Raw genomic sequence first — 55375 nt, forward strand, 5'->3', positions numbered from 1 at the left:
GGCGTACTCAAGGTCAGAAAAGCTTCGTTGCATGGTCGGCTGTGCAGTAGTGATCGGTACAGTATTGTCTCAGGTTCGGATCGAGGTCGGCGACGACGATGACTAATAAATCAGCACCTCCCTAGTCTCTCCAATTGACGTTTTGCGCCTCCTGATGGAGCAACATGGCCTAAGCCAATCCGATCTTGCGGAGGTTGGTACTCAGGGAGTTGTGTCCGAGATTTTGAACGGCAAACGTGATTTGAATATTCGTCAAATCAAAGCTCTTGCAGAGCGATTTAGCGTACCTCCGGGCTTCTTCATTGCCTAATAATTTGACGTTGGGCGGGAGCATGCAGGTCTCTGGTTGTTTGCCGTGAAGGTGGCGCTGGCCCGCCAATGAATGCGGAGGCGGTGCCACGCTTATGTAAGCGCAGCCTTGGAAAAGGAAGTCGCTTTGAGTCAGATATCGCTTTCCTATTCGATGTTGACGAAGACCCAGACCGCGCCCGCGTAGTCTTTATCCATAGACAGCACTTGGATCTTGGAATGAGTGATTTCTATTTGTTCACCGAATTCGTTCAGCAACTCAACGTGACTGTAGATTGCTTCCTTCGCATTTTTCAGGGCGTCGTCATGGTCTCACCCCATGAGTAGCACCCTTTTGAAATCAGGAACGTATACGCCATACACGCTCCCTTTGTCCTTAAAATTGGCTACGGGGATTTTCATTTTTCCGATGACCTGATCTGCCATGGCGTAATCATCATCTCAGGGTGATATTATGTCAAGTTGGCATCTTGAACTTTTCTTTAAGATGCTCAAAAGACCGAAAATAACTAACCCATCCCCGGAGTCTTTGAATCTCTTCTGGGTCAATTAATCTTCCGATTTGATAGCTATGAAGCATTGCACGAACTAGCCGTCGTTGCTCACGAGATGGCTGTGCCAATTCGTTAACTGTTAGGCCAGTTACAGTTTGTCGCGATCCCTGACTTTGAATGCGTGTCTTTTTCGAGTTGAGTTTTAGTCCGTAGCGATTAAGCAATATCTCAGATCTCCCGACGCATTGCAAGACTAGTGTCTTCTCCATTCCGCTAATGGTTATATCATCTGCATATCTTGTATAAGTACAATTGTGCGATTCGCACCATCTGGAAAAAACCTCATCAAACCTAAATAAAAATGAATTTGATATAATAGGGCTGGTGGGCGCGCCTTGTGGTAGTGAATCGTCTAAGGTTACAAGCCTTGATATTATTCTTGAAAGAGCACCAGTGAAGCCAGTTCTTTTCAGAAGCGACTGAACGGAGGTTATTTTTATGGATCCAAAATAGTCTTCGATATCAATCGTGGCAACGTATGCCATTTTTGTATGCGGTCTAGCATTGTCTTTGATGGATGTGTTCTTTACAAATGAGTAGCAGCTTGAGTGCACCGGAAGTCGAAATAGAAGATAGTCCTTTATCCAATACTGTATCACTTTTAGGAATAACTTAGGTGATGCTATGTCTCTTTTTGTCCCATTCGCTTTCGGTATTTGAAAGCGACGATAATGCTTTTCAGGCACTTTTCCAATGGAAGTGATCAGCCTAGCACTAATTCCAATTGCCAAAGATAATTCTTGAGCATTTATTGGATATGGATTTTCGGCGTCTCCACGATGCTGACCAGAGAAAGTATAGAAAGTAAATGGACTTGGCGTAACTGGAAGGGTAGGCGTACCGATAGCAGAACCAGATCCTATCATCTGCTCATAGATCCGCGGCCATCGAAAACGTTCGTGACCGCGCTCGCCGCGGTTACAACTTTTCGTTGGCCGCGGAACCTCTTGTATGTACTCACCACTGATTTGCATGGTCGACGAAACATCGACCGACTTCTGCATGACTGGTACGCCTACGTCAGCAATTCTAGACCGCCAACTATTTTTTAGCAAGAACAATCGGATTCGGTCACGACGGCGCCTAAGTACTTTAGGGATGCTGATATCGCCGAGATGAGTCAACGTGTACCAGTTCTTTTTCTTATGAACTAAGCGGAGTAAGCCTCTCCCGACATAGTGCTCGCATTGGAGGGCAATGCCCTCGGCCGCCCCCGGAGGAAGCTTTGACTTGGTCGCTTTTTCGATAACATCAATTGCTTCAGTTGGGGAACCGGGTTGAATTACACCGATTGCCCAAAGAAGAATTGATTCATTTATTCGTGTGTGACTCATCTTGTGGAAATGAATTTGTTTGTGGATCGCTAGCGGACAACGTATCGGAATGTTGTAAAAATACTTACAATTTCATCTACTAGATCGAGTGAGGGCGCTTTGCCAGAGGTTTCTATAATTCTCCCCATTGAATGGATTGCTTTTAAGGCACCTTCTTCAAAGTATTTTTCGCCATTGATCAGTTTGTCATCTTGAATCACAACAATTTCTTTTCTGATCTTGTCTTTTCCTAAAGCTACACTAGTTAAGTGCGTTAGTTGGCTTAAAGTGGTAGCATCACATGCTAAGACCAGCAACGCTTGACAGCTTTTGTCTTGTAGCTGGCGTTGTTCCGCGAGATAAATAAACTCTTCTTTCTCCCGAGGTATTAGGTGGCCCGCTTCAATAATTTCAAAACCTTTATCCACCAAGGCCGTTGATAATTTTCTTGAAAATTCAATCCATTTATGTCTTTTCTTTGCCGAAGAAGGAATGCATAAAAGGATTCTATATTTCCGTGTTGCGGAAATCATTTGCAACTCATCACCAAGGCCCGGCGAGTTTATAAATATGTTATTTCCATTGCCATTAACTTCGACGTTTGAAATCGAATGCCCAGCAGACTGGGTATTTCTATTTCTCATGCCAAATATTGATTGCAAAAAATTAAACACTTTTTTAATATTTTTTTAAAATTATTAAAAATACTCCTCAATAGTGAAAATTATTCAATGTTCACTTTGTTTTTATTTCCACGGACAGCGACATTCTTGACGTCTCTTCCAGCGACCTGGTTATTATTATTTTTGCGAATCTTTGTCTGAATGCTTCGAATGCGAATGTAGGCGAAGCCAATGATCAGAGATGTGGGAATGGCCAACTCAAGCAAATGGTCTTTGATCCAAATAATTAATTGTTCCATACCAACTTCTGCCTTCCTAATTTGACACGCTCTGTCATGTTGAAGAATCCCTGTTTCTGATGGGCTACTGCAAATTATAGCTTGGAAATTTTGTTGGTGGGAAATTATTGAGCCTTAGAGAGTCGCTATGAGCGAGGCCGTAACACTTACCCAAGATGACCATGCACTGCTGTGTTTGAGATTCCGCTATGCCGGGTAGGTCGAAGGCTGGAAGCAGCTTCCTGTGCAGTATGCGGACCGTCTCCACTAGTGAACTTGAGGGGTAATCCCCCCTGAAAAGAAGCGCGTTTAGAAGTAGAATTTTCTACTAAGCAATTGGAAGGTTCTACATGAAGAAATCCCGTTTTACCGACAGCCAGATCATGGCCATCATCAAGCAAGCCGAGAGCGGCACGCCGGTGCCGGAGTTATGCCGCGAGCACGGCATGAGCGCAGCCACGTTCTACAAGTGGCGAGCCAAGTATGGCGGCATGGACGCCTCGCTGATGGCGCGCATGAAGGAGCTGGAAGAAGAAAACCGGCGCCTGAAGAAGATGTACGTCGAGGAAAAGCTCAAGGCTGAAGTCGTCGCCGAGGCCATCTTAAAAAAGTGGTAAGCCCGTCACGCCGTCGCGAGATGGCGCAACGGGCAGTCGCTGAGCGCGGCATGAGCGTGCGTGTGGCTTGCCTGGCCTTCGGTATTAGCCAGACATGCTACAGTTACCGGCCCAAATTATCGGCGGAAAACGAGGAGATAGCGGACTGGCTCGTCAGGTTGACGCACAACCAGCGCAACTGGGGCTTCGGCTTGTGTTACCTGTATTTGCGCAACGTCAAAGGCTTCGCGTGGAACCACAAGCGCGTGTACCGTATCTATCGGGCCTTGGAGCTCAACTTACCCATCAAGCCGCGTCAGCGTCTGGTGCGCGAGCGCCCGGTGCCGCTGGCAGTGCCGGCACAGATCAATGACGTCTGGTCGATGGATTTCATTCATGACCAACTGGCCGATGGGCGCAGCATCCGGTTGTTCAACGTGATCGACGACTTCAACCGGGAGGCGCTAGTGATTGAAGTGGATTTTTCACTGCAGTCGGCGCGCGTGGTTCGAGCCTTGGATCAGGTCATCGAATGGCGCGGCAAACCAAGAACGATACGGTGCGATAACGGCCCCGAGTACATCAGCACAGTCACCACAGACTGGGCCAGGGAGCGTGGCATCACGATTGAATTTATCCAGCCCGGACAGCCGCAGCAAAACGCCTACGTGGAGCGCTATAACCGGACCGTGCGCTACGACTGGCTGGCCCACCACGCGTTCGTCAGCTTGACCGATGTGCAGGATTTTGCGACGGATTGGATGTGGACGTACAATCACGAGCGCCCCAACATGGCCCTTGGAGGCATTACGCCAAAACAGAAGTCGGCGCTTGCCCAATAACCTCTACTTTTAGCGCGCACTAAAAATGGGGGGATTACCGAGGAGCCCGTAGCATCGCTACACGTCTATAGTGGTACTGCTGGACATCGCACAAAGGGAGGCTAGTTGAACGGATAAAAGCGGTGATCATATGAAAAATATAATTTTGTCAATGTGTCATATGTGGCCACAAAGGCACTTGAATCGGTGATGGCTGAGCAGATTTATCAATCACACGAAAGATCTGCCATGGATGTAATGACGGGCTTTCGCCAATTTAGCTAGAGCTAAAGTGATTGGGAGGGATTCAAGACGTAGAAAAATAGTTCGGCCTCATTCCTGCCAGCTTGGAAAGTGACGTTCTGCTTGCAAGAGGCACATGTCTTGAGACGTTCGACTGATGCCACTGAGCCGTCACTTTGCGTAGCGTCGATGACTGTTTTGGGCGGGAGAACGGGGTGGCCACGTTCTCATCGCTTACGTTGCTGTCCACTTCAACCCGCTGTGGATTTTCCTGCAATGTCTAAAGTGAGGGGTGTGAGGACGATGCATAGATCTGCAAGACTACCGCAGTTCTGTCTCGCTTCATATTGACGGGTGCGCCACGTACCAATCCGACATCACCGAAACCCCGCCATCCAGCACCACCAAGCTGCACGCCTTCAGCTCCTGACTGATGGTATGCGCCGATAGGAAAGCCGCGACCATGCCTGCGATGACCGCCTGCATGATGGTGTCGGTGCTGTGGATCTCCATCGCCACGTTCAACTGCTCCAGGTGAGCGCCAAGCCGTCTTCCATTGAATTCCATGTATTCGACCCGCGCTCGCGGACCACGAACTGTGCCTGAACGATGCGTTCGACCGGTATGCGCCGCTTGCCCTCCAGCGGGTGACGCGATCACGTAAAGGTGTGGCGCAAAGGCGGCGTGCGCGGCGTTGGCCTGGGGCGGTGGGCGCACCACCACGGCCAGGTCGGTCCGGTTGCTGGAGAGCCGCCCCAGCAGGCCGGCGCGGTTGTGCATCGCGAGGTTGAGCTTTACGCACGGATGGCGGCGGGCGAATTCCACTATCAGGTGCGGGAAGAAGTAGTCGCTTGCGCTGACGATGGCCACATTCAGCTTCCCGCCGGCGATGCTTTTGCTTGACAGCATTGCTTGGAAATTCAATACTAAAAGTTTAATCAGTCCAAGTGGGACTATGCAGGTCACTCCCAACCGCACCATTCGCTCGCATCTACGCATGTATTGAACGCTTAAAGGAAAGTATGCAAAATTTCGACGATCGAACAGCCGAAGAGTTGTTACCGACTCCAAAACTTGCATGAAATGGGTGGAGTTGCTGAACGCTAAGCGGAATGAAGCTAACGCAACGCAATGCGAGATTCAATTCTTGTTCGCACATGGCTGGTTGAGCGGGCTAGCGGATGCTGAGCTGCTAAGTGATAGTGATCTTCCCGAGTTGCGGGAGCTTTTGATCAAAGCAAAGCATAGATAGGGAAATCGCGTCCTGGCGTTGCACGCAAACTGGCCGGCGCCGGAGCTCTAAGGAACAATATGGCATTCAAACGCTATTGCGGACGCTGAAAAAAGACACCGAACACCACGACGACGGAGGCTTGCTGCGTTGCTCGTTGTGCGTGCGGAAGCGGCTCAACGGAGTTAGAAAATTTGCGCAGCGTAGCGCCCGTCAGCTGGCCGGAAGCCGGTACAAGGAATCATTTATGCAGGTGCATTTAAACGTTGTCGCCCTAGTACTTAGCTTCGGTGGAACAATATTGGTATTTTTTTATGGAATGCCATCAATCGCTGTCATGAATAGCGGTGCCTACGTTGAGACAGAGATCACCCCCTTGATGCGTCGGTATTCCATATTGTCACGAATTGGTCTCGGTTTAATCGCATTCGGATTTTTACTCCAGTTCGTAGCGTTATTCGTGCCTGCAAAGTAGTGAGACCTAGGGAGACGCTGATCAATTGAGTTTTTCGGCGGTAACGGCCGTGTTCAGCGTCCCAATGTGGTCACGAAAACTCACAGAAGTGCATAAAAAGCGGCGAATTCGCCCGCGAACTTGCCTACTGCTACGCTCGAGACGGAGTTCGGGCGTTGGGTAACTTAAAGCGGCGGCCAGCGAGTACCAGGTTGGCAAAGGCAAACAGCGAAAACAACTGGGCGGTGTTCTTGGCCAAGCCCCGATACCGCGTCTTGCGATGACGGAAGAGGTTCTTCAACACATGAAACGGATGCTCGACTTTCGCCCGCACGCTGGCCTTGAGCACTTCCAGCTTTTCGCGCTGGCGTCCAAGCTTATTGTTTGGAAGAGCCTTTCGTGCAGCGCGCTTCATGGCGACAAACCAAGTCACCGATTTGCCCTGATTCTCTTCTCGCTTTTCAACGCCCTGGTAGCCGGCATCGCCCAGCGCAGCGATCTCGTCGCCGTGCAGCAGCGCGTGTGCTTGCGTGACGTCGGCCACGTTGCCGGCCGTGCCGATCACGGTGTGCACCAAGCCAGATGAGGCGTCCACGCCGATATGCGCCTTCATCCCGAAGTGCCAGTCGTTGCCCTTCTTGGACTGGTGCATTTCCGGATCGCGCTGCTTGTCCTTGTTCTTGGTGGATGGCGGCGCGGCGATCAAAGTGGCATCGACGATGGTTCCTTCGCGCATCATCAAACCCTTCTCGGCCAAGTGGCCATTGATGGTGTCGAAGATCTGGCGTGTCAGGCCGTTCGTTTCAAGCAGCCGACGGAACTTGAGCAATGTCGTCGCGTCCGGCGCCGACTCGCGGTTCAGGTCGATGCCCACGAAACCACGGATTGCCTGGCTGTCGTAGATCGCGTCCTCAATACCTTCGTCGGACAGCCCAAAGCATTGCTGGGCCACATACATGCGCAGCATACGGGCCAAGCCAATCGGCGGCCGCCCAGCGCCTGCGGCCTTCGGATAAAACGGTTCGATCAGCTTGTGCAGCTTGCCCCAAGGCGTAACCTGATCGATCTCAGCGAGAAACCGGTCACGCCGCGTGAGCTTCTTCTTGGCGGCGTATTCGAGGTCAGAAAAGCTTAGTTGCATGGTGGGTTGGGCAGCAGTGATCGGTGCTGTATTGTCTCAGGTTCGGATCGAGGTTGGCGATGGCGCGGACGAATAAATCAGCGTCTCCCTAGGGAACCGCTGATTTATTTGTTTTCTGAAATTTAGAGCTCTTACAGATCAATGGTTTACGTGCTGCTTTCGGCCGAAAACCCGAATAAATCAGCACTTCCCTAGTTCGGCGCCAGATACTGCTCGATCAATGCCGCGCCGTCGCTCAGCAGGAAGTCCTTGAACGCCTGCGCCACCGGCGGCAGGCGTTTGTTTTTACGGTGCACCACGTACCAATTCAGCATCACCGGAAACCCCGCCACATCCAGCACCACCAGGCTGCCCGCCTTCAGCTCCTGGCTGATGGTGTGCGCTGACAAAAACGCCACGCCCATGCCGGCGATGACCGCCTGCTTGATGGTCTCGGTGCTGCGGATCTCCATCGCCACGTTTAGCCGCTCCAAGTGCTCGCCGAAGCCGTCCTCCATTGAATTCCACGTATCCGACCCGCGCTCGCGGACCACGAACGGCTCCTGCACGATCCGCTCGACCGCAATACGCCGCTTGCCCGCCAGCGGGTGCTGCGGCGGCGCCACGATCACGTAAGGGTGGGGCGCAAAGGCGGCGTGCGCGGCGTCGGCCTGTTGCGGCGGGCGCACCATCACGGCCAGGTCGGTCTGGTTGCTGGAGAGCCGCTCCAGCAGCTCGGCGCGGTTGTGCACCGTGAGGTTGAGCTTCACGCCGGGATGGCGGCGGGCGAATTCCACCATCAGGCGCGGGAAGAAGTAGTCGCCCGCGCTGATCACCGCCACATTGAGCTTGCCGCCGGCGATGCCGCGAAACTGCGTGAGCGCGTCCTCGGCTTCCTGGAACTGCTGGATGATGGCGCGGCTGTGGTACAGCAGCTCGGCGCCGCCCGGCGTCAGGTACACCTTCTTCCCCAGCTGCTCGAACAGCACCAGGCCGGCGTGGCCTTCCAGCGTTTTGATCTGGGTGGAGACGGCAGGCTGCGTCAGGTGCAGTTCGGCGGCGGCACGCGAAAAACTCAGGTGGCGCGCCACCGCTTCAAACACTTTCAGCTGGCGCAGCGTGGCGTGCTTCATCGTTGGTCCATGTATTCAGTATCGTGAATGGATATGCCAAAAACCTTTAACTATTCCTAATCATTGTCAGCCCCTACGATGTCTTAGTCAACCGACATTATTCCAACAGAAGGGGAGCAGACCATGATGCAGATCGATACGTCCGACCTGGCCGATGCGCAGCGCCAGGCTTACAACGCGGCCTTTGCCGAACTGGGTTTGCGCTGGTTCTGGGGCAGCGGCGATTACGCCGGCCAGATGGGCGTGGAGAGCCAGCGCTCGCACCTGCGCCGCTACGTGGAGAACCACCATCCGCACATGCTCAAGGTGTATGACGCGGAATTCCTGGTGAACGCGATCCAGAAGGTGATGGCGCGCTGCCTTGAGACGGCCGGCGCGGGTTGCGGCGCTGCGGGCGCGGGCTCCCGGGGCGAGCGTATGGGCGAGCGCCAAAGCGCGCAGCACGCTGTCCAGAACAGCCTTCAGCACGGCGAAGTTGGTTTCTGACGGCTGTGTAACGTTGCTATTTTTTGCTTGAAAAAAATGAAAGAATGTCGAATCTTAACCGCGGTCAAGGATATCGGTTTTTGCTTCTTCCACAATCGTCTCGTGACAACGGTCAAACAGACACGGTCCAAACTAAATAATTATATGGAGATAACGAAATGAAGCATGACGATGACACTGCGCCGGTGATCAGGCCTCCTTCGTACCGCTGGCTGCAACTTATCATGGGCATCATCTGTATGGCCATGATCGCCAACCTGCAGTACGGTTGGACCCTGTTTGTAAATCCTATCGCCGACAAGTACGGCTGGAGCAAGGCTGCCATCCAGGTTGCCTTTACCATCTTTATCCTGACCGAGACCTGGCTGGTGCCCGTTGAAGGCTGGGCGGTCGACAAGTGGGGACCACGTCCCGTGGTGCTGTTCGGCGGCTTGCTGTGCGCGCTGGGCTGGATCATGAACTCCTACGCGGACTCGCTGACCATGCTGTACATCGCCGCAGCCATCAGCGGTATCGGCGCCGGCGCGGTGTACGGCACTTGCGTGGGTTCGGCCCTGAAATGGTTCCCGGATCGGAGGGGCCTCGCGGCCGGTTTGACTGCGGCGGGCTTCGGGGCCGGGTCAGCGGCCACGATCATACCGATCTCGATGATGATCGCTAAAAGCGGCTACGAAGCGACCTTCCTGACCTTCGGTATCGGCCAGGGCGCCATCGTGATGTTGCTGGCATTGCTGATGGTTCGTCCACCGGCCCACGTGCCGAACAAGATCCAGAAGCAGACCAAGGTGCAGCAGTCCAAAGCGGACTTCGGCCCGTCGCAGATCATCCGCAAGCCGGTGTTCTGGGTCATGTACACCATGTTCGTGCTGGTGGCTGCCGGCGGCCTGATGGCCACTGCGCAAATGGGCCCAATCGCGAAGGACTTCAAGATCGATGGGGTGAGCTTCAACATCATGGGTATGGTACTGCCGGCGCTGACCTTCGCACTGGCCATCGACCGGGTGCTGAACGGTTTGACGCGGCCGTTCTTCGGCTGGGTGTCGGACCAGATCGGCCGCGAGAAGACGATGTTCATCGCCTTTGCGCTGGAATCGGTGGGTATCCTGGCGCTGTACTACTGGGGCCGCGATCCGATCATGTTCGTCATCCTTACCGGCCTGGTGTTCTTCGCTTGGGGTGAGATCTACAGCTTGTTCCCGGCCACTGCGGCGGACACCTTTGGCACCAAGAACGCGGCGGGCAATGCCGGTCTGCTGTACACGGCCAAGGGTACGGCTTCGATCTTCGTGCCGCTGTCGAGCGTCCTTACCGCCGCCACCGGCAGCTGGGAAGCGGTGTTCTTCGTGGGCTGCGGCCTGAACGCGGTAGCCGCCTTCATGGCCTGGTGGGTGCTGCGTCCGATGCGCAAGCGCTTCATGGATACGGCTGTGACGCCGGTCTCCGAGGCGGATGACAAGTCCCTGGCCGCTGCCGCGCGGTTGGCCAACTAAGCGACTCCGATGGCGCCTGCCGCAAGCAGGGCGGGCGCCATCAGCATGCGATACCACAAGCGAGAACAACATGATCAAACGCTGGCTGCGCTTTCAACATTTCGACACGGTGCGTTTCGGTACCGTTGAAGGCGACAAAATCCGTATCTACCAGGGCGACATGTTCGATGCTCCGTCGCCCACCGATTTCACGCTGCATCTGTCCGAAGTAAAGCTGCTGATGCCTGTTGTACCCGGCAAGGTGCTGGCGATGTGGAACAACTTCCACGCGCTGGGCCGCAAGCTCGGCATCGAGCCGCCGCCGGAACCGCTGTACCTGCTGAAAACGCCGAACTCTTACCTGGCGCCGGGAGGCACCATCCGCAAGCCGCTGTGCGACGACAAGGTGGCCTTCGAGGGCGAGCTGGGTATCGTTATCGGCAAGACCTGCTTCAACGTGTCCGAGGCCGACGCCCCGGACCATATATTCGGCTACACCTGTGCCAATGATGTCACCGTCAACGACATCATCAAGCGCGATCCGACGTTTCCGCAATGGGTGCGGGCCAAGGGTTTCGACACCTTCTGCCCCTTCGGGCCGGTGATCGCCACCGGCCTGGACCCCGCCATGCTGGTGGTGCGGACCATCCTGAACAGCGAAGTGCGCCAGGACTACCCGATCAACGACATGGTCTTTTCCGCCGCCCAGCTGGTGAGCCGGATTTCAAAAGACATGACGCTGGATCCGGGCGACATCCTGTTATGCGGCACCTCGGTCGGCGTCGGTTCGATGCGGCCGGGCAGCATCGTTGAGGTGGAGATCGACGGCATTGGAAAGCTCAGCAACCGTTTTGAGTAAAAACCAAGGAGCTGAAAATGAAAATCGCCATCGTAGGGGCGGGAGCAATAGGAGGATTAGTGGGGGCCAGGCTGGCCCTGGCAGGCGAGCAGGTGACGTTTCTGGTGAGGGGCGCCAATCTGCTGGCGATACGTAACAAGGGCATCAAGCTGATCGCGCATGACGGCACGGAGCAGGTGGCCACCAACGTGGCGGCCACCGACGACTACGCCGAGGCAGGGCCGCAGGACGTGGTGGTGCTGGCGCTGAAGGCGCACCAGGTGGCGGCGGTGGCGGACCAGTTGCCGCTGCTGTTCGGGCCGGACACTTGCGTGGTCACCATGCAGAACGGCATACCGTACTGGTACTTCCATCAGCACGGCGGGCACCTGGAAGGGCGCACGGTGCAGAGCGTGGACCCGGACGGCACCCTGGCGGCGCGCATTCCACCGTCGCGCGTGATCGGGTGCGTGGTTTACCCGGCGTCGGAGCTGGTGGCGCCGGGCGTGGTGCGGCACGTGGAGGGCGAGCGTTTCCCGCTGGGCGAGCTGGATGGTTCGCACAGCCCGCGCGTGCAGGCCATCTCGGAGTGCTTCACCAGGGCCGGTTTCAAGGCGCCGGTGCTGGACGATATCCGCTCGGAGATCTGGCTGAAGTTGTGGGGCAACCTCACCTTCAACCCGATCAGCGCCTTGTGCCACGCCACGCTGGAGGGCATTTGCCAGTATCCGGTGGCGCGCTCGCTGGCGGCGGACATGATGAAGGAAGCGGAAGCGGTGGCCAACAAGCTGGGCGTCACGTTCCGCGTCACGCTGGACAAGCGGATTGCGGGCGCCGAGAAAGTAGGGCGGCACAAGACGTCGATGCTGATGGATGTCGAGGCGGGGCGCGGGCCGGAAATCGACGCTCTGGTCGGCTCGGTGGTTGAACTGGGGCGGTTTACCGATACCGCCACACCTCATATTGACGCGGTCTATGCGCTGGTCAAATTGCTGGAACGGACCATGACCGAGGAGAGAGGGCAGCTCAGGCTACAAAAAATGGCGGCCTGATAAAAAAAACGGACGTTCCACAAGGACGTCCGTTTTGCTTTATTCACCTGCATTCGAGTTACATGCCCCAGGTGTACTTGGCGTCGCTCTTGTCGCCGCCGGTGTTGGCGTCCAGCTGTTCGCGCAGATGCACGCCGAAGATGGTTTCGATAATGAACATCAGGCTGAAAGGCTGGGCAGGAGCTTCAGTATGGGTTTGCTTGTTGGTGATGGTGGTCATGACTTTATTTCCTTTAGAGTTGGGATTCGTTGAACCGCGTTGGGTATGAAATGAGTATAGGCAGCACGATACCCCGCCGCCAATTGAGGCGGCGCATAACAGGTATCACTTCGATGAATATTGCCTATGAAAAACCCAGCAAATCCTGATAAATCTGTTTTCAGGATTCTTGACCGCGGTCAAGTTTTTGCTGCGCTGCGGCGCAACAGCGTGGCGAGGCGGCTTAAATTTTGCCCTGGTTTTTCAGCCGGCTGAGTGTTTCCGGCGACAGATTCAGGTAGGCGGCCAGTTGTTTCTTCGGCAAGCGCTCGAACATCTCGCTGTGCTTGCGCACAAAACGGTGCACGCGGCCCGGCGCGTCCAGCAGATGCAGGGTGATGGTGTGGCCCATGATCTCGCTCATCAAATGCATCACCTCATATTCGAAGCTCTGCTTGAGCTGGGAATGGCTTTCCAGGAAGGCCACCCACTGCGGCATGGCCAGCTTGGCCACGCGCGCCTTGGTCACGCACACGATGCTGTACGGCGTGGGCGTTTTCAGGCGCCAGGCCGCGTAGCTGGTTTCGATGTCGCGCTCGGCGGCAAAGCGCAGAATCATTTCCTTGGCTTCCTGGTTGGTGACCACGCGCTTCAGGATGCCGTCCAGGATGAAGTACTGCTCCATCTCGTGCACGCCCTGGTTCAGCAGCAGGTCGCCCTTGTTGTAATCGACGACCGTGAGGTACGGCTCCAGGGCCGCCATTTCGCTTTCGCGCAGTTCTTTCAGCACGATGTTCTGGCGCAGTTGCACGCGCAGGATGTTGCGTTCGGGGTGATTGGCTAGCAGCGTCATGACCTGTATCGATTACTGATCTGGAAATGTTGGACATCTTCCTTTGAATCTTGACCGCGGTCAATGAGAGAAAACAAAGGGCCTCGCTATGATGGCTTCAACACCTTTGTTAAACCAAATATAAGAGACACTCATGACGACCAACAGCACGCAGTCAGCCGAAACGACCGATGGCTTCCACCTGGTAGTGGATGCGCTCAAACACAACGACATCGACACCATCTTCGGCCTGGTGGGCATCCCCATCACCGACCTGGCGCGCCTTGCGCAGGCTGAAGGTATGCGCTTTATCGGCTTCCGCCACGAGCAGCACGCGGGCAACGCCGCCGCCATCGCCGGCTACATGACGCAGAAGCCGGGCATCTGCCTGACGGTGTCCGCGCCGGGCTTCCTGAACGGCCTGACCGCGCTGGCCAACGCCACCACCAACTGCTTCCCGATGATCCTGATCAGCGGTTCCAGCGAACGCGAAATCGTCGACCTGCAACAGGGCGATTACGAAGAGATGGACCAGCTGAACGCGGCCAAGCCTTACGCCAAAGCGTCGTACCGCATCAACAAGGCAGAGGACATCGGCATCGGCGTGGCGCGCGCCATCCGCGCCGCCGTGTCGGGCCGCCCGGGCGGCGTGTACCTGGACTTGCCGGCGCAGCTGCTGGCGCAAGTGATCGACGCCGAACACGGCCGCCGCTCGCTGGTGAAGGTGGTGGATGCCGCACCGCGCCAGATCCCCGCGCCGGATTCGGTGCAGCGCGCACTGGACCTGCTGAAGGGCGCCAAGAAGCCGCTGATCCTGCTGGGCAAAGGCGCCGCTTACGCGCAGGCCGATGCGGACATCCGCGCCTTCGTTGAAGAATCCGGCATTCCCTACCTGCCGATGTCGATGGCCAAAGGCCTGCTGCCGGACACGCACGCGCAGTCGGCTTCCGCCGCGCGCTCTTATGTGCTGGCCGAAGCGGACGTGGTGGTGCTGATCGGCGCGCGCCTGAACTGGCTGCTGGCGCATGGCAAAGGCAAGACCTGGGGCGCGCCGAAACAGTTCATCCAGATCGATATTTCGCCGACTGAAATCGACAGCAACGTGGCCATCGCCGCGCCGGTCATCGGCGACATCGGTTCCTGCGTGTCGGCGCTGCTGGACGGCATCCGCAGCGGCGGCCACGGCCAGCCCGACCCGGCCTGGACCGGCTCCATCGCCGAGCGCAAGGACAAGAACCTGACCAAGATGGCGGCCATGCTGGCGCAGAATCCGTCGCCGATGAACTTCCACAGCGCGCTGCGTTCCATCCGCGACGTGCTGAAGACGCGGCCGGATATCAACGTGGTGAACGAAGGCGCCAACACGCTGGACTTCGCGCGCAGCATCATCGACATGTACGAGCCGCGCAAGCGTTTCGACTCGGGCACCTGGGGCATCATGGGCATCGGCATGGGCTTCGCCATCGGCGCGGCGGTCACCAGCGGCAAGCCGGTGGTGGCGATTGAAGGCGACAGCGCCTTCGGCTTCTCCGGCATGGAACTGGAAACCATTTGCCGCTACGAGCTGCCGGTCACCACCATCATCTTCAACAACAATGGCGTGTATCGCGGCACCGACGTCAACCCCACCGGCGGCAAGGACGTGGCGCCCACCGTGTTCGTGAAGAACGCCCGCTACGACAAGATGATCGAAGCGTTCGGCGGCATCGGCTACCACGTCACCACGCCGGAGGAAATGACCAAGGCGCTCACCGAGGCTATTGCGGCCGGCAAGCCGGCGCTGATCAACGCCGTCATCGACGAAACCGCCGGCACCGAAAGCGGCCGTCTCACCAACCTGAATCCCAGCACCGCAGGCAAGAAATAAACCCGAACAACACCAGGAGACTTAACATGACCAAACCGTTAGAAGGCATCAAGATCATCGACTTCACCCACGTGCAAGCCGGCCCTGCATGCACCCAGCTGCTGGCCTGGTATGGCGCCGACGTGATCAAGGTCGAGCGCCCCGGCGCAGGCGACGTCACCCGCTCGCAGCTGCGCGACATTCCCGGCGTGGATGCGCTGTACTTCACCATGTTGAACAGCAATAAGAAGTCGCTGACGCTGGACACCAAGACGGCCGAAGGCAAGGAAGTGCTGACGCGCCTGATCAAGCAGTCGGACGTACTGGTGGAAAACTTCGGTCCCGGCGCGCTGGACCGCATGGGCTTCACCTGGGAGCACATCAAGGAACTGAATCCCGGCATGATCGTGGCGTCCGTGAAAGGCTTCAGCGACGGCCACCATTACGAAGACTTGAAGGTGTATGAGAACGTGGCGCAATGCGCCGGCGGCGCCGCCTCCACCACCGGCTTCGACGACGGCCCGCCAACCGTGAGCGCCGCCGCGCTGGGCGACAGCAACACCGGCATGCACCTGGCCATCGGCATCCTCACCGCGCTGCACGCGCGCAACCGCAACGGCGGCAAGGGCCAGAAGGTGGCCGTGTCGATGCAGGACAGCGTGCTGAACCTGTGCCGCGTGAAGCTGCGCGACCAGCAGCGCCTGGACCGCGTGGGTTACCTGGAAGAGTATCCGCAGTACCCGCACGGCAGCTTCACTGACGTGGTGCCGCGCGGCGGCAACGCGGGCGGCGGCGGCCAGCCGGGCTGGGTGCTCAAGTGCAAGGGCTGGGAAACCGACAAGAACGCGTACATCTACTTCACCATCCAGGGCCACGCCTGGGCGCCGATCTGCCGCGCCATCGGCAAGCCGGAGTGGATTGAAGATCCGGCCTACATGACCGCCTCGGCGCGCCAGGACAAGATCTTCGACATCTTCGCCACCATCGAAGCCTGGCTGGCCGACAAGACCAAGTTCGAAGCGGTGAACGTCCTGCGCAAGTTCGACATTCCATGCGCGCCCGTGATGACGATGAAGGAGCTGGCCAACGACGAGTCGCTGCGCGCCAGCGGCACCATCGCCGAAGTGGACCACAAGGAGCGCGGCAAGTATCTGACCGTGGGCAGCCCGATCAAGTTCTCGGACCTGAAAGTGGAGATCACCGGTTCGCCGCTGCTGGGCGAGCACACCAACGAGGTATTGGAAACGCTGGGCTACAGCTCGCGCGAAATCGCTGCGCTGCACGAAGCCAAGGCAGTGTAAAGCCACATTAGACCAACAAGAGGGCGGACCTGATCCGCCCTCGTTCATTTGGGGAGACAGCAATGCAGAGTATCGATTACAAGCAGCTGGTGGAGGGCATCGGCGATGCGGTGGTGGTGTGCGACGCGGCCGGCGCCATCATCGTATGGAACGACGCGGCGGTGCGCATGTTCGGCTTTACGCGCGAGGACGCGCTGGGCAAGTCGCTGGACATCATCATTCCCGAGCGCCAGCGGCAACGCCACTGGGACGGCTACAACAAGTCCATGGCCACCGGCGAAACGCGCTACGGCAACGACGTGCTGCGCGTGCCCGCCTTGCACCGCGACGGCCGCAATCTGTCGATCGCGTTCACGGTGGCGATGCTGTACGACGAGGCGCGCAAAGTGACCGCCATCGTGGCCGTGGTGCGCGACGAAACCCAGCGCTGGAGCGAGGAGCGCCAGATGCGCATACGCATAGCTCAGCTCGAAGCTGCGGGCAAAGTAGCTAGCAAAGAGGAAGAGATGAGCGCGCAACAGTAGAACTACTAGCATGTCTACCATGTCTAACGAATTCGCAATTTTTCCTATTACTATCGGTTCTCCCTTCGGGGGCAATGCTCCCGGAGACTAACGATAAAGGAGACTCGCAATGACGAATTTCGCTGGACGCTTCCGCATTCGCAGCATTGTTTTGTTTGTCCTGGGTGTGACGGGCGCGGCGGCTCAAGCCGCGCCGGTGCCACTGCCGTCGTACAACATCGACCCGGAGAAGACCTCGGTATCCGGCCTGTCCTCGGGCGGTTTCATGGCCGCGCAACTGCACGTGGCGTTCTCCGCGACCTTCAAGGCCGGCGCCGGCATCGTGGCCGGCGGGCCTTACTACTGCGCGCAGGGCGCGCTCGGCACGGCCACCGGCCCCTGCATGGCCGCCAGTTCGTTCAGCAAGCCCGCCACGGCCACGCTGGTGTCCACCACCAACAGCTGGGCCAGCCAGGGCCTGATCGACCCCACCAGCAACCTGGCCAATTCCAAGGTCTACCTGTATTCCGGCACCATCGACAGCACCGTCAAGCAGCTGGTGATGAACGAGGCGGACACCTACTACAAGAACTACATCGCCAGCGCCAACATCTTCTACAAGAACAACCTGGCCTCCGAACACGCCATGGTGACCGACTACTTCGGCAGCGGCTGCAGCACCAAGGCCAGTCCCTACATCAACAACTGCAACTTCGACCTGGCCGGCGAGATCCTGAAATGGATCTACGGCCCGCTAAGCGCGAAGAACGCCGGCACGCTGGGCGGCAGCTTCGTGGAATACAACCAGGCCGAGTTCATCGCCAGCCCCGCCTCGCACGGCATGGCAAGCAGCGGCTGGGCCTATGTGCCGGCCAATTGCGGCAGCGGCCAGCAGTGCAAGCTGCACGTGGTGCTGCACGGCTGCCAGCAGGATCCCACCAAGATCCAGGACAAGTACTACCGCAGCACCGGCTACAACAAATGGGCCGACACCAATAACATCATCATGCTGTATCCGCAGACTGCGCCCAGCAGCACGGGCAATCCGAACGGCTGCTGGGACTGGTGGGGCTATGACGACGCCAACTATGCCAAGAAGAGCGGGCGCCAGATGGCGGCCATCAAGGGCATGGTGGACCGCGTGGCGGCAGGAAGCAGCGGCGGCGGTGCGCTGCCTGCGCCGGCAGGGCTGAACGTGACGGGCGTAACCTCCAGCAGCGTGTCGCTGGCGTGGAGCAGCGTGTCCGGCGCGGCCGGCTACAACGTCTACCGTGGCGGCACGCAGGCCAACACCAGCCTGCTCACCGCGCTGGCCTATACCGACACCGGCCTAGCCGCAGGCACCAGCTACAGCTACACGGTGAAGGCGGTGGATGCGGCCGGCGCGGCCGGCGCGGCCTCGACGCCGGTCAACGCCAGCACCACCGGGTCCGGCTATGTGTGCACCGCCACCACGTCCAGCAATTACGCGCACGTGACGGCGGGGCGGGCCATCAACAGCGGCGGCTATGCGCTGGCCAAGGGTTCGAACCAGAACATGGGGCTGAACAACACCTTCTACACCAACACGCTGGCGCAAACCTCGGCCGGCTACTACATCATCGGCAACTGCCCTTGACGTAATTTGCGGATGCGTAGCCGGCCGCTGCCTTAGTGGGTGGCCGGCGCCGTTCCTTCGCCCTGGATGGTGCCGCGCCAGGCGCCAGTTTCCTCGCCGCGCTTTTCCATCATTTCCTTGAAGCGTTTCAGGTTGCCGGCCGCTTCAAGGCGCACCGCGCCCATGGCGTCGCCGATGGTTTCGAGCACGCCTTCAGGCTGGTACGACATGGAAAGGGTGACGCGGCAGCGTTTTTCGGACAGGGAGTCAAAGGTCACCATACCGTTGTTGAGTTTGCCGGTGGTGCTGCGCCATGCGATGCGCTGGTCCGGGATCTGTTCGGTGATTTCCGCATCCCATTCGACCGGCTTGCCCAGCACATCCGCTTTCCAGTGCAGGCGTTTGTCGCCCATCTGGCGCACTTCGTGCACGCTGTCCATGAAGGTGGGGAATTCCTCAAACTGGGTCCACTGGTCGTACGCGGTGCGGACCGGTACGTTGACCGTGATGCTTTCCTTCACGGACGATTCGCCGCCAGCGCCCTTGTTCTTCTTGAGCTGCTTGGCTACCAGGTAGCCGCCCGCCGCCACGGCGGCCATAGTGATGAGTCGGTTAAGCATGGGATTCTCCTTTGTCAGATAGTTCACCGATGCTAGTCCGAAATCGCGGCTGCACATACGCCATACTTCCCAGCGTATTGTCGGATTTGGCCGACACGCGGAGTGGCGACGCCATCCGCCCGAATTTGCTAAGCTGAAGGTCTCACTCTGGGAGATCATCATGGCCATGTCACAAGAAAGCTATGTCAGGCAGCAAGGCCTGCGCAAATCCTACAACATCGAATACAGCAGCCTGCGCTACAAAATATCTCTGGAAGGCAAGCTGCTGAAGGAAATTGAGTTGCCGCTGGACACGCTCGCCGCCCTGGGCGACGAAGCGGCCTGGAAGAGCGCGGTGGCCGATATCGAGCACCTGCGCGGCATGCCGGAGCAGTAGCCCGGCATACCGCCGCCGCCAGCTGTTACGTCCGCGCCGGCAGTTTCCAGTCGGGGCGGATGAAGTGGCAGGTGTAGCCGTTGGGGATGCGCTCCAGGTAGTCCTGGTGTTCAGGCTCGGCTTCCCAGAAGGGGCCGGCGGGGGCCAGTTCGGTCACCACTTTGCCGGGCCACAGGCCGGACGCGTCCACGTCGGCGATGGTGTCCTCGGCCACGCGCTTCTGCTCGTCGTTGGTGTAGAAAATGGCCGAGCGGTAGCTGGCGCCCACGTCGTTGCCCTGGCGGTTGGGCGTGCTGGGGTCGTGGATCTGGAAGAAGAATTCCAGGATCTTGCGGTAGCTGATGACGGCCGGGTCGAACACGATCTCGATCGCTTCGGCGTGGCTGCCGTGGTTGCGGTAGGTGGCGTTCGGCACGTCGCCGCCCGAGTAGCCCACGCGGGTGGCCAGCACGCCCGGATAGCGGCGGATCAAGTCCTGCATGCCCCAGAAGCAGCCGCCTGCCAGCAGCGCGGTTTCAGTATTGTTGCTCATGCCAGTTCCTTTACAGTGTTTAGCAACCGTAAGTATAGGCATTCTGGAAAAAAACAACCCGGCGCGCGGCCGGGTCGAAAGGACAACAACGAACTCAGTTTCAGGCTGCTGCCTTAGTTACGCAGCGTCATGCCGATCATGATGCGGCGGCCGGCGTAGGCGTAGTCCAGCAGGTTGGGCGTGCCGTCCGCGAACGGGGTGTACGGGCCCTGGCTGTTGGAGGTGGTCGCTTTGCCCAGGTTGCGGCCTTCGGCGAAGATTTCGATGCCGTTGGCGAAGCGGTAGGCGATCTTGGCGTCGATGAAGCGGGTCGAGTCCTTGAAGTTCGGCGAACCTGGGTTGAACGGGGTTACCGTCACGCGGGTCACGCCCGGCGAGCTTGGGTAGTTGTTCACCGAGTTGGCGCCGCAGGCGGCGATGCAGGTGAACTGCTGCGCCACGAACTGCAATGCTACGCGGGCCGAGAAGGCGCCATCGTCGTACCACAGCGACGCGTTGTACGAGTACTTCGATTCGCGCGCCGGCGGCAGCGGGGTGCCGGTGATCAGGTCCACCACGTTGACTGCCGAAACAGCCGAGCGCAGCTTGGTGTAGTTCGCGTCCAGGCCGGTGTATTTCAGGACCGACGGCAGGAAGGTGAACGCGGTCTTGGACTGGAACTCGACGCCTTTACGGGTGGTGGCCACGCCGTTGTCCCAGGTGCGGTAGTTGAAATCCAGGTCGCCCAGCGACCTGCCGGTGACCGGGTCCACCAGCTCGGTGCCGGAGAACAGCTTGATGTCGCTGCGGCCGACCAGTTCGCTCGGGCCGATAATGCCTTTCTGATGGAAGGCCGACGCGGTGAACATGGTGTCGCGGTTCGGGTACCACTCGACGCTGAGGTTCTGGTTCCAGTTGGTTTGCGGACGCAGGGCCGGATTGCCCATGTTGCCGGTGCAGGTCTGGTCCAGTTCGGTGCCGCTGAGAACGTCGATTTTGCGCTCGTCATAGGTGCAGGTGCCCGATGGCAGCAGGCGTTCCACCGGCGGCCGTGCTACCGTTTTGGCGCGGTTGTAGCGCAGGACGACCTGGTCCGGCACCGCCCACAGAGCCAGGTTCAGCGCCGGCATGTAGTCGGTGGTGCTGGCGTTCAGCGTGGTCGGAACGATCAGCGTGTTGGTGATGGTGCCGCCGGCTGCGTTCGGGTTGGACGGGTTGTACGACGGCGACTTCTGGATGGTCTGGAAGCCCAGGATGCCGGTGCCGGAAACCTTGGTGTTGACAATGCGGTAGCCGAAGTTGCCTTCCAGCTCCCAGTTGAACGGCAGCGCCTTGGTAGTCCCTGGCAGGTGATCAATGGTGAAATCGGTCATCAGATAGCCGGAGCTCACTTTTTCCGAGAACTTGTTGGAAGGCTTTTTATAGACCTTGCCGTCGCTGGCCGTGCACTCTTTCATGCAATCGTAGTTGACGTTAGGAACGCCGGTCAGCGCGAATACTTTTTCCACGTCGATCTGGGTCCAGCCTTGCAGCAGATCGGCCGGGCGGTCTTTGGCGCCGTTGAAGAAGGTGGTGGTTGGCGTGGTCATTGACTGGGTAATGATGTCCAGGAACTGCTTCTGGGTCATCACGATCTGCCCGGAACTCGTGGTGCTCGGGTTCACGTTCGGGTTGTAGCCATATTTGCATGGCGCGCCGCCCGCGCCCAGCGAACCGGCGGTGTTTTCGCAGCCGATGAAGGAGGAGCGGACGATGGTCTGCGGCATGTAGACGCCGGGAATGTAGCCGGCCTGGCCGAAGGTGCCGACCGGCGCCTTCACCACATAGTCGCCGTTCGGATTCCAGCTTTCGCCGTAGGTGTCGCGCAGATTGAGGCCGGTCTTGATGCGGGACAGGAATGGAACCTGGTCGTTAAGCGCGTAGGTCAGATCCAGCTTGGCGGTGCGTTCGCCGCCTTCGTTCATGCGCGGCGTGAACTGCAGCGACGGCGCCTGGGTCAGCAGCGGCTGTTGGGCGATGGTGTACGCCGGGATCGGTGTCGGCTGGGTAGCCGAGGCATTGACCGCCGCCGTCCCAGCAACCGCAGGACGCACCACGGCGAAGTTGGCCGGGTTGGACGAGTCGAAGGTGCTGCCTGCCGGGAAGGTGTGGGTCCACAGGCCGTTCGGCAGCACTTGCAGCGTGGCCGGGCCGTAGTTGTAGCTCCACGAGGTGCGCTTGTCGCCGCGCGAGAAGTCCGACCTGGCGTCGCCGATGAAGAATTCGGCCAGCAGCGGACCTTTGCGGTAAGTACCGCCGGTCTGCAGGTAGCGGCTGCTGGTTTCGATGGTGTTGTGGATCTGGTCCACGCCGGCGCTGCCGTCGCTGATGGTGAACTTGGTTACGTGATGGTTGGCGTCCACGGTCACCGAGCGCGGGTCCACGTTGGCGGCGGTGCCGGCAATAGGGAAGGCGTTGCTGCGGAAGCTAGGCGTATCGTAGGTGAAGTAACCGGAGCCTGGAATGGCAACGCGCGAACCGGTGGCGTCGCTGAAGGTGGCGCCGTTGTAGGTTGGCGTGGCGGTCGAGGCCGGGTTGGTGGTCAGGCCGCCCAGGCTGTAGGTCAGGAAATTGTCATCGACCTTGCGGCGTTGGATGCTGCCCTTGGCGTACACGGTCAGCTCGTTGTTGACCTTAAAGTCCAGGCGCAGGTCGCCCGAGCGCCGCTTGTCCACCTGCGATTTCTGCAGGTAGCGCACCAGCGAGGGGGTGTAGTCGTTCCACTGGTTCAAGCAGGTCAGCAGCTCGTTGCCGCGCTGGTTGATGGCGGCGTTGCGCGAGTTTTGCGCAATGGCGTTTTGCTGCGCCGTGGTCAGGTTGGGGAAGGCGGCATAGCAATCGGCCTTCGATTGTGCGGCGGCCGAACGCGTCACCAGGTCCAGCGGAGAAGCCGCATCGAACGTGCCGCCGGCGGTTAGCGGACTGGCCAGCAGCGTGGTTTTTGCCAGCGGGTCCGAAGTTGACACAGTGCTTGGATTGAAGGCGAAGGTCTTGTTCGGCGAGTTGTCGAAGTCCAGTGCGCGCGCGTAGCCCTGGTTGGCGCTGGTGGCCACCTGGGCCGAATGGCCTTCGTTGCGCGACTGCGAAGTGGACACGTTCAGAATCACGCCCAGGCGATCATCGAAGAATTTATTGGCCAGGATCAGGTTGGTGTCCGGCGTCCATTTCTCGTTCAGCGAGTTTTGCGCCGCGGCCATGCGCAGCGAGTAGAACGGTTTTTTGAAATCCAGGCCGGTGCGCGTCTTGATAATGATGCCGCCCCCCAGCGAGCCTTCGGTCATGTCGGCGGTGGAGCCTTTGACCACGTCCACGCTCTTGATCAGGTCGGACGACATTTCGCGGAATTCCACGCCCCGGCCGCTGCCGCCGCCGTTCATGTCGGTGCCGCCGCCGGACTGCACGCCCTGGCCGTCGATCTCGACGCGGGTCAGGTCGGCGGAATTGCCGCGTACTGCCACGGAAACGCCTTCGCCGAAATCGCCGCGGTCCAGTGCAATGCCGGAAATGCGGGAAATGGCTTCGCCGATATTGCGGTCGGGGAAAGCGCCCACGTCTTCGGCGACGATGGAATCCTGCGCGGTGGCTGCATTTTTCTTGCGGTCGATGCCGCTTTGCTGCGAAGCGCGGGTGCTGCTGACGACAACCTTTTGAATGGCGCTGTCTTTGGCGGGCGTCTCGGTTTTCGGGGCGTCCTGCGCGATGGCCATATTGCTTGCCAGTGCCAGGGCGATTGCGTAGCTCAAACGTTTTGGCCGAAGCTGGCCGTTGGCGATGATATGCATCTCTCTCCGTCTCCCATGTAAGGATTTATTAGTTTGAACAGAGTTTATTGTCGGGAAACGGACGTGTGTTTATCGCTCAGGAAATAATCACAGCAATGAGCGTCATTGTTGTTTTTACCCTGTTTAGCTATATCGAATTGGGGAAAATCTATATCGGAAGGGCATAACGGCCTTTGAATCAATCAACGAATTGATTGATTCGGGTGAATTGCGCTTATCGCGCTGCACCAATTACTTGAGTCCAATACATCATGCGGCGCTCGGTATTCAGCGAATAGGCGACGCCCATTTCGGTAAAGGCGGGATTCATGATGTTGGCGCAATGGCCCGGGCTTTCCAGCCAGCCGGCCACCGCTTCTTCGGCAGTATTGACGCCGGAGGCGATGTTTTCGCCGATCCAGCGCCAGGCGTAACCGGCGCGCGTGGCGCGTTCGGCCACGTAGCTGCCGTCGCGCGCCTGGTGGCTGAAGTAGCGCTGGGTGGCCATGTCGCGGCTGTGCGCCTGCGCCGCCTGGGCCAGCGCCGGATTCAGCGCCAGCGGGCCGGCGGCGGCGAACAGGCGCGTGCCGCACAGCCGGGGCGCGGACCGCGCGGCGTTCACGGCGGCCAGGGCGGCGGCGCTGGCCTGGGCCGGATCGGGCAGGGGAATGGGACGCTGCGGCTCGGCGAACAGCACTTGCCAGGCGTCGCCGTGGCGGGACGCGCCGACGGCCGTGAATTGCGGGCTGAGCATCTGGCGGCAGTATTTCTCGCGCAGCACGGCCATCGCGGCGGCGGCGTCCGGCGCGCCGGTGACGAAAATGGCGGCAGCGTGCTCCACCGGGTAGCCGGCGCGCTCCAGCGCCAGTTCGATGAAGGCGCCGGTGCCGAGCCGGACGGAGGACAGGGCGGGCGGCGTTGCCAGCGGCGGCAGCGGGGCGGCCGGCAGGTTGCCGCATGGCTGTGGCGCTGCGCGGTAGGCATTGATCAGCATGGCCAGCGCCGGCTCGGCCGCGTGCGCGGGCACTGTGCCGCATAGCGCGCTACAGAACAGCACGGCCCGGAGCAGCACGGCCCGGGCCGAGGACGGTGGCGGGGCAGGCGGCGGGGCCGGCAAGACGGCGGTGCGGATGGGCGCGGGCATGGCCGCCATGTTACCGCGCCTGCGGTATTGCCGGGCGGTTTGATCCAGGTCAAGTCACGCTGCTGCTTTCTGCCGTCGGGGCCGCTATCTTGTGAGCATGCGCAACTATTAAGGGGAAAGGCATGCAGGCAGGCACAGTGGAGGATGGCGCTGCGGGGGCCGGGCTGCGCTTGCGGCGGCTGGGCATCGACACCTACCAGCACCCGGTGGTCTATTTGCGCAGCGACAGCCCGATCTGCAAGGCGGAGGGATTCGAGGCGCAGTCGCGGCTGGAATTGCGCTGCGGCGGCCGCTGCGTGGTGGCCACGCTGAACGTGGTGGTGGCGCCGCTGCTGGCGCTGGACGAAGCCGGCGTGTCCGAGGCGGCCTGGCGCGCGCTGGACGCGGCCGAGGGCGCGCAGGTGCAGCTGGCGCACGCGCCGCCGCTGCCGTCGTTCGGCGCCATCCGCGCCAAGATCTTCGGCCGCCCGCTGGAACGCGACGCGGCCGGCGCGGTCGTGGCCGATATCGCCGCCGGCCGTTACTCCGACATCGAACTGGCGGCCATGATCGCGGCCTGCTCCGGCAACCGGCTGGACGCCGCCGAAACCTGCTCGCTGACCATGGCCATGGTGGCGGCCGGCCAGCGCCTGCGCTGGGACGCGCCGCTGGTGGTGGACAAGCACTGCGTGGGCGGCCTGCCCGGCAACCGCACCACCTTGCTGGTAGTGCCCATCGCCGCCGCCTGCGGGCTGCTGATTCCCAAGACGTCCTCGCGCGCCATCACCTCGCCGGCCGGCACGGCCGACGTGATGGAGACGCTGGCGCCGGTGGCGCTGGACGCGGCCGCCATGCGCCGCGTGGTGGAGCAGGAGGGCGGCTGCATCGCCTGGGGCGGCGCCATGGCGCTGAGCCCGGTGGACGATCTGCTGATCCGGGTCGAGCGCCCGCTCGGGCTCGACAGCGACGGCCTGCTGGTGGCTTCCATCCTGTCCAAGAAGGTGGCGGCCGGCTCCACCCACGTGCTGGTGGACATCCCGGTGGGGCGCACGGCCAAGGTGCGCTCGCTGGAGGCGGCCAGCGCGCTGGCGCAGCGCCTGCGCTGGGTGGGCGGGCAGCTGGGGCTGTCGGTCGGTATCGAGCTGACCGACGGCGCGCAGCCGGTGGGGCGCGGCATCGGCCCGGCGCTGGAGGCGCACGACGTGCTGGCGGTGCTGCAGGACCAGCCTGGCGCGCCGCAGGACTTGCGCCGGCGCGGCCTGCTGCTGGCCGGGCATTTGCTGGAGGCGGGCGGCAAGGCCGCCGCCGGGCAGGGACTGGCGCTGGCCACCGAGGTGCTGGCCAGCGGCGCGGCCTGGCGCAAGCTGCAGGCCATCTGCGCGGCCCAGGGCGGCATGCGCGTGCCGCCGCGCGCGGCCTACACGCAGGACCTGTGCGCCGTCCACGCGGGGCGGGTGGCGGCCATCGACAACCGCGCGCTGGCGCGCTGCGCCAAACTGGCCGGCGCGCCCAAGGCGGCCGCCGCCGGCCTGCTGTTCCACGCGCCGCTGGGCACCCTGGTGGAGGTCGGCCAGCCGCTGCTGACCCTGCACGCCGAGTCGCCCGGCGAGCTGGCTTACGCGCTGGCGTACGCGCGCAGCCAGGAGCACATGATCACGCTGGAGGAGACGCGATGATGCCGCTGCTGTTTGCCTTGCCCGGCGCCGAGGCGTGGCCGGCGCGGCTGCAGGCCGATTGGCGCTGCGAGACGGCGCCGCTGTTGCTGCACCGCTTTCCAGACGGCGAGTGCTGCCCGCGCTTCGGCGCCGCGCTGGACGGGCGCGACGTGGCGCTGGTGGCGGCCCCGGCCGGGCCGGACGCCGGCCTGTTCGCGCTCTACCTGTGCGCCAGCGTGGCGCGCGAGCTGGGCGCGCGCAGCGTGGGACTGGTGCTGCCCTACCTGCCCTACATGCGGCAGGACGCCGCGTTCGAGCCGGGGCAGGGCGTCACCTCGCTGCACGTGGCGCGCCTGCTGTCGGGCTGCGCCGACTGGCTGGCCACGGTCGATCCGCATCTACACCGGCACCCCACGCTGGGGCACGCCTACACGCTGGCGGCCGAGGCGGCGCCTTCCGCGCCGGCCATCGCGCAGTGGCTGGCGGCCAACGTGAAGCGGCCTCACCTGGTGGGACCGGACAGCGAGAGCGCGCAATGGGTGAGCGAAGTGGCGCGCCTGGCGGCATGCCCGTGGACGGTGCTGGACAAGCAGCGGCACGGCGACCGCGACGTGAGCGTGGCCGACGCCGCCGCCCGGCTGGGCGGGATCGGCGCCGCCACGCCGGTGCTGCTCGACGACATGGCCTCCAGCGGCCGCACCCTGGCGGCGGCGGTGGGTCTGTTGAGGCAGGCCGGCCTGGCCGCCCCGGTATGCGTGGTGGTGCATGCCTTGTTCTGCGGCGATGCGCTGGCCATGCTGCGCCGCGCGGGACCGGCGCGCATCATCAGCTGCAACACCGTGGCGCACGCCAGCAACGGCATCGACGTGGCGCCGCAGCTGGCGCTGGCGGCCGGGCGCCTGTGCGGCGCCGCGCAGCGGCGGCTGGAGCCGGGCGCCCCGGCGTAGCGGCGCCGGCAGGCAAGCGCCGGCGCCGCTGATGGCCGCTGCCGCCGTGCTAGTGCGGCGCTTCCTGGTGCAGCGGCTGCAGGTCCACCTCGTCGCCGTAGCCCGGGACCTCCGCCTGCCAGTGCAGGTGGCGCGCGATCTGCTGGCGCAGCGCTTCGGCCGCCGGCGGCTCGCCGTGGGTAAGAAAGATGCGGTGCGGCGGCGCGCGGAAGCCGCCCAGCCAGGTCAGCAGTTCGCCCTGGTCCGCGTGCGCCGACAGGTTGTCGATCTGTAGCACCTGGGCCCGCACCGGCACGTATTCGCCGTGGATCTTGATGGCGTCGGCGCCCGCCACCATGGACGCGCCGCGCGTGCCGCCGGCCTGGAAGCCGGCGAACAGGACGGTATTGCGCCGGTCCGGCGCGAACGCTTTCAGGTGGTGCAGCACGCGTCCGCCGGTGGCCATGCCGCTGGCCGCCACGATCACCATCGGCAGCCGGCGCCGGTTCAGCTCGATCGATTCGTCCACGCTGTTGACTATGGTGGCGGCGTGGCTCATGGCTTCGCAGTCGTGCGCGCTGAGGCGATGGTCCTGCCGGTGGCGGCGGTACAGCGCCGTCACGTCGGCCGCCATCGGGCTGTTCAGGTAGACCGGCAGCGGCGGCAACCGGCCGGCCGCTTTCAGGTGCTGCAGGTAGTACAGCAGCGTCTGCGCCCGGCCGACCGCGAAGGATGGAATGATGGTGACGCCGCCGCGCGCCGCCGTGGCCTTGATGGTGGCCGCCAGCAGCAGGGCCGGGTCTTCCGGATTGTGCACGCGGTCGCCGTAAGTCGATTCCATGACCAGGTAGTCGCTCTGTTCGACGCGCTCCGGCGCGGCCATCACGGGATCGTGCTGGCGCCCCAGGTCGCCGGAGAAGACGACGCTGGCGCCGTCCGCCTCGATGCGGACCATGGCTGCGCCGAGGATGTGGCCGGCGCGCTGCAGGGTGGCGTCGAAGGCGCTGCCGACGCGGAAGGTGTGGCCGAAGGGCATCGGCGTGAGGCGTTCCAGCGCCGCCCGCGCATCGGCTTCGGTATACAGCGGCAATGCCGGATGGTGCTTGCTGTAGCCGTGGCGGTTGGCGTAGGCCGCTTCCTCCTCCAGCAGGCGGCCGCTGTCGGGCAGCAGGATACGGCACAGGTCGCGCGTCGCCTCGCTGCAGTAGATGGGCCCCTTGAAGCCGTCGCGCACCAGCATCGGCAGGCCGCCGCTGTGGTCCAGGTGGGCGTGCGTCAGCACCACGGCGCTGAGCTGCCCCGGGGCCACCGGCAGCGGCTCGCGGTTGCGCAGCCGCAGCGCCTTGTAACCCTGGAACAGGCCGCAATCGACCATGATGCGCTCGCTGCCGCTGGTCAGCACGTAGCGCGAGCCGGTGACGGTGCCGGTGGCGCCCAGAAATGTCAGTTTCATCGCTATCTCCCGCAGGCGCCGGGCGGCGGTGGCCGCGCGCCGGACCTGACCTTCACGATAGCGGAGCCTGCCGCGCATTGCAGCGGGGGAACTTGATCTGGATCAACTAGGCGGGAAACTTTTTTTAGTGGATAATTAGTGCCTATGAACGATACCACCACCCCACCACCACTGCCGGACCGCCTGTCGGTCGACCCGAAAAGCCCTCACCACCACCTGCCAGTGCTGCAGCACGACATCGGCATCAAGTTCAACGACAAAGAGCGTCTGGACGTCGAGGAATACTGCATCAGCGAAGGCTGGATCAAAGTGGCCGCCGGCAAATCGCTGGACCGCAAGGGCCGCCCCATGCTGATCAAACTGAGCGGCAAGGTCGAAGCTTTCTACAAGTAAGTCCTGAATAAGTCTTACCCCGCCGCCACGCGCACCTGCAGCGCGTGGCGTTCCTCCTCGAACGACACCGGCGTGGCCAGCAGCTGTTCGTAGTTCGCATATTCCCAGTAGTTTTTCCCCAGCGCCAGCGTACCGGCGGGATGGCGCACGGCCCAGCCGCGCGGCACCGAGTACAGCACCCGGCAAGGGCCGGCATGCGGCGCCAGCCGCAGGTAGCAGCCCGCCGGCGCGATGCGGCCGGTGACGCCGCCGCGGGCAACACCGCCAACACCGCCCGCTTCCGGCAGCGCGGCCAAACGGTAGGACAGCCCCAGCTTGTCCGAGCGCTGCTGCACCGTGTAGCAGGACCAGCCGTGGCGATGCATCTCGATGCCCTTGTCGGTGGCCGGATCGAAGGCGCGCACGTCGCCCACGGCGCGGCAGAACTGTTCAAAGTCGTAATCGCCCTGCGCCAGGGCCGGCGCCAGCAGCGTGGTTTCGCGCGGCGTCAGCCCGGAGATATGCAGCTGCACGCGCAGTTCGAGCTGCAGCGGGTCCAGTTCAACCTGATAAGCTACCTGCATGTGCACACTCCTTAGTAACCAAGGTGATAGCGCGGGTCCAGCCACTGCGGGCGGCGCAGTCCGTAGTGTTCCTCCAGCATGCGTTCGGCCACGCAGAACGCACCCTCGACCCAGCCCTGCTGGTCCGAATAGGCCTCGCCCACGATGTGGACGGCTTCCGCGCGGTCCGGCTTGCGCATGAACGGCATCACGCGGTCCACCGCGTAGCCGGCGCGCCAGGCGTGGTAGCCGCCGCCGTAGGGATCGGCCGACCAGTCCTTGTACCAGGTGACATAGGGCTCGGGAATGCTCACGCCGCTGCCGTGCAGCTCGCGCAATTCCTTCATCGCCTCGTTCACCATGCGCTGCGACGCCTGCACGTTTTGCAGACCCAGCAGCTGCGCGGGCGCCACCAGCGCCGTGGCGCGCGGCTGGAACGGCTCCGGGTGGCGCGCCAGCACCTGCCAGAACGGCGTGGTGCGCATGTCGTTGTAGCTGCCCAGCAGCAGCGAATGGCTGTTCGACGGATCGCTGCCGAAGTAGTAGCACTGGCGCAGCGGCAGATCGGTGATGGAATGGCCGGACTGCGCGCCGAAGCTTTGTTGCCACCACGGCTGCTCGAAGCCCATCAGGATCTTGTAGGCCGGCTCAGGAATCACGGCCGCCATATTGTTCTGCAGCTCGTCGTTGCGGAAGAAGAAGTTGTCCTGCGCCAGCAGTTCCAGCGCGCGGCGCGGCATGGCCAGCACGATGCTGTTGGCGTGCACCGCCCACGGCGCGCGGCCCGGGCGGTTCAGGAAGTGCAGCGTGTAGCGGTAGCCCTGCTTGCTCGAGCGCGTGAAGCCCAGCAGCTGGTTCTCGCGCCAGATGCAGGCGCCCGGCTCGGCCAGGTAGGCGTCCGCCAAGGCGTAGGCGATGCCGTCGTAGCCGCCGGCGATGGTCTTGTATTCGGTGCCGGCGTTGGAGAAGTCGCCCACCATGTAGGGCAGCGCTTCGGCGGCGTTCCAGTTGATGGTGTTGGAGTAGTAGCCGCCGGCGTCGGCCAGGAAGTTGTAGCCTTCCTGGCCCACGCGGTCCTTCAGCATGTTCCAGAAGCCCAGCTCGTTCACCAGCGCGTCCTGGTAGGGGCCGGCGAAGCAGTAGCGCAGCTGCGGCTTGATGCGGCTCCAGTCCTCGGCGGTCAGCTCGAAGGTGTAGTCGTAGGCGCCGTAGTGCTTCACCTTGTCCGCGTAGCGCGCGTTGAACCACGGGTCGGCGGTCAGCACCTCGTACACCACCTTGTTGAACAGCTGGTCCGCGCTGTAGCCGATGTCCACCTCGTTCAGCATGTAGCGGGTGAGCTGGCGGTCGCCGCGCAACTGGGCGCGTTTCCAGGCGTCGGCGCGCAGGTACTGCTTGCGCAGGAAGGCGAACAGGTGCGCGTTGTCGCCCATGGGGAAGGAGATGCTTTCCAGCGTGTGGCTGAAGACATGCTCGATCAGCGTGGCGACGATGGCTTGCGAGGACATGTAGCGCATGCCGCCCAGCTCGCCTACCACGTCCATGCCCGGCAAGCTGACCGATTCCAGGCGGCCGCCGATGCGGTCGTCCATCTCGAACAGCTGCACCTGCGAGCCGGGCAGGCCGCCGTCGGCAACCAGGCGCCAGGCGCTGTACAATCCGGCTGCCCCGGCGCCGACAATGGCGACCTCGGTGCACAAGCCGTCCTGGTAAGTGCTCTTCATCGGGATATCGGTCAATTCACTGCGTGTCTTCATATTGTTGCTCCTGCAATTCATCGTTACTGAATGTCAATAGCAAACCCCATGCCTGCGCGCAAGAGCGGGCGCCAGCGCGGGAAGCCGGGTCATTTGCATATTGCAACCATTCCGTTTCATTAATTGACATGTCAACCGGCGGGCTTTACATTGTCATTTACACTAGGAGAAGATTTTGGTTGCAGGCTTGAACGATTCCGATTACACGCTGACCTCGCCGCTGCGCGACGCCGAAGTGACCGGCGGCCCGGTGCTGGCGCTGACGGTGCTGTGGCATCCCGATTCCGCGCGGATCGGCGAACAGTACCTGGACGGCAGCGGTGACGGAGTGATCGAGCTGGGCCGCTTCATGCCCATGTTCAGCCGGCCCGGCAAGGACCGGCTGCCGCTCGGCTACGGCGGCATCTCGCGCCAGCCGCTGCGCATCGCCCGCACGCCGGACGGCGGCGTGGAAGTGACGCCGCCGGACAGCCGCATGATCTTCGAGCTGGACGGAGAGGAAGTGCGCAGCGTACAGCACCTCGGCCCCGAGCGCGTGGCCGAAGGCGCCGTGCTGGGCCTGGGCCGCGCCGTGCTGCTGTGCCTGCACTGGGCCACCTCGCTGCCGCGTCACAACCCGGTGGCCGGCCTGCTGGGCGTGGGCAGCGCCGCCATCATGATGCGCGAGCAGATCCGCGCGGCCGCGCAGACCAATATGCCGGTGCTGCTGCTGGGCGAGACCGGCAGCGGCAAGGAAGTGGCGGCGCGCGCCATCCACGCCATGGGCCCGCGCGCCGGCGCGCCGCTGGTGGCGGTGAACATGGCCACCCTGAACGAATCGCTGGCGGCGGTGGAACTGTTCGGCGCCGCCAAGGGCGCCTACACCGGCGCGCAGGGCGTGCGGGTGGGCCTGTTCGGCGAGGCCGACGGCGCCACCCTGTTCCTGGACGAAATCGGCAACACGCCGGCCGTGGTGCAGCCCATGCTGCTGCGCGTGCTGGAAAGCGGCGACTACCGTCCCGTCGGCGCGCAGGGCGACCGGCGCAGCAGCGCGCGCCTGATCGCGGCGACCGACCAGGATTTGTACGGCGGCTCCTTCAACCACGCGCTGCTGCGGCGCCTGGAAAGCTATGTGATCCCGATGACGCCGCTGCGCGAGCGGCGCGAGGATATCGGCGTGCTGATCCAGCATTTCCTGGCCGAGGGCGGGGCGGCGGCGGAGGAATTCCCGTTTGCGCTGGTGAGCGACTGCGCCTGCTACGACTGGCCGGGCAATGTGCGCCAGCTGGCGCAGGTGGTGCGGCGCGCGCTGCTGTCGGTGCGCATGGGCGAAGTACCGCTGCTGAGCGCGCTGACGCGCAGCGTGGCCACGCCGCAGGGCAGTGCCGCCCGCTTGGCATCGTCAGCCGCAGCGCAGAGCGATGACGGGTTTGCAAACGCGGTTGCTCAGGGGGCGGGGCAGGGGGCGGGACAAGCGGCGGGCGGGGCAGGCAATGGCCCATCAGCTCCGGCCGAAGCCAAGCGCGGACGGCGCGCGATGCCGGACCAGGAGGAAGTGCTGGCCGCGATGGATGACAACGGCTGGAGGATTCTGAGCGCCGCGCAAGCACTGGGCATTTCACGGCCGACCATGTACAAGCTGCTGGACGAACATCCGCAGATCCGGCGACCCGAGCGGATCGCCGAAGAAGAACTGCGCACCGCGCTCGCGGCCTGCGACGGAGCCGTAGACCGCTGCGCCGCGCAACTCAGAACACCTGCCGAGGCGCTAAGGCGTTACCTTGGGGCGCTGGGCATTAGCTGATGGCTTAGGTACCGTTACCCACGTCGCACTCAGGGCCACCAGCCACCGCGCGCAATTCGTCTTGGGTCAGTGGACGCATTTCAGCCACCGGCTTCTGCGCTGGCGTTTCGCCAGCAAAAATTTTACGGACGTTGGCGAAAAGTGATTCTTGTCGTGCATGTTGCATATAGTTCCTTGGAATAGTTATCTGGCATTGCTGCACAGCTCAAAAGCATCTTCCAATGCAATGCTGCGCTACTTTAGCGTGCTCGGCACCGATTGATAGATCAAGTGCCGTTGCCTACTTCGACTTCAGGTCCGCCCGCCACAGCGCGTAACTCATCTTCGGTTAGTGGGCGCATCTCAGTCGCAGGTTTCTTCGCCGGCGTTTCGCCTGAAAAGATCTTGCGAACGCTGGAGAAGATGGATTCTTGTTGTACGTGTTGCATATTAAATCCTTGAAACGGTTGTTGTGGTATGAATCATTGGCTGTGCGAGGCGTCGCGTCCCTACACGGTGCGTGGGCATTCGTGGAGGATTAATGACCGTTGCCAACTTCGACTTCGGGGCCGCCGGCTACCGCTCGGAGTTCGTCGTTAGACAGTGGGCGCATTTCAGCTGCAGGCTTCTGCGCTGGTGCCTTGCCAGCAAAAATTTTACGGCTGCTGGAGAAAATTGATTCTTGTTGTGCTTGTTGCATACTGAATCCCCTGGAATAGTTAAAGAGACACTGCGCCGCGCAGCTCAAGACGCCAGCCGCGGCGCTATGTCGCTACTCGCCGCGCGGGCATTAGCTGATGACTTAGCCACCACTGCCTACTTCGCACTCAGGGCCGCCAGCCACCGCGCTCAATTCGTCGTCAGTCAGTGAACGCATTTCAGTTGTGGCTTGTTTTGCCGGCTTTTCGCCTGTAAAGATCTTGCGGACGGTGGAAAAAATGGACTCTTGTTGTGTGTGTAGCATATCATTTCCTAGGTGGCTAATTGGTATGCATCATCGTATAGAATTTTTCATTCGGGAAATGCACACTTTGTAACATGCGCAACTAGCTTTGTCTTTTTTTGCTGAGTTTTCGTAGAATCGCCGCCAGCGGATGGCGCGTACTGAACGTCGTGCTTGCGCCGGGAATTTCGCAGCCGACTATGTACAAAGCTGCTGGATAAGCATTCACAGATCTGGGACGCAGCTTAGAACGCCGGCCGAGGCGTTAAGGCGTTATCTTGGCGCGCTGGTCATTAGTTGATGGCTTGAGGCGTTAGTCCGGGTAAATTCTATGACGTCAGCAATGGCTGCGGCTCGTCGTCCTTCAGCGGCCCATTGCAGCCGCTGGTGTTGTTAGCGGCCACCATTTCCGTCATTTATTTCAACTTCCGGACCACCCGCAACAGCCCGAAGTTCGTCATCAGTCAACGGCCGCATCCCTGCCACAGGTTTTGCAGTAGACGTCTCATTAGGGAAGATAGAGAAGATGTTTCTAATGCAGGCAAAAACAGATTTGTGTTTGGTGTTTGGCATATTGGGTTCAGTTTAAGTGACTGATTGTGTGTGCTATCGCAGGCTTTGGTAGCCAAGAGATGCGCACACTGTCAAATGCGAGGTCAGCTACACTTTCGTCTGTACTACTTCGGTTGGTCGCCGGGAGGGCCGCTCAGAAACGAATGCAGCAGTGCTGCAACGTTATGTGAGCGCGCCCAGTAACGATTGATTGATTAGGTGCCGTTGCCTACTTCGAGCTCAGGGCCGCCAGCAACCGCGCGCAGCTCGTCGTCAGTCAACAGACGCATCTCTGCGACAGCTTTCTTCGCTTGGATTTCGGTAGTAAAGACGTCGCTAATGCGAGAGAAGATAGATTTGCACTGGATATTATTCACTTGAATTCCTTAAAGGCCAGTCATAATTTTAGGATACCGATATTTGAATGCACTGCAAACGAATCAATTGCTCATACCTCGGGCTCTAGCAGTCGCTTGCTCAGGTGCCGCCGCCGACTTCGCACTCGGGATCGAACTCAAATACGCGGCGCTCTACCTTTCCGTTCGAGTAAATGATATTGGTAGTGATAACGAAGGACAGCTCCCAGCGGCCAATGTTGTCGCACTGCAGCGGCATCTTGGAACGCCACGTTCCTTGAGTTAGTTCCGTATTATTTTCGCAAGTGCCGTTGCCAAGGTCGATTACTGCGTACTGATCGCCAAATGGCGATGGATCAGGGAATTCGCCGGCACGTTCAGGGTTTTCACGCTTGGTAAACGCCAGTGGCGTTGTGATGATATGACAGCTATTGATGTCGACTTGCTTTAGAGTCCGGTTTTTGCTGTTCGCAATCACCTGCACACTCAACGTATCGTTCATCTTGAAAGCCAGTAGGCCGGTTTCCACGCCGTCGCCGGAGATCGGTTTGCCGTCTGCCAGGAAAGACCAGCGCAGCAATTGACTGTCTTGATCGATGTCAAAAGTGGCAGTAAGAAGGACTTCTCGCATTATTTAACTCCATTGGTTGGGGGGGGGGGCAAATATCGGGTATCTCGCCGCAGTTCCACTAAGTCGGGCTCTGACTCTATGGCACTGACGGGATAGCCTTGTTGTCTTGCTTGCGCCAGAGCCGTAAGCGCAAGTTCTCTTTTTCCTAGCAATTCGTATGCCAGACCGGAACGAAATAGAACGTCGGGACTGGAGGGTGCCGCTGCGACGGCTTTCTGCAGCAAGTCAATGCTGCGCTCCTTGTCACCTGCGCGTGCTGAGTAGAGTCCCATGCGTGACAGCAGTGTGGCATTTTGCGGCGCCCGCTTCAACTGAGGCTCTAGTAGGGTCAAAGCCTTTTGATATGCTTCGCGTGCCTGCGGCTGGCGGCCTGGGATCCACAGCAAAGTGTCGCCGAGATTGGCCCATCGCAAATAGTTATTCGGGTTACCCGCAGGCGGCGTGACGGCGCGTTCGAACGCGTCCGCTGCGCCCACGTAGTCGCCTCTGGCAAATAATCCGTTGCCGAGGCTGTTATAAAGAGTGCCGCTAGGCCGCACTTGTAATCCTTTTTGCAGTACTTGTAAGCCTTCATCGCCGCGGTTGAGGCGCAGTAGTGCAGCGTTTAGATTGGCATAGGCATACGCGGAGTCTGGTTGCAATTCAATGCTACGCCGGAACGCAGATTCTGCCTCGGCATAACGACCCAGTTGGAATAGCGTATCGCCAAGCAGGTCAGCGAAAAAACGCTCGCTTGGATTGCGTTCTAATGCTAGCTGGTTCCATTGAAGGGCATCATCATAACGACGCATTTCCCGCAGTACTGTCGACTTGCCAACCGAACCAAAGAAGTGGCCAGGCTCCAGTGCCAATGCACGCTCGCACTCGGCCAGCGCTTCTTCGTGTTGTCCTTGCTTGACTAGCACGAACGCTTGGGCCGCGTGGCTAAGCGCAAGTTGGCTGTCCAACTTGAGCGCCTGCTGAGCACTTGCGGCAGCGCGTTTCAGCCAAGTTTCGTCCTGCTGATCGTTGGTGTAACGAAAGCCGTAGACCAACGACATGCCCGCTACAGCTGCTGCGTTGTCTGGATCTGTTTTCAGAATCGCCTCAAAGTCGCGGGCAGCTTCGTCCAACCGCTCGGGGAGTTCGAATTTTTGCAGCGCAGTCAGCGCACGAGAAATCGCTTGTGCTTTGGAGAACGAGGGGGCGACAGACAATTGCAGGAGCCCATTTGAACTAGCTTGCCAAGCTCCTATTCCCAGAACGAATAACGCTGCAAAGCCAAGACATAACCAGCGTCGTGTACGCATGAAGTAGCTGGCTCTGTAGGGCCATCCCTCTCGTGGGAGCCGCCTGCGAGCTGGCAATCCGCCTTCAGCAACAACGGCAGCGTCCTGCGCCAGTTGCTCTGCAATAGCGGCGGCACGTTGGGCGACCAGTTGCATGGAAGTCAGCCGCTGATCTAGGCGGCGAGCGGTCATGGCGCGGATTAGTTGGACCACCTCTTCTGGCAACGTATCGGGGAAAGTCCAGTCATTGGAGCTGGACTGCATCTGCGCCGCAGCCAACGCCAGGCCGCTCATGGTGCCGAAGGGGCGGGCGCCGGTGGCCAGTTCGAACAGGATCACGCCCATGGCGTAGATGTCCGACTGCCGCCCCGGCGCTGCGCCCAGCAGCACTTCCGGGGCCATGTAGGCAATGGTGCCTTGCTGTTCCAGCTGCATCACCGAGGTGGTGGCTTGCGCGTCGTCGTGGAAGGCCAGGCCGAGGTCGAGGATGCGGACTTTGCCGGCCGGGTCCAGCATCAGGTTGGACGGCTTCAGGTCGCCGTGGATCAGCCCGGACTCGTGCGCCGCTTCCATGGCCACGGCCAGTTGCCCCATCCAGCCCAGCAGGGTGGGCAGGTCGACAGGGTTTTCCTTGTCTTGAGCCAGCTGGCGCCAAGTCTGGCCGGCGATCAGCTCCATGACGATGGCCCAGCCTTCGTCGTCCTGTTCAATCGAGTAGATCTGCGCGAACGCCGGGTGGTGCAGCGACGCGGTCATGCGCGCTTCCTTGACCAGGCTGGCGGGGTCGCGCAGCGGGTCGAGGGCGCGGTGGCGCTTGATGGCGACCTTGCGCCGCAGCCGGCTGTCCCAGCCTTCGTACACTTCGCCGTGCCCGCCGGCGCCGAGGCGCGCCAAAATCTGGTAATGCCTGAACTGGGGGATGTCTTGTGGCGGGGTGGTGACTTCGGCGGCTTGGTTTTCCATATCTTTCCGGGGGCGGACCGGCGATAGCGTTGCCGAACCGCCTTTCAATAGCAGATATGGTGAGTCTCGCATAGCGGACGCGCATCCGCCAGCGAAATATTGTGCTTAGGGAATCATTATGTAAGTGACGTGTCAGATTGCCATGTAAAAGCCGCCTTTCGGCGGCTTTTTACACGTCAGTGTTGACAGTCTTGCGCCGGACTGCGATGGCCACGACGATGCTCAGCGCACCCAGCAGCCAGGACGGGCGGTCGTCCTTGTTGGCGCTGGTGGCCGCTGCGTGTGCAGCAGGGGCCAGAGCGAGGATCGATGCGGCCACCAGTGCGGTGGAGACAGTTTTACGTACCATTTCAGTGTTCATTTCCAACCTCGGTTACAGACAAAGGCAACAGCGCCGATAGTGATAGAGCAGGATGCATGCCAGTAAAATCAAAACTTCATTAATGAATAGACTTGAAATGGCTGCGGCCGCCTAAATATGGGGGCTAGATCAACTCCTAAGAAAGTGTGTCCCCATGTCCGATTTGCTGGAAGTCCTGAAATGGCGCTACGCCACCAAGAAGATGGAACCGTCCAAGGCGGTTCCGCAAGGGAAAGTCGACCGCATCCTGGAAGCCGTGCGCCTGACGGCCAGCTCCAGCGGCCTGCAGCCTTATGAAGTGTTTGTGGTGACCAACCCCGAACTGCGCGAGCAGATCAAGCCGCACGCGTGGAACCAGGGCCAGGTGACGGATTGTTCGCACCTGCTGGTGTTTGCCGCCTGGGACAACTACACGGCCGAGCGCATCAACCAGATGTTCGACCTGGTGAACGAAGAACGCGGCATCAGGAACGAAGGCTGGGAAGCCTACCGCCAGCAGCTGCTGAACAGCTACCCGCAGCGCGACGCCGAAACCAACTACCAGCACGCCGCCCGCCAGGCCTACATCGGCGTGGGCACCGCGCTGATCGCGGCGGCGCAGGAGCAGGTTGATTCGGTGCCGATGGAAGGCTTCGACCCGGCCAAGGTGGACGAGATCCTCAAGCTGCGCGAACGCGGCCTGCGTTCCGTCGTGATGCTGCCGCTCGGCTACCGCGCCGACGAAGGCGACTGGCTGGTCAGCCTGAAAAAAGTGCGCCGCCCCCGCGAGCAGTTCATTACCGAGCTGAAATAAAACACACCGGGGTCAGTTCCAAAACACACCGGGGTCAGTTCCACACCGGGGTCAGTTCCGGCATCATGCCATTTTGCACCGGGGTCAGTTCCGGCATCACGCCATTTTGGCGCGATGCCGGAACTGACCCCGTCTTAAGCGTTTATGGGCGCGGCTGGGGCAGGGCGGGCGGGACGATGATGTTGTCGTTCAGGCGCAGGAATTTGAAGCCGGCCAGTTTCTGGCCGTTTTTTCCTTCCGCGGCGTTGCGCGCTTCGCGTTCGGCGGTGCGGGCGAAGAATTGTTCGAAGCTTTCTTCGCGCACTTGCGGTTCGGCGGAGTTCAGGAACATGCGCTTGCCGTCCGGCGCGGTGACGATCAGCCCGACGTGCGAGGCCCAGTAGCCGCCGTCGCGGGTGGAGATGACGTTGACGAAGTCGCCGTCCTGCAGCGTGCCGAGCACTTCGGCGATGCGTTCCTTGGGCACGTAGTATTCGGTGCTGTCCTGCACCGGCATGCTCACTTCCGTGTTGTGGCGCGTTTTCAGGAAGCGCTGGCGGTCCACCCGCAAGGGGTAGGAGGCGGCGAAGCCGCCGGCCAGTTCGCGCGTCACGTCCGTCAGCAGCCAGCCGTTGTTGATGTTCCAGTCCTGTTCCGTGTAGTGGTTGCGCGTGGCCACGCCGATCACGCCGTCCTTGTAGCGTATCCGCTGCAGCATCCAGTAGAACTCTTTCCAGTTGCGCGACAGCGCCATGGCGTAGGTGTGCTCGGCGAACACCACGCAGTCGCTTTGCGTCAGGCTGAAGGTGGGCAGGGTGTCGTGCAGTTCGAACGGGTATTCGCCCAGCAGATTCAGCATGTAGGGCTGGCCGATGTTGCGGCGGCCGATGGCGGCGATGCGCTTGCGCAGGTCCGGCTCGGATTGCTGCATCTGGGCGATATAGCCGTCCGCTTCCTGCGGGCTCATTTGGTACAGCTGCTTGGGCTGGGCGGACGCCGGGGCCGGCACTGCGGCTTGCTGCGGCGGTACGCTGGCGCAGCCTGCGAGCATGGCTGCGATGGCGAGGATGGCGATTCGGGACATTTGGCTTTGCTCGCAAAAAGCACTACGTTATACCGGATCGTGAAATAAAAAAAGCCCCCTGCGCTCCGGGACGGAGGCTGGGGGCTGCGGTGTTGCGGGCTGGCTTAGAACTTGTAGCGCAGGCCTGCCAGGAACTCGCGGCCGGTGACGTTGTTGACCACCACGCTGTTGCGCGCGCGGCTCACGAACTGGTCGTTCGGCTCGTTGGTCAGGTTCACGCCTTCCAGCGTCAGGTCCAGTTTTTCGTTGACCTTGTACGAGAACGAGACGTCGACGTTGGTGGACTTGTTCTTGCCCTCGACGTCGTTGTTGTTCTGGCCGGGCACGCGGGTGACGAAGGAGGCGCGCTGCGAGGCCGACAGGCGGGCGCTGAATTTGCCGTCGTCATAGTACAGCGTGGCATTCCACGAGCGCGGCGACAGGTTCAGCAGGTCGTCGGTGATGGTGGCGTTGCCGGTCGGCGAAACGAGGTACTCGATCTTCGACTTGACGAAGGTGTAGTTCAGCAGGGTGCCGAAGTTGCGGCCCCAGGCCGGCAGGAAGGTGAACGGCTGTTGGTAGTTCAGCTCGAAGCCCTTCAGCTTGCCGCCGTCGGTGTTCACCGGCGCGGTGACCTGGAAGATCTCGTCGCCGTTGAAGTTCGATGGCAGCAGCGACATCGGCAGGCCGGTTTCCTTGAACGGCACGTTGGTGCGCAGGCTCTGGATGTAGGTGCCGATGTTTTTCTGGAACAGGCCCAGGCCGAGGAAGGCGTTCTTGTCGAAGTACCATTCGAAGCTGCTGTCGAAGGTCTTGGCGCGGAACGGTTTCAGCAGCGGGTTGCCACTGGTGATGGACGGCGTGCCGGTGGTGGCCACGGTGCCGCCGGGCGACAGGTTGTTCAGCTGCGGACGGGTCATGACCTTGGCCGCCGCCAGGCGCACGATGAAGTCCTTGGTCAGGCTGGCGGCCACGTTGAAGGACGGCAGCACGTCGGAGTAGTCGTGCTCCACGGTCACTTGCGAACCGCCGCCGGCCGACTGGTAGCCGGTGGTGCTCAGGCCGGTCTTGACGTAGCGCGCGCCGAAGTTGCCGCGCAGCGGGATGCCGGCCAGTTCGTGGTTGAACTCGCCCATCAGGTAGAAGCCCTTGTCCTCTTCGGTGACGGAGCGGTTGTTGCCGCGCGCGTTGCCGTTGGTGATGGAGGACAGCGTGAAGTCGCCGGGACCGCCCGCCGGGCCGCTCTTGATGCAGTTGCAGTAGATGTCGTAGGCCTTGGCGATGGCGTTCAGGTCCGGGATCACCCACGAGGTGGCGGTGCCGGCCGGCAGGTCCTGGCCTTTGCCGAAGCCGGTGACGGTGGTCATCAGGCTGGACATGCTGGTGCCGGCCGGCGGCGCGAAGATGGTGTCGCCCTGGTTCACGCGGCGCGACTCGTAGGAGTCGAAGCTGTACTTCTTGTAGTTGACCCCGCCCTTGAAGCTGAGCTTGTCGCTGGCTTCCCACACCAGGTCCAGCTGGCCCACGTCGTTGGTGTTGGTGGCGCCTTGCGGACGGATGCGGATTTCGCTGGTGGTGGTGTTGGGCACCGAGGCTGGCTGGGTGCCGCTGGCCACCTGCGGCACGCCGACGATGCCCATGGCCGCGCCCGGGTTGGCCGGATCGAACGGGTAGCCGATGGCTGGCATGCGGTCGTTCTGGCGGAAGTCGATGGTGTAGCCGTTGACGTTCAGCGCGTCCAGCGTGGTGGTGGTCTGCACCGGGTTGCGGAACTTGGACTTGGCGCTGCCGACCTTGGCCAGCAGGCGCAGCGAGTCGCCGATGTCCTGCTCCAGCGTCAGGGTGGGCTGGGTGAAGGTGGTGGACAGTTCGTCGAAGCGCGATTCGGCGCGCACGTCCACGCCGTTGAATTTACCGTACAGCAGCGAGCCGTTGGGCGCGAACTGGGCTTCCACCACGCTGGTCTGCGGCTTGCCGCCCTGGGTGGCGGTGCGGCTGAAGGAGATCGCTTCCAGGAAGTCTTCCTGGCGCGTGGCGTCCAGCTTGGAGTACAGCATGTCGAAGGTGACCAGCGAGCCGCGCGCCGGACGCCATTGCACCGACGCGGTCAGGCCCAGGCGGTCCTGGTCGTGGGTCAGGCGGCCGTAGCGGGGCAGGCGCGGCACGAAGTTTTCGGCCTTGCTGGCCTCGGCGTAGGCGGCGCTGGCGGCGGCCGATGCCGGCAGGCGCGGCACGCCTTGCGCGGCCGGGCCGCAGGTGGTGGCGGTGGAGTTGCTCGGGTTGGCAGGGGTGACGCCCATCGGCGCGCACCAGCCGCCGGACGAGGGGCCGTTGTCCCAGCGCACGGTGGAGAAGCCTTCCTCCAGCACCTGGCGCTTGGAGTAGGCGCCCGACACCAGGAAGCCCAGCGTGCGGTCGGCGTTGGTGTTGGAGACCATGAAGCCGACGCGCGGGTCGGTCTTCTTGGCCAGGTCGTTGTACTTGCCCTTGGCCATGACGGTGGCGTTGAAGCCTTTCAGGTCGAATGGACGCATGGTCTGCAGGTCCACCGTGGCGCCCAGCGAGCCTTCGTCGATGTCGGCCGAGGAGCTCTTGCGCACAGTGAGGGAGTTGAACAGCTCGGACGGGAAGACGTTGAAGTCGAAGCCGCGCGAGCGGTTGGCGCCGCCGGAGCTGTCGGTGCCGCCGGTGGTGGCCAGGCCCTCGATGCCGTTGATGCGCACGCGGGTGAAATCCTGGCCCAGGCCGCGCACCGTGATGCTACGGCCTTCGCCGGCGTCGCGGTCGATCACCACGCCGGGCACGCGCTGCAGCGACTCGGCCAGGTTGGTGTCGGGGAATTTGCCCATGTCCTCGGCTTTGATGACGTCGACGATGCCGTTGTCTTCACGCTTCTTGTTCAAGGCGCTTTCCAGCGCCGCGCGCATGCCGGTCACCACCACGGTGGCGGTTTCCTGCGCCGCCGGGACGGGCGGCGTGCTTTGCGCGTACGCCGGGGCGTAGGCTGCGCTGACGGCCAGGGCCATCGCGCTGATCGATGTGGAACCTGCCAGGCGCACGTTGAAGCGGCCCGGCCGGCGTTGTTGTTCGCTGTTGTCCATACTTGTCCCTGTTAATTTTTTGTATTGAGTACGACTGCTGCGGTGCTGCGGTATTGCTTTGCTTCTTTACCTCTTTACTGTTTCCAGGTGACCCGCACCGGGTTGCGCGCGCGCGCCGCGGTGGCGCGCACATAGGCTTCCCACTGCGCCTGCGAGGTGATGTCGCCGGAGCGCTCCCAGGCGCCGCCCGCGTAGTACGTCAGCGGCTGGCCCGAGGTGGCGTTGGCCACGATCAGTTCATTCAGCTTGTCCTCGGTGTACTCGGTGGCGCCCGGCAGCACCACGGCCACGCCGAAGGCGCCCTTGGTGGCTTGCTGGATCCACTGCAGCAGGGCCGACGAGTCCTTGTCCTTGGCCACGGCGATCTTGGGCGCTTCGCCCTTGTCGGTGGGCGTCTTGTTCAGGCCGATGGCGATGGGCAGCGTCTTCGGGCCGGCGAAGGTGAAGGTGCTGTCGATGCGGTCCATGTAGTGGCCGGCGTCCACCGTGAAGCGCTTGACCTCGGTGACCGGGGTGCCGGCCGCGTTCCAGGCCGCGTAGTGCAGCTCGAAGATGGCGCGCACCGGGCCGTTGGCCAGCACTTTCCAGGTCGAGTAATTGCTGCTGGTGTACAGGGTGCCGCCCAGCCACACGCCGGCGCCACCCGCGCCGCGCGACTTGCCGACGTTGTACATGTCCATGCCCTCACCCTGGTCGTAGTGGTAATGGTCATGGCCCTTGTTGTACCAGCGGTCGATCACCGGGTAGTTCACGCGCTTGAACCACAGGTCCAGGCCGCTCGTCTCCAGCACTTCCTTGCCGCTGCCCGGTTCGGCGGGCGCGGCCAGCGCCGGGCCGTAGGTGCGGTGCGCCAGCTTGTCGTTTTCCCAGGCGAAGTCGTCCAGGCGTTCCTGCACGTAGCGGGCCGACGCCTTGCTGGGGAAGGGCGGCGCCACGCCGTCGGTGGTTTCGATGGTGTAGGTGGCGGACTTCTCGCCGGCCGCGAAGCTGTGCTGGAAGATCAGCTCGCCGTACGCCAGGCCTTCATTCTTCGGGTCCTTGGCCAGCGGCTTCAGGTTGGTCACCTGGTGCGGCACCACGCGGCCGGAGGCGTCCTTGACGGCCAGGCGCTGGATCAGCGCGCCGGGCAGCTGGCGGTTGACCTCGGTCCACGGGATGGTCACGGTTTCCGACGGGCGGGCGATGTCCAGGTCGTGGCTGAGCTTGACGGTGAAGCCGGCGCCGTGGGCCAGCGAGGAGGCCAGCAGTCCGGCCAGCAGGGGCGTGATGGTGGGTTTCATGGGGTCTCCTTAGTGGTGTTCGCGGTAGTCGGTCTGGCCGGCGGTCTTCGGCATGTAGTGGTAGGTGCGCACGCGGTGCTCGACGGCGATGTTCGGGTTCTTGAGTAGCTTGATCATCTCCGCGCCGGCCAGCAGGGTCGGGCCGTAGCCGTGCAGCGCGTTCACGCTGGTGGGACGGTGATAGTAGTAGGTCTGGTCGCCGGCCAGCGTGGTGCCCACGCAAATGCCTTCGATTTCACCCTTGGCCGTCACCTTCGACACCAGCCCGGTCCAGCCGGCCTGCGCCACGGAACCGTAGGTGGTGGGGCTGATCCAGCCCTGGTTGATGGCGTGCGCGATAACGTAGACGAACATGGCGCTGGCCGAGGTTTCCAGGTAGGAGTCGTTGCGGTCTATCATCTGGTGCCACAGGCCGTTGCCCGATTGCAGCTCGGCGATGCCTTTCAGGCTCGCGCGCAGCTGGGCCAGCACTTTCGGGTAGCCGGGGTGGTCTTTCGGCAGCACGTCCAGCAGGTCGGACATGGCCAGCACCGCCCAGCCGTTGGCGCGCGCCCAGTAGAAGCGCGGCGCGTCCGGGATGTTGGCGTGCCAGCCGTGGGTGTACAGGCCGAGCTGCGGGTTGAACAGGTAGTTCGACATTTGCAGCGTGTTTTTCACGGCGTCGTCGAAGTGCTCGCGCTTGCCGGTCATGCGGCCCATTTCGGCCAGCGCCGGGATGCTCATATACATGTCGTCGCCCCACAGCGACACCGCTTGCGGGCGTTTGCGCGCCATGGTGCCGTCCGGCAGGCGGAACTGCTTGTTGGCCACCCAGTCGCTGCAGGTGGCGATCATGGTGCTCAGGTCCGGGCCGATCTTCAGCGCGCGGGCGCGCATCAGCGCGGCGCACATGGAGCCGGAATCGTCCAGCGCGCGCGGGTCGAGGAAGCGCGAGAAACTGTTGGCGCGTTCCAGCTTGAACTGCTGTTCCTGGGCGCGGAAGTAGGGCAGGGTGTCGGCGAAGAACTGGAAGTGGCGCCTGGTCATGTCGGTGAAGCGCTGGTCGCCGGTGGCTTCGGCGGCCTTGAACAGGCCGGCGTGCACCACGCCCATCTCGTACACCATGATGCCGTAGTCGCCGCTGCTGGGGGCGAAGATGGCGTCCTTGCTGGGCTTGCTGAAGTCGGTGATCTGGTTGCCGGTTTTCTTGTCGATCACGCGGGTGGGGGTGGACACGTCCATGTAGCCGCGGATGCGGTTCAGCACTTCGGTGATTTCGGATACCACCGGCATCTTGTACGGCACCGGGTAGGTGCCCTCGCCGGGATCGGTCAGGTTCTTGTTGTCCGGGTTGCGGTAAGGGCCTTCCGCCTGGGCGGAACCCAGCAGCAAGGCGAGGGCGGCCACACTGGCCAGCAGTTTCTTGGTGGTATTCATTTGTCTCCGTTGGCGCTGCTTTAATGATGGGTGCGTCATTTGGTCAGGCCATTCTAGTTTGGTCTGACCAAATGTGCAAGGCGGACTAGCCGCTTTGTGTGTAACAGTGGAAACGGAAGGGGGAAGCGGAGGGGGATTGCGGTACGGCGGTGCTGCGGACGCCGGCGCCGTAGCGGCGCCGGCGGAAAAACTGGTCCGCGCTTAGCCGCGCGAGAAGGTGCGGGTGACGCGCTCGAGGTGGGCGCGCATGGCCTGGCGGGCGCCGGCCACGTCGTGCGAGGCGATCGCCTCCAGCACCCGGCGGTGATCCTGCAGGGTTTGCTTGCGCAAGTCTTCGGTCTGGAAGTGCTCCTTCAGCTTGTGCCACAGCGTGCCGCGCTGGTTCCACAGGTATTCGATCACGCCCACCAGCGCCGTGTTGCCGGTGGCGCGCGCGATGGCCAGGTGGAAGTTGCGGTCGGCCAGCTCGTTGCTGGTACGGTCCTCGTGGTGCTGTTCCATCTCCATCACGGCCTTCAGGATGGCGTCCACGGCAGAATCGGTGGCCACCTTGGCCGCGATGGCGGCCACTTCGGATTCGATCAGGCGGCGCGCGGCCAGCACTTCGAATGGGCCGGGGCCCACTTCCGGCATCTCGGCCGGGGTTTCCACCAGTTCGGACACGTACACGCCCGAGCCGCCGCGCACTTCCACCACGCCGCCCAGCTCCAGCGCGATCAGCGCTTCGCGCAGCGAGGCGCGGCTCACGGTCAGCTTGGCGGCCAGTTCGCGTTCGGCCGGCAGGCGGGAACCCGGCTGGATGTCTTCATCCTTGATCAGTTGCTGGATACGAGAGGCTACGACCCGGTACAGGCGCGGCTCGGCGACAGGGGCTTCGCGCGGCGCAGGAGTTTTCTTCATTGAGTGGGCGTGTCCGAGAGAATGTGTTAAATGATGCAACGTGGGCAGATTTTAGTTTGGACAGGCCAATCTTGCAAGGCGGACAAACCAATCTGGCCGCGCCTGCGCTACACTGGCGGGCATGATCGGCATTGAAACAACGCTGGAGGTCGGATGAAACAGGTATTGATCGTGACCGGGGCCGGGCGGGGCATCGGCGCCAGCATCGCATTGCGCGCGGCGCAGGACGGCTACGCGGTGGGCGTGAACTACCACAGCGACGCGGCCTCCGCCGCCAAGGTGGTGGAGCAGATCGACGCCATGGGCGGCTGCGCCGTGGCGGTGCAGGGCGACGTGGGCAAGCCGGAGGACGTGGCGCGCCTGTTCGCCACCGTGGAGGCGCAACTGGGGCCGGTGACGGCGCTGGTGAACAACGCCGGCATCACCGGCGGGCTGGGACGCTTCATGGACGCCGACCCGGACGGCATCGCCCACGTGTTCCAGGTCAACGTGCTGGGGCTGATGGACTGCTGCCGCGCGGCCATCGCTTCCTTCCACCGCAGCGGCGTGAAAGGCGTGATCGTCAATATCTCGTCCACGGCGGCCAGCAGCGGCAGCGCGGGCGACTATGTGCATTACGCGGCCAGCAAGGCGGCGGTGGAGGCGTTCACGATGGGGCTGGGAAGGGAACTGGCGCCGGAAGGCATCCGCGTGTGCGGCGTGGCGCCGGGCATGACGCTGACCGAGATCCACGCGCGCGGCGGCGACGCCTACCGCCTGGAGCGCGCCGCGCCGGGCATCCCGATGCGGCGCCCGGCCAACCCGGAGGAGATCGCGGAGCCGGCGGTGTGGCTGCTGTCGCCGGCCGCTTCCTATATTACCGCCACCACCCTGACGGTCGGCGGCGGCAAATAGGGCGCCGGCAGGGCCGGCAAGGCTGGCTCAGGCCTTGGCGAAGGCCAGCAGGTCGGCGTTGACCTTGTCCTTGTGGGTGTCGGTCAGGCCGTGCGGGGCGCCGGGGTAGACGATCAGCTTGGCGCCCTTGACCAGCGCCGCCGAGGCGCGGCCGGCCGCGTCGATCGGCACGATCTGGTCGTCGTCGCCGTGGATCACCAGGGTCGGCTTGTCGAACTTTTTCAGGTCGGCGCGGAAGTCGGTTTCCGAGAAGGCCTTGATCGAGTCGTAGGTGTTCTTGTGGCCGCCCATCATGCCCTGCATCCACCAGGCGTTGATGATGCCTTGCGAAGGCTTGGCGCCCGGACGGTTGTAGCCGTAGAACGGGCCGCCGGCGATGTCCAGGTACAGCTGCGAACGGTCCTTCACCGAGCCGGCGCGGATGCCGTCGAACACTTCGATCGGCAGGCCGCCCGGATTGTCGGCCGTTTTCAGCATCAGCGGCGGCACCGCCGACACCAGCACCAGCTTGGCCACGCGCTTGGTGCCGTGGCGGCCCACGTAGCGCGCCACTTCGCCGCCGCCGGTGGAGAAGCCCACCAGGATGGCGTTTTTCAGGTCCAGCGCCTCGATCACGGCCGCCAGGTCGTCTGCGTAGTGGTCCATGTCGTTGCCGTCCCAAGGCTGGCTGGAGCGGCCGTGGCCGCGGCGGTCATGCGCGATGACGCGGAAGCCGTTGTTCGCCAGGTGGAACATCTGCGATTCCCAGCTGTCCGAATTGAGCGGCCAGCCGTGGCTGAACACGATGGGCTGGCCCGAACCCCAATCCTTGTAGTAGATGTCCACGCCGTCCTTGGTGGTGATGGTACTGGCGGTTTTGCGCATCGGCTTGGCGGCCGGGGCGGCTTGCGCTTCGCCGGTGGCTGCCAGCGGCAGCATGGCGGCTGCGGCGATCGCGGCCAGGCCGGCGCCGCCGGTCAGCGCGCCGCGGCGCGAGGTGTTCACTTCGTTTTCGGCCTGCTCTTGGGTCTTGGTGGACATGATGGATTCTTCCTTTTAGTGAATAGAGAGTTAAAAATCGCTGTGCTACATTAGGCAAGGTGCTGCTTGAAGAAGGCTGCGGTGCGGCCGTTGGCCAGATCGGCTGCGGCTGCGTCGTAATGGTTGCCGCCCGGGCGCGCGAAAGCGTGGTTGCAGCCGGGGTAGGTGTGCAGTTCGATGTTCGGGTTGGCGCCCAGCGCCGCGTTGATGGCGGCCTGCGCTTCCTTGCCGATGTATTCGTCCTCACCGGCCAGGTGGTACAGCAGCGGGTCCTGCACCTTGCCGGCTTCGGCCACGAACTTCTCGGTGCCGCCGCCGTAGTAGGCCACGAAGGCGTCGGCGCGGCTGCGGGCGGCGCTCAGGTAGGTGAGCAGGCCGCCCAGGCAGTAGCCGGTGACGGCGACCTTGCCGCTGGCGCCTGGCAGGGTGCGGGCGGCAGCCACGGTGGCGGCGATGTCGCGCACGCCCTTGTCGAAGTCGTAGGCGCTGTACAGGGCGAAGCCCTTGGCCCAGTCGCCTTCGCTCGCCTCGGACATGTCCAGCCCCGCTTCGGCGCGCCAGAACAGGTCCGGGGCCACGGCGATGTAGCCTTGCGCGGCGTAGTGGTCGGCGATGCTGCGGATGCCGGCGTTGACGCCGAAGATCTCCTGCAGCACGACGACCACGGGGGCCGGGGCGGAACCGGCCGGACGGGCCACGTAGCAGTTGAAGCTGCCGTCTTCTGCCTGGATGGTGATGCCTGGTTTCATCTGCGACTCCTTGGTTTTGTCGGTTGCGATGGATGCATCTTAGGGCTGAAAACGCCGCAAGGGAACGGACAAACCTGCAATGCCGCTTTGTAAAAATGCGGATCTTTCGATAGGGATAGGAAAACAAAAGACGAATGGCTAATGATTTCGACTGGAACGACATACCGCTGATTCTGTCGCTGGCGCGCACCGGCAGCATGAGTGCCAGCGGCCGCGCGCTGGGCGTGGACGCGTCCACCATCAGCCGCCGCATCGCCGCCGCCGAGAAGTCGCTGCAGCTGCGGCTGTTCATCCGCGACAATACGCGCTACCAGCTCACCGAAGCGGGCCGGGTGTTCGTGGAGTACGGCGAGGCGGTGTACGGCAATGTGCAAAGCATGCTGCTGGCGTCCTCGCGCGAGGCCGAGGCCGTTACCGGCGCGGTGCGCATCACGGCGATCGACTTCCTGTTCGACCATTGGCTGCTGCCGCAGCTGCCTTCGTTGAACGCGCAGTACCCGCAGCTGGAGCTGCACCTGCTGGCGGACAACGACAACCTGTCCTTCACGCGCCGCGAAGCGGACTTCGCGCTGCGCCTGGCGCAGCCGGGCGAGGACGCCGCGCTGGTGATGCGCAAGCTGGGCGACATCGGCTGGACGGTCTACGGCAGCGCCAAAGCCGAGCCGGTGCCGCGCGGGCAATGGGGGCAGCAGCCATGGATTATGTATGGGGACCAGCTCTCCCATTTGCCCGAGATGAATTGGATACGCAACCTCGGCCCGTGCGTGCGCGGCCCGGTGCGCGTGAACAGCCTGACCACCATGCTGCGCGCCTGCGAGGAAGGACTGGGGCTGGCGCTGCTGCCCTGCCTGATCGGCCATCCGCCGGGCCTGCGCCGGCTGGGCGAGCAGCCGGAGGTGCAGCGCGAGCTGTGGCTGCTGAGCCACCGCGACGCCGGCTCCATCGCGCGCTTCAAGGTGGTGTCGGCGTGGCTGGCCAAGCTGTATGCGGACAGCAGGGACATGATGTGCGGGTAGCCAGTTTTCCGCCTAAGCTTCCGCATACGCCTGTTCATAGGCTAGCCCAGCGGCCAGCCCCAGCGTGACCTCCACGCCGCCGCCCTGGCGGCTGGCGATGTCCAGCCGGGCGCTGATCTGCTCCGCGCGCTCGCGCATGCCCGTCAATCCCCAGTGCCCCGGACGGCCGTGCTGCCTGGTGTCGGCGCTCATGCCCTTGCCATTGTCGCGCACGGACAGCCTGAATTCGCGCTCCCCGTAGTCCAGCTCCACTTCCAGCGTGCTCGCCCCCGCGTGGCGGCACGCATTGGCCATGGCCTCGCGCGCAATGGCGTACACCTCGTCGTGCACGGCGGGCGTCAGCTGGCGCTCCTTGCCCTGCACCTGCACCGACAGCGCGAACACGCCGTCGCCGCCGTCCAGGCAGCCGCCGCTGGCGGCCATCACCGCGCCGGCGTCCTTCAATGCCTGGGCCAGGCTGCCGCCCGGCGACACGCGCAAGCCCATTACCTGGTCGCGGCCCTCCACCAGCACCTTGTCGGCCTGGGTCAGCGTCTTGTCCATCAGCTGCCGCGTGTCGCTGTCCGGCGGCAGGCGGTTGGCCACCGCCTGGAAGTGCAGGATCAAGCCGTGCAGGCTTTGCAGGAAGGTGTCGTGCAGGGCGCGCGCAATGCGCTCGCGCTCGACCAGCCTTTCATGCAGCCGCTGGCGGAACTGGCGCGTGAGCTGGCGCAGGCGCAGCTGGTGCATGCCATACGCCAGCGCCGCTGCCAGCAGCGCGCACAGGGCCGCGAACCACACGGTTTGCGTGAAGCGCGGCGCGATCTCGAACGGCTGCGCGCTGTGCACGCCGCTGGACACGCCGTCCTCGTTCACCGCCTCCACGTTGAAGCGGTAGGCGCCCGGCGCGAGATTGGTGTAGTAGGCCGTGCGGCGCGTGCCTGCATCCTGCCAGGCCTTGTCCACGCCGTCCAGCCGGTAGCGAAAGCGTACCCGCTCCGGCATGGTGTAGGTGAGGGCGGTGTAGTCGATTTGCAGCTTGTCCGTGCCGGGCGCCAGCCGCGTGCCCGCCTGCAGCGCGTGGCGCACGCCATCGCTGTGCATGCCCGTCACGTGCACGGCGGGGGCGCTGGTGTTGCGGTGCGCGCGCGCCGGCTCGAACCAGGCGATGCCTCCGGTACCGACGAACCACAGCCTGCCGCCGGCACCCGCCAGTGCGGATGGCACGCGCACGATGATGTCCGCCGCGCCGGGATAGCCGTCCGAGCTGTCCCACAGCTCGTAGCGCAGCGGCGCGGCCGGTTCCGCCATGCTGCGCTGCCAGTCGGCTGCGGTGACGTGCACCAGGCCCTTGCTGCTGTTGATCCAGCGGTCGCCGTCCGGCGTGATGGCGATGCCGGACACGTTGGACAGCAATTCCGGGTCTGCCGTCGACAGGCGTTCAAACCTGTCGTTGCGCAGCACCGCCATGCCGTTGTCGCCCGCAATCAGCGTTTCGCGCTGGACGTCGACGAAACTGACCGTGCCCAGGTCGATGCCCTGCGCCGCACCGTATTCGGTGGTCTTGCCGGGCGCTATCTGCAGCAGCTTGTTGTTTCGGTAGCCGAACCAGCTGGCGCCGCTGGCGTCGACCGCGATGAACAGCGGGGCGCGCAGGCTTTTCTGATCATTCGGCGTTATCCATATGCCGTCCTGGCGGCGGTACAGGCCGCGCCCGCCGATGCCGACCCATGTGCCATTGCGGTCGTCCGCCAGCAGCAGCACGAAATTCCTCGGGTTGTCGCCCTCGCGTAGCGGGGGCAGAGGCCATGATTCGACCACGCCGCCCTTGCGCCGCTCGATGCGTTGGTCGCCGCCGATCAGCACCGAGCCGTCGCGGCCATTGGCCACCACGTAGACGGTCTGGCCTGGGTCCTGCTTGATGGCCTGGCCTGTTTCCTCAACCTTCCATAGCGTACCCGATTCCGCGGAGACGGCCCACGTGGTGCCGTCCGCTTCCTGCGCGATCGCCAGGCGGCCCGACTCGGGCGGAAAATGGGTGGTCCGCAGCTTGTTGTGGCGCAGGCGCTCCAGACCCGCCGGGGTGCCGACCCAGATATTGCCCTCGCGGTCTTCCAGCAGGGAGTGCACGTTCAGGCTGCCCATCTGCCAGGGCTGGTCCAGCTTGTCGTCCACGCTGTTGCGCGGGAAAGCACCGCGCTGCTTCTGCCAGGTGGCTGGCAGTGTGCGGCACAGGCCGGCAGGGCAATTGCCGGTCCAGAGATTGCCGTGGCTGTCGAACAAGCTGGTATGTGCGGCGGCGCGGTTGGCCCATGGCGCGCGCGGGATGGACTGGCCGGGCGGCGCCGGCAGCGGCGTGATGCTGTCCTTGCCGATCAGCCACAGGCTGCCGTCGGGCGCATCCCGCAGCAGGGGCTCGCTGGTGGCGTGGCCGGTGGTGCGGAACTTGCGGGCGGCCCGGTCCAACAGGTAGAGGACCTTGCCATCCGCCACCCACAGCCGGCCGTACTGGTCCAGGTGGACGTACTCCGCGCGCGGGGCCGGATAGTCCCATTCCGCGCCGATCTTCTCCCATTTGCCGCCGCTGTAGTGCATCAGGCCGGAAGTGGAGGCGACCCAGATGCTGTCGTCGGACTCCACCGCCAGGTTGTACGTGGCGCCGATGGGATTGCCCGGGCCCGAGGCGAAGTGCTGCAGGCGGCCGTTGCGCAGGCGGCTCAGGCCGCCGAAGGTATAGCCGATCCACAAGTCGCCGTTGGGCAGGGCGGTGAGCGAGGTGATGCGCTTGCCCAGCAGGTTTTCGCCGGGTGCGGGCTGGAAGGGTTCGAAGTGCACGCCGTCGAAGCGGTGCAGGCCGGTGACCGTGCCCAGCCACAGCCAGCCGTCGGCGGTCTGCGCCATGGTGTCCACCTCGCGCGGCGCGCCTTCGCGGCTGGTCCAGATGTCGTGGTGGTAGCCGGTGATGGGCACGGCGGGGTCGAGCGCCCGTGCGGGCACGCCGGCCAGCAGCGTGATTGCCAACGCCAAGGCGGCGCGCAGGAAAAGTCGAGTAGAAAATATTGCCATGGACTCAATTTAGCCAGCCCCGCGCCGTCGGCGCAAGGGGAAATGCTGGGCTATGGCTTTTGGAAGAGGTTAGGGCGAGCTTCGTGCTGGCTTGGTCAGAGCACGCTTGGACGGTTCAGGTCATAGATGTCGATGTGCTCGCGCTCGAAAAGGGCTTCCATTGTTTGCGGTCCTTCACGCTCTGCGAAGTCCACATCTGCACGCCTGATATCGCATCGGGCAGCTATTCCGGTTCTGTCATGAACCGCCTTTCGCGGCGAATGACTCCAACACTTCGCGGCTGTCCTCATTGTTCTGGATACGTTTAAATAAAATGTCGGCCCATTCCGGCGCGTTGACTGATAGCCCGCGCCGCGCCGCCAGGTAGGCTTGTACGTACGGCTCGTCCGCGAACGATTAGGCTGCATGGATGATGGAGAACATCGCCTCGTGCGCTTCGAAGCGGTCGTCCAGGCAGAGTAGCAGGGGAGCGATGCATGTGGCGTCGCGGAACGAGAGCACATCCGCCACTAGCCGGTCTATCTCGTGTACCGATGCGGTCTCGTTGCGAGCCACTTCCGCCAGGATCTGCGCTATTGCGGTTTGATAAGTTTGCATTACTCAATCCCTGTGGGGACGCCGGTTCCGCCGTCCATTTTGCTGATTGCCCATTTGTCGAGGTTGCTGTACTCGCACTTCAGTTCGTAGTCGTAGTTGTTGTCGACGACGAGAAGAAGCAGCACAGGTACCGTTTCTATCTCGCCGTCCACGGCGACCAAGGATCCCGTCGGGCTAAAATCATACTGTAAAGGGGGAATTGCCATAGCCGGCATTTCAGCTAGAAACATAGACCTGTGCGGAACCGTAACGATTTTATAGGAAATCGTTTTGCTGCGGATCGTAAACTATGACGCCGTCTATCTCGCCAAGGAAATCCATCAAATAGATGATTTCGTTGGTGTATTTTTTTTCGTTATCATCTCCGACCAGAACTCTGATGCGACGAGTAACGTTTGATACATCGTGAACCTTCAAGGCGGCCGTTCGTTTCTGAATCTCTATAGAATCCTCTTTGACAACTTCGTCATCCTCATAGCTAACATTGGCATGCCATTCGCCAAAGCGCAAGTCCAATACCGTGTCGCCAGTGAATGGTACTTCCTCAAGTTCCAAAGAAAAATCTTTTTCTTTTCGGAAGTATTCATTAAGTTTGTCAGCCAATAAATCAACCGAGAGTTGCGGCGATTCTTTGCTCAAGAGTCCAAATAAAGTAAAGGCCATAATTATTTCTTCCAAGGGCCAGATGACCCGATGTCAATTTTAGTCAGTTTGTGAGTGACGGAGTCGTAT

Annotated in this window: 52 protein-coding genes; 18 read left to right on the forward strand and 34 right to left on the reverse strand. The window is 62.2% G+C overall.

The features are described 5' to 3' along the window. The first annotated feature begins 154 nt into the window (after positions 1–154). A complete protein-coding gene (locus AC56DV_RS00240; RefSeq protein WP_496312311.1) occupies positions 155–310 on the forward strand; it encodes a helix-turn-helix domain-containing protein in 156 nt (51 codons plus the stop codon). 146 nt (positions 311–456) lie between these two features. Here AC56DV_RS00240 and AC56DV_RS00245 read toward each other — a convergent pair whose 3' ends face one another. The 3 genes from AC56DV_RS00245 to AC56DV_RS00255 all read right to left on the reverse strand — a co-directional run bounded on the left by AC56DV_RS00245 (position 457) and on the right by AC56DV_RS00255 (position 2820). Then, on the reverse strand, positions 457–606 hold the full coding sequence (locus AC56DV_RS00245) for a type II toxin-antitoxin system HicB family antitoxin (RefSeq protein WP_496312364.1): 150 nt from the start codon (positions 604–606) through the stop codon (positions 457–459). Between the two features lie 160 nt (positions 607–766). Then, positions 767–1867 carry a retron St85 family RNA-directed DNA polymerase gene (locus tag AC56DV_RS00250; RefSeq protein WP_496312312.1) on the reverse strand — a complete coding sequence of 367 codons (1101 nt, stop codon included), beginning with the start codon at positions 1865–1867 and terminating at the stop codon, positions 767–769. Positions 1868–2226: 359 nt separating this feature from the next. Further along, positions 2227–2820 (reverse strand): hypothetical protein, encoded by a 594-nt coding sequence (locus AC56DV_RS00255; protein WP_496312313.1) that lies wholly within the window; start codon positions 2818–2820, stop codon positions 2227–2229. Between the two features lie 607 nt (positions 2821–3427). Here AC56DV_RS00255 and AC56DV_RS00260 point away from each other — a divergent pair. Beyond that, positions 3428–4515 (forward strand): IS3 family transposase gene (locus AC56DV_RS00260; protein WP_496312314.1). Its coding sequence is split into 2 segments (ribosomal slippage): positions 3428–3680 and positions 3680–4515, totalling 1089 coding nucleotides; the frame shifts between segments, so codons are not numbered across the junction. Positions 4516–5079: 564 nt separating this feature from the next. Here the strand turns inward: AC56DV_RS00260 and AC56DV_RS00265 are convergent. The 3 genes from AC56DV_RS00265 to AC56DV_RS00275 form a co-directional block, all read right to left on the reverse strand. Then, entirely contained in the window at positions 5080–5661 is a 582-nt protein-coding gene (locus AC56DV_RS00265) for a LysR substrate-binding domain-containing protein (protein WP_496312315.1), read from the reverse strand. A 912-nt stretch (positions 5662–6573) separates the two neighbouring features. Next, complete coding sequence (locus AC56DV_RS00270) at positions 6574–7563, reverse strand: IS5 family transposase (protein ID WP_496312316.1); 990 nt, start codon at positions 7561–7563, stop codon at positions 6574–6576. A 191-nt stretch (positions 7564–7754) separates the two neighbouring features. Further along, positions 7755–8675, reverse strand: a complete 921-nt coding sequence (locus AC56DV_RS00275; RefSeq protein ID WP_496312317.1) for a LysR family transcriptional regulator — start codon at positions 8673–8675, stop codon at positions 7755–7757. 123 nt (positions 8676–8798) lie between these two features. On the opposite strand from AC56DV_RS00275, the gene AC56DV_RS00280 reads away from it, so the two are divergent. The 4 genes from AC56DV_RS00280 to AC56DV_RS00295 all read left to right on the forward strand — a co-directional run bounded on the left by AC56DV_RS00280 (position 8799) and on the right by AC56DV_RS00295 (position 12520). Next, positions 8799–9161 (forward strand): HAD family hydrolase, encoded by a 363-nt coding sequence (locus AC56DV_RS00280; protein ID WP_496312318.1) that lies wholly within the window; start codon positions 8799–8801, stop codon positions 9159–9161. Between the two features lie 158 nt (positions 9162–9319). After that, entirely contained in the window at positions 9320–10651 is a 1332-nt protein-coding gene (oxlT, locus tag AC56DV_RS00285) for an oxalate/formate MFS antiporter (protein WP_496312319.1), read from the forward strand. Between the two features lie 70 nt (positions 10652–10721). Continuing rightward, entirely contained in the window at positions 10722–11489 is a 768-nt protein-coding gene (locus tag AC56DV_RS00290; RefSeq protein WP_496312320.1) for a fumarylacetoacetate hydrolase family protein, read from the forward strand. A 17-nt stretch (positions 11490–11506) separates the two neighbouring features. Further along, positions 11507–12520: a 2-dehydropantoate 2-reductase gene (locus AC56DV_RS00295; protein ID WP_496312321.1), complete on the forward strand. Its 1014-nt coding sequence runs from the start codon at positions 11507–11509 to the stop codon at positions 12518–12520. 58 nt (positions 12521–12578) lie between these two features. Here the strand turns inward: AC56DV_RS00295 and AC56DV_RS00300 are convergent, their stop codons facing one another. Continuing rightward, complete coding sequence (locus AC56DV_RS00300) at positions 12579–12740, reverse strand: hypothetical protein (RefSeq protein WP_496312322.1); 162 nt, start codon at positions 12738–12740, stop codon at positions 12579–12581. Positions 12741–12963: 223 nt separating this feature from the next. Next, positions 12964–13572, reverse strand: a complete 609-nt coding sequence (locus AC56DV_RS00305; protein WP_057155445.1) for a Crp/Fnr family transcriptional regulator — start codon at positions 13570–13572, stop codon at positions 12964–12966. A gap of 133 nt (positions 13573–13705) precedes the next feature. On the opposite strand from AC56DV_RS00305, the gene oxc reads away from it, so the two are divergent. The 4 genes from oxc (at position 13706) to AC56DV_RS00325 (ending at position 18819) form a co-directional block, all read left to right on the forward strand. Continuing rightward, entirely contained in the window at positions 13706–15418 is a 1713-nt protein-coding gene (gene oxc, locus AC56DV_RS00310) for an oxalyl-CoA decarboxylase (protein ID WP_496312323.1), read from the forward strand. Positions 15419–15444: 26 nt separating this feature from the next. Continuing rightward, positions 15445–16698 carry a formyl-CoA transferase gene (gene frc, locus AC56DV_RS00315; protein ID WP_496312324.1) on the forward strand — a complete coding sequence of 418 codons (1254 nt, stop codon included), beginning with the start codon at positions 15445–15447 and terminating at the stop codon, positions 16696–16698. 62 nt (positions 16699–16760) lie between these two features. Continuing rightward, positions 16761–17222 (forward strand): PAS domain S-box protein, encoded by a 462-nt coding sequence (locus AC56DV_RS00320; protein WP_496312325.1) that lies wholly within the window; start codon positions 16761–16763, stop codon positions 17220–17222. 109 nt (positions 17223–17331) lie between these two features. Next, on the forward strand, positions 17332–18819 hold the full coding sequence (locus AC56DV_RS00325) for an extracellular catalytic domain type 2 short-chain-length polyhydroxyalkanoate depolymerase (protein ID WP_496312326.1): 1488 nt from the start codon (positions 17332–17334) through the stop codon (positions 18817–18819). A 32-nt stretch (positions 18820–18851) separates the two neighbouring features. On the opposite strand, the gene AC56DV_RS00330 is transcribed toward AC56DV_RS00325, so the two are convergent. After that, a complete protein-coding gene (locus AC56DV_RS00330; protein ID WP_496312327.1) occupies positions 18852–19418 on the reverse strand; it encodes an SRPBCC family protein in 567 nt (188 codons plus the stop codon). A gap of 160 nt (positions 19419–19578) precedes the next feature. On the opposite strand from AC56DV_RS00330, the gene AC56DV_RS00335 reads away from it, so the two are divergent. Then, complete coding sequence (locus AC56DV_RS00335) at positions 19579–19794, forward strand: hypothetical protein (protein WP_496312328.1); 216 nt, start codon at positions 19579–19581, stop codon at positions 19792–19794. 25 nt (positions 19795–19819) lie between these two features. Here the strand turns inward: AC56DV_RS00335 and msrA are convergent, their stop codons facing one another. The 3 genes from msrA to AC56DV_RS00350 all read right to left on the reverse strand — a co-directional run bounded on the left by msrA (position 19820) and on the right by AC56DV_RS00350 (position 25258). Next, complete coding sequence (msrA, locus tag AC56DV_RS00340; RefSeq protein ID WP_496312329.1) at positions 19820–20326, reverse strand: peptide-methionine (S)-S-oxide reductase MsrA; 507 nt, start codon at positions 20324–20326, stop codon at positions 19820–19822. Between the two features lie 113 nt (positions 20327–20439). Beyond that, positions 20440–24087, reverse strand: a complete 3648-nt coding sequence (locus tag AC56DV_RS00345) for a TonB-dependent receptor (RefSeq protein ID WP_496312330.1) — start codon at positions 24085–24087, stop codon at positions 20440–20442. A 253-nt stretch (positions 24088–24340) separates the two neighbouring features. After that, positions 24341–25258: a CAP domain-containing protein gene (locus tag AC56DV_RS00350; RefSeq protein ID WP_496312331.1), complete on the reverse strand. Its 918-nt coding sequence runs from the start codon at positions 25256–25258 to the stop codon at positions 24341–24343. 113 nt (positions 25259–25371) lie between these two features. Here AC56DV_RS00350 and AC56DV_RS00355 point away from each other — a divergent pair, with 113 nt between their 5' ends. Beyond that, entirely contained in the window at positions 25372–26904 is a 1533-nt protein-coding gene (locus tag AC56DV_RS00355) for a thymidine phosphorylase family protein (RefSeq protein ID WP_496312332.1), read from the forward strand. Continuing rightward, on the forward strand, positions 26901–27830 hold the full coding sequence (locus tag AC56DV_RS00360) for a ribose-phosphate diphosphokinase (RefSeq protein ID WP_496312333.1): 930 nt from the start codon (positions 26901–26903) through the stop codon (positions 27828–27830). The genes AC56DV_RS00355 and AC56DV_RS00360 overlap by 4 nt, the downstream gene beginning before the upstream one ends. A 49-nt stretch (positions 27831–27879) precedes the next feature. Here AC56DV_RS00360 and AC56DV_RS00365 read toward each other — a convergent pair whose 3' ends face one another. Next, positions 27880–29262 carry an MBL fold metallo-hydrolase RNA specificity domain-containing protein gene (locus AC56DV_RS00365; protein ID WP_496312334.1) on the reverse strand — a complete coding sequence of 461 codons (1383 nt, stop codon included), beginning with the start codon at positions 29260–29262 and terminating at the stop codon, positions 27880–27882. Positions 29263–29406: 144 nt separating this feature from the next. On the opposite strand from AC56DV_RS00365, the gene AC56DV_RS00370 reads away from it, so the two are divergent. Further along, positions 29407–29655 (forward strand): DUF3297 family protein, encoded by a 249-nt coding sequence (locus AC56DV_RS00370; protein ID WP_028833860.1) that lies wholly within the window; start codon positions 29407–29409, stop codon positions 29653–29655. 14 nt (positions 29656–29669) lie between these two features. Here the strand turns inward: AC56DV_RS00370 and AC56DV_RS00375 are convergent, their stop codons facing one another. After that, on the reverse strand, positions 29670–30218 hold the full coding sequence (locus AC56DV_RS00375; RefSeq protein WP_496312335.1) for a M61 family metallopeptidase: 549 nt from the start codon (positions 30216–30218) through the stop codon (positions 29670–29672). Between the two features lie 11 nt (positions 30219–30229). Beyond that, on the reverse strand, positions 30230–31954 hold the full coding sequence (locus AC56DV_RS00380; protein WP_496312336.1) for a flavin monoamine oxidase family protein: 1725 nt from the start codon (positions 31952–31954) through the stop codon (positions 30230–30232). A gap of 187 nt (positions 31955–32141) precedes the next feature. Between AC56DV_RS00380 and AC56DV_RS00385 the strand changes: the two genes are divergently transcribed. Next, positions 32142–33737 carry a sigma-54-dependent transcriptional regulator gene (locus AC56DV_RS00385; RefSeq protein ID WP_496312337.1) on the forward strand — a complete coding sequence of 532 codons (1596 nt, stop codon included), beginning with the start codon at positions 32142–32144 and terminating at the stop codon, positions 33735–33737. Positions 33738–34003: 266 nt separating this feature from the next. Here AC56DV_RS00385 and AC56DV_RS00390 read toward each other — a convergent pair whose 3' ends face one another. The 8 genes from AC56DV_RS00390 to AC56DV_RS00425 all read right to left on the reverse strand — a co-directional run bounded on the left by AC56DV_RS00390 (position 34004) and on the right by AC56DV_RS00425 (position 38778). Further along, positions 34004–34165, reverse strand: coding sequence for a hypothetical protein (locus tag AC56DV_RS00390; RefSeq protein WP_496312338.1), 162 nt, complete (start codon positions 34163–34165; stop codon positions 34004–34006). 89 nt (positions 34166–34254) lie between these two features. Further along, positions 34255–34416: a hypothetical protein gene (locus AC56DV_RS00395; protein WP_496312339.1), complete on the reverse strand. Its 162-nt coding sequence runs from the start codon at positions 34414–34416 to the stop codon at positions 34255–34257. Positions 34417–34518: 102 nt separating this feature from the next. Continuing rightward, positions 34519–34680, reverse strand: a complete 162-nt coding sequence (locus AC56DV_RS00400; RefSeq protein WP_496312340.1) for a hypothetical protein — start codon at positions 34678–34680, stop codon at positions 34519–34521. Between the two features lie 372 nt (positions 34681–35052). Beyond that, entirely contained in the window at positions 35053–35232 is a 180-nt protein-coding gene (locus AC56DV_RS00405) for a hypothetical protein (protein WP_496312341.1), read from the reverse strand. A 194-nt stretch (positions 35233–35426) separates the two neighbouring features. Continuing rightward, entirely contained in the window at positions 35427–35588 is a 162-nt protein-coding gene (locus AC56DV_RS00410) for a hypothetical protein (RefSeq protein WP_496312342.1), read from the reverse strand. A 100-nt stretch (positions 35589–35688) separates the two neighbouring features. Continuing rightward, positions 35689–36198 (reverse strand): hypothetical protein, encoded by a 510-nt coding sequence (locus AC56DV_RS00415; RefSeq protein ID WP_496312343.1) that lies wholly within the window; start codon positions 36196–36198, stop codon positions 35689–35691. After that, positions 36198–38429, reverse strand: coding sequence for a protein kinase domain-containing protein (locus tag AC56DV_RS00420; RefSeq protein WP_496312344.1), 2232 nt, complete (start codon positions 38427–38429; stop codon positions 36198–36200). Before AC56DV_RS00420 ends, AC56DV_RS00415 begins: the two co-directional genes overlap by 1 nt. A 169-nt stretch (positions 38430–38598) precedes the next feature. Further along, positions 38599–38778: a hypothetical protein gene (locus AC56DV_RS00425; RefSeq protein ID WP_496312345.1), complete on the reverse strand. Its 180-nt coding sequence runs from the start codon at positions 38776–38778 to the stop codon at positions 38599–38601. A 166-nt stretch (positions 38779–38944) separates the two neighbouring features. Between AC56DV_RS00425 and AC56DV_RS00430 the strand changes: the two genes are divergently transcribed. Next, complete coding sequence (locus AC56DV_RS00430; protein WP_496312346.1) at positions 38945–39583, forward strand: NAD(P)H-dependent oxidoreductase; 639 nt, start codon at positions 38945–38947, stop codon at positions 39581–39583. A gap of 142 nt (positions 39584–39725) precedes the next feature. Here AC56DV_RS00430 and AC56DV_RS00435 read toward each other — a convergent pair whose 3' ends face one another. The 5 genes from AC56DV_RS00435 to AC56DV_RS00455 form a co-directional block, all read right to left on the reverse strand. Beyond that, positions 39726–40646, reverse strand: coding sequence for an N-acetylmuramoyl-L-alanine amidase-like domain-containing protein (locus AC56DV_RS00435; protein WP_496312347.1), 921 nt, complete (start codon positions 40644–40646; stop codon positions 39726–39728). A gap of 104 nt (positions 40647–40750) precedes the next feature. Further along, the gene (locus AC56DV_RS00440) at positions 40751–43726 is read right to left on the reverse strand and encodes a TonB-dependent receptor (RefSeq protein WP_496312348.1); all 2976 of its coding nucleotides are present in this window, start codon (positions 43724–43726) and stop codon (positions 40751–40753) included. A gap of 74 nt (positions 43727–43800) precedes the next feature. After that, positions 43801–45006: a BT3233 family polysaccharide utilization protein gene (locus AC56DV_RS00445; RefSeq protein ID WP_496312349.1), complete on the reverse strand. Its 1206-nt coding sequence runs from the start codon at positions 45004–45006 to the stop codon at positions 43801–43803. Between the two features lie 9 nt (positions 45007–45015). Further along, complete coding sequence (locus AC56DV_RS00450) at positions 45016–46422, reverse strand: glycoside hydrolase family 88/105 protein (protein WP_496312350.1); 1407 nt, start codon at positions 46420–46422, stop codon at positions 45016–45018. A gap of 201 nt (positions 46423–46623) precedes the next feature. Next, on the reverse strand, positions 46624–47322 hold the full coding sequence (locus tag AC56DV_RS00455) for a FadR/GntR family transcriptional regulator (RefSeq protein WP_496312351.1): 699 nt from the start codon (positions 47320–47322) through the stop codon (positions 46624–46626). 153 nt (positions 47323–47475) lie between these two features. Here AC56DV_RS00455 and AC56DV_RS00460 point away from each other — a divergent pair, with 153 nt between their 5' ends. After that, a complete protein-coding gene (locus tag AC56DV_RS00460) occupies positions 47476–48216 on the forward strand; it encodes an SDR family oxidoreductase (protein WP_496312352.1) in 741 nt (246 codons plus the stop codon). 27 nt (positions 48217–48243) lie between these two features. On the opposite strand, the gene AC56DV_RS00465 is transcribed toward AC56DV_RS00460, so the two are convergent. Together AC56DV_RS00465 and AC56DV_RS00470 are read right to left on the reverse strand one after the other, a co-directional pair. Beyond that, positions 48244–49236, reverse strand: coding sequence for an alpha/beta fold hydrolase (locus AC56DV_RS00465; RefSeq protein ID WP_496312353.1), 993 nt, complete (start codon positions 49234–49236; stop codon positions 48244–48246). A gap of 50 nt (positions 49237–49286) precedes the next feature. Continuing rightward, positions 49287–49985 carry a dienelactone hydrolase family protein gene (locus AC56DV_RS00470; protein WP_496312354.1) on the reverse strand — a complete coding sequence of 233 codons (699 nt, stop codon included), beginning with the start codon at positions 49983–49985 and terminating at the stop codon, positions 49287–49289. 134 nt (positions 49986–50119) lie between these two features. Between AC56DV_RS00470 and AC56DV_RS00475 the strand changes: the two genes are divergently transcribed. Beyond that, positions 50120–51001 carry a LysR family transcriptional regulator gene (locus AC56DV_RS00475; protein WP_496312355.1) on the forward strand — a complete coding sequence of 294 codons (882 nt, stop codon included), beginning with the start codon at positions 50120–50122 and terminating at the stop codon, positions 50999–51001. Between the two features lie 12 nt (positions 51002–51013). On the opposite strand, the gene AC56DV_RS00480 is transcribed toward AC56DV_RS00475, so the two are convergent. The 4 genes from AC56DV_RS00480 to AC56DV_RS00495 form a co-directional block, all read right to left on the reverse strand. Continuing rightward, on the reverse strand, positions 51014–54007 hold the full coding sequence (locus AC56DV_RS00480; protein ID WP_496312356.1) for a sensor histidine kinase: 2994 nt from the start codon (positions 54005–54007) through the stop codon (positions 51014–51016). A gap of 435 nt (positions 54008–54442) precedes the next feature. Beyond that, positions 54443–54643: an Imm30 family immunity protein gene (locus tag AC56DV_RS00485; protein ID WP_496312357.1), complete on the reverse strand. Its 201-nt coding sequence runs from the start codon at positions 54641–54643 to the stop codon at positions 54443–54445. Beyond that, the gene (locus tag AC56DV_RS00490; protein WP_496312358.1) at positions 54643–54873 is read right to left on the reverse strand and encodes a hypothetical protein; all 231 of its coding nucleotides are present in this window, start codon (positions 54871–54873) and stop codon (positions 54643–54645) included. Before AC56DV_RS00490 ends, AC56DV_RS00485 begins: the two co-directional genes overlap by 1 nt. A 25-nt stretch (positions 54874–54898) precedes the next feature. After that, positions 54899–55306, reverse strand: a complete 408-nt coding sequence (locus tag AC56DV_RS00495) for a hypothetical protein (protein WP_496312359.1) — start codon at positions 55304–55306, stop codon at positions 54899–54901. Positions 55307–55375 lie beyond the last annotated feature (69 nt).

The sequence above is a fragment of the Massilia sp. BGA-UO-ETr-WB1 genome (assembly GCF_059567845.1).

What these genes read in the sequence shown, in the direction of transcription:
- AC56DV_RS00240 (WP_496312311.1), top strand. Translation starts at nt 155, where the DNA reads ATGGAGCAACATGGCCTAAGCCAATCCGATCTTGCGGAGGTTGGTACT.
- AC56DV_RS00250 (WP_496312312.1), bottom strand. Translation starts at nt 1,867, where the DNA reads ATGCAGAAGTCGGTCGATGTTTCGTCGACCATGCAAATCAGTGGTGAG.
- AC56DV_RS00255 (WP_496312313.1), bottom strand. Translation starts at nt 2,820, where the DNA reads ATGAGAAATAGAAATACCCAGTCTGCTGGGCATTCGATTTCAAACGTC.
- AC56DV_RS00270 (WP_496312316.1), bottom strand. Translation starts at nt 7,563, where the DNA reads ATGCAACTAAGCTTTTCTGACCTCGAATACGCCGCCAAGAAGAAGCTC.
- AC56DV_RS00275 (WP_496312317.1), bottom strand. Translation starts at nt 8,675, where the DNA reads ATGAAGCACGCCACGCTGCGCCAGCTGAAAGTGTTTGAAGCGGTGGCG.
- AC56DV_RS00280 (WP_496312318.1), top strand. Translation starts at nt 8,799, where the DNA reads ATGATGCAGATCGATACGTCCGACCTGGCCGATGCGCAGCGCCAGGCT.
- oxlT (WP_496312319.1), top strand. Translation starts at nt 9,320, where the DNA reads ATGAAGCATGACGATGACACTGCGCCGGTGATCAGGCCTCCTTCGTAC.
- AC56DV_RS00290 (WP_496312320.1), top strand. Translation starts at nt 10,722, where the DNA reads ATGATCAAACGCTGGCTGCGCTTTCAACATTTCGACACGGTGCGTTTC.
- AC56DV_RS00295 (WP_496312321.1), top strand. Translation starts at nt 11,507, where the DNA reads ATGAAAATCGCCATCGTAGGGGCGGGAGCAATAGGAGGATTAGTGGGG.
- AC56DV_RS00300 (WP_496312322.1), bottom strand. Translation starts at nt 12,740, where the DNA reads ATGACCACCATCACCAACAAGCAAACCCATACTGAAGCTCCTGCCCAG.
- AC56DV_RS00305 (WP_057155445.1), bottom strand. Translation starts at nt 13,572, where the DNA reads ATGACGCTGCTAGCCAATCACCCCGAACGCAACATCCTGCGCGTGCAA.
- oxc (WP_496312323.1), top strand. Translation starts at nt 13,706, where the DNA reads ATGACGACCAACAGCACGCAGTCAGCCGAAACGACCGATGGCTTCCAC.
- frc (WP_496312324.1), top strand. Translation starts at nt 15,445, where the DNA reads ATGACCAAACCGTTAGAAGGCATCAAGATCATCGACTTCACCCACGTG.
- AC56DV_RS00320 (WP_496312325.1), top strand. Translation starts at nt 16,761, where the DNA reads ATGCAGAGTATCGATTACAAGCAGCTGGTGGAGGGCATCGGCGATGCG.
- AC56DV_RS00325 (WP_496312326.1), top strand. Translation starts at nt 17,332, where the DNA reads ATGACGAATTTCGCTGGACGCTTCCGCATTCGCAGCATTGTTTTGTTT.
- AC56DV_RS00330 (WP_496312327.1), bottom strand. Translation starts at nt 19,418, where the DNA reads ATGCTTAACCGACTCATCACTATGGCCGCCGTGGCGGCGGGCGGCTAC.
- AC56DV_RS00335 (WP_496312328.1), top strand. Translation starts at nt 19,579, where the DNA reads ATGGCCATGTCACAAGAAAGCTATGTCAGGCAGCAAGGCCTGCGCAAA.
- msrA (WP_496312329.1), bottom strand. Translation starts at nt 20,326, where the DNA reads ATGAGCAACAATACTGAAACCGCGCTGCTGGCAGGCGGCTGCTTCTGG.
- AC56DV_RS00350 (WP_496312331.1), bottom strand. Translation starts at nt 25,258, where the DNA reads ATGGCGGCCATGCCCGCGCCCATCCGCACCGCCGTCTTGCCGGCCCCG.
- AC56DV_RS00355 (WP_496312332.1), top strand. Translation starts at nt 25,372, where the DNA reads ATGCAGGCAGGCACAGTGGAGGATGGCGCTGCGGGGGCCGGGCTGCGC.
- AC56DV_RS00360 (WP_496312333.1), top strand. Translation starts at nt 26,901, where the DNA reads ATGATGCCGCTGCTGTTTGCCTTGCCCGGCGCCGAGGCGTGGCCGGCG.
- AC56DV_RS00365 (WP_496312334.1), bottom strand. Translation starts at nt 29,262, where the DNA reads ATGAAACTGACATTTCTGGGCGCCACCGGCACCGTCACCGGCTCGCGC.
- AC56DV_RS00370 (WP_028833860.1), top strand. Translation starts at nt 29,407, where the DNA reads ATGAACGATACCACCACCCCACCACCACTGCCGGACCGCCTGTCGGTC.
- AC56DV_RS00375 (WP_496312335.1), bottom strand. Translation starts at nt 30,218, where the DNA reads ATGCAGGTAGCTTATCAGGTTGAACTGGACCCGCTGCAGCTCGAACTG.
- AC56DV_RS00380 (WP_496312336.1), bottom strand. Translation starts at nt 31,954, where the DNA reads ATGAAGACACGCAGTGAATTGACCGATATCCCGATGAAGAGCACTTAC.
- AC56DV_RS00390 (WP_496312338.1), bottom strand. Translation starts at nt 34,165, where the DNA reads ATGCAACACGTACAACAAGAATCCATCTTCTCCAGCGTTCGCAAGATC.
- AC56DV_RS00395 (WP_496312339.1), bottom strand. Translation starts at nt 34,416, where the DNA reads ATGCAACAAGCACAACAAGAATCAATTTTCTCCAGCAGCCGTAAAATT.
- AC56DV_RS00400 (WP_496312340.1), bottom strand. Translation starts at nt 34,680, where the DNA reads ATGCTACACACACAACAAGAGTCCATTTTTTCCACCGTCCGCAAGATC.
- AC56DV_RS00405 (WP_496312341.1), bottom strand. Translation starts at nt 35,232, where the DNA reads ATGCCAAACACCAAACACAAATCTGTTTTTGCCTGCATTAGAAACATC.
- AC56DV_RS00415 (WP_496312343.1), bottom strand. Translation starts at nt 36,198, where the DNA reads ATGCGAGAAGTCCTTCTTACTGCCACTTTTGACATCGATCAAGACAGT.
- AC56DV_RS00420 (WP_496312344.1), bottom strand. Translation starts at nt 38,429, where the DNA reads ATGGAAAACCAAGCCGCCGAAGTCACCACCCCGCCACAAGACATCCCC.
- AC56DV_RS00425 (WP_496312345.1), bottom strand. Translation starts at nt 38,778, where the DNA reads ATGGTACGTAAAACTGTCTCCACCGCACTGGTGGCCGCATCGATCCTC.
- AC56DV_RS00430 (WP_496312346.1), top strand. Translation starts at nt 38,945, where the DNA reads ATGTCCGATTTGCTGGAAGTCCTGAAATGGCGCTACGCCACCAAGAAG.
- AC56DV_RS00435 (WP_496312347.1), bottom strand. Translation starts at nt 40,646, where the DNA reads ATGTCCCGAATCGCCATCCTCGCCATCGCAGCCATGCTCGCAGGCTGC.
- AC56DV_RS00440 (WP_496312348.1), bottom strand. Translation starts at nt 43,726, where the DNA reads ATGGACAACAGCGAACAACAACGCCGGCCGGGCCGCTTCAACGTGCGC.
- AC56DV_RS00445 (WP_496312349.1), bottom strand. Translation starts at nt 45,006, where the DNA reads ATGAAACCCACCATCACGCCCCTGCTGGCCGGACTGCTGGCCTCCTCG.
- AC56DV_RS00450 (WP_496312350.1), bottom strand. Translation starts at nt 46,422, where the DNA reads ATGAATACCACCAAGAAACTGCTGGCCAGTGTGGCCGCCCTCGCCTTG.
- AC56DV_RS00455 (WP_496312351.1), bottom strand. Translation starts at nt 47,322, where the DNA reads ATGAAGAAAACTCCTGCGCCGCGCGAAGCCCCTGTCGCCGAGCCGCGC.
- AC56DV_RS00460 (WP_496312352.1), top strand. Translation starts at nt 47,476, where the DNA reads ATGAAACAGGTATTGATCGTGACCGGGGCCGGGCGGGGCATCGGCGCC.
- AC56DV_RS00465 (WP_496312353.1), bottom strand. Translation starts at nt 49,236, where the DNA reads ATGTCCACCAAGACCCAAGAGCAGGCCGAAAACGAAGTGAACACCTCG.
- AC56DV_RS00470 (WP_496312354.1), bottom strand. Translation starts at nt 49,985, where the DNA reads ATGAAACCAGGCATCACCATCCAGGCAGAAGACGGCAGCTTCAACTGC.
- AC56DV_RS00475 (WP_496312355.1), top strand. Translation starts at nt 50,120, where the DNA reads ATGGCTAATGATTTCGACTGGAACGACATACCGCTGATTCTGTCGCTG.
- AC56DV_RS00485 (WP_496312357.1), bottom strand. Translation starts at nt 54,643, where the DNA reads ATGCAAACTTATCAAACCGCAATAGCGCAGATCCTGGCGGAAGTGGCT.
- AC56DV_RS00490 (WP_496312358.1), bottom strand. Translation starts at nt 54,873, where the DNA reads ATGTTTCTAGCTGAAATGCCGGCTATGGCAATTCCCCCTTTACAGTAT.
- AC56DV_RS00495 (WP_496312359.1), bottom strand. Translation starts at nt 55,306, where the DNA reads ATGGCCTTTACTTTATTTGGACTCTTGAGCAAAGAATCGCCGCAACTC.